Consider the following 57,671-nt stretch of genomic DNA (forward strand, 5'->3'; position numbering starts at 1 on the left):
GTCAGAGGTTGGGCATCGGCGACTGTGCGCAGTTCAGTATCCACAAACTGATTGGGGTTAGTTGTCCAGCCAGTAATGCCAACCGAAAAATACTCGATAGGCGTCCCGTTACCGCCCCGGGTATTGAAGGTAAAGGCTCCCGTTGAGCAGTTATACGTGGGCGCAATTAAAGCCAGTCCGGTTGGTGGCGTAACCGTTACGGAACTACAGGCGGTAAGGGCATTCCACGAATACTGTACCGTAATGCCGTTTTGCGTTGCCGACAGCGTGAAGGGCTCCACATTTGGCTTCTGTTCCCGAATGTCCTGCGCGATACCCGCATCGACCATAGCTGCACAGTTCGTCGTCGGAACCGAGATGCCTACCGCCGAATAACTGATGGGGGAACCATCGCCACCCACGGTGTTAAACTTAAACTCCCTCGTGGTACAGTTGTAGGTTGGTTCTACGAGACTAAGTGGCTGCCCCAGCGTGGCCGTTGGACTACCACAGGGCGTAGTAACGGGTGGACAAGTACCTAAAACCATAATTTTCTGGGAGGCTGTTCTGACATTGCCACAGGCATCGGTAACGGTCCAGGTGCGGGTAATGGTGTAGGACGTACCGGCTGTTGGGGGGGCTACCGTGATCAAATCTTTTACCGTGACCATAACGGCACCGGGGCAGTTGACCGCCGAAGCCGTTATTGCCGCCGTACTGGACGCGGGCACATCAGTGGCACACGCATACTGAGCAGCTACTGGAATGCCACAAATCTTGGGTAGAAAACTCATGCCCAGGGGTGGATTGCCGGATGCCCGAATGCTGGTCGGGGTATTGTTAAGCGTGTTGTTGAGGTAGTCGCGCAGGGCCGGTTTCTCCTGACCCGTACAGGCATCCACCAAAAACGCTTCCTGGGCCGTACGCCAGTGGCCCGTCAGATACCCCCACAACGTAATACCGATTACCGACGGGTGATTCCAGTACAACCCAAAAATGCGTTCGTACTCCGATTTCTGGAACGCCTGCTTCACAGCGATGTCGGTCGTAACGGTATAGGTATTGTCTACATTGCCGTCAATATCAAGTTCGGTAATCATGATTGGCAATCCGGTCGCAGCAATTTTATCGAGTTGCCCTTTCAGGTAGGCGGTATGATCGGCAAAGCTTTGGCTGGCATTATACTTCCGGGTCGAGAATGAGTGGGCCTGTAGTCCTACCACATCCAGCAGATTGTCTGCCTTCAACAGATTTACCAGCGTCACGTAATCGTCCGTCAGGTTGGTTTCGGCGTTGTATTCGTTCAGAACCAGCTTGGTTTCGCAGGGGAAATATTGCCGGGCCAGCTTAAAGGAATTGACAACCCAGTCGAACTGACCGGGTGTGGTGCCCAGTTCGGCATTCAATGATTTCAGGGCGTTCACATAATCACCACTGGCGGGGTCAGTCATGTTAGGACCCAGGTTATTTGGCGGATCGTTCAGCGTTTCGTTGGCTACTTCAATGTATTCCAGTTTGGCCCGTGCGTTCGAGCTGCCATCGTAGTGGTTGGCAACAGCCTGGAACCAGGCTTTCAATTTCTGAACCTTCTCCGCATCGCTCAATGGCTTCAGCCAGGTTGGCTGCTGCGCACCCCACACCAGTACGTGGAACCGGAAAGGGAAGTTGCGCACTTTAGCAAACTCGCGCGCCTGATCCACTTCGGTGAAGTTATAAACACCTTTAGTTGCTTCGATACTGCCCCATTTACCCGCGTTTTCGGGCGTTACCTGGTTGAAATACTTCTCGAAGTTGGGAATCTGGGGCGTACTGTAGGCCGAACCCAGAAATTTGTTTTTTCCCGTAGCAATGGGTGTTTGATTGGCGGGCACCTGATACTTGACCGCACAGTCGTCCGCTCCAACCACGGTTACATTATCGACAAAGAAGGTGCCGACGCTGGTGCCCATGTCCAGCACAATGCGGGTGCTGGCATCGTTGGCCGTAAATGTCCAGGTCATGGCTTTCCAGGCCGTGGTGGTAGTGTAATTGGGTCCGTATAGAGCCCCAGCCGTCGCATTGGTCGAAAATCGAATAATTTCTCCACCCACGTTCGAGCGTACATATACGGTAGCCGTGTAATTTTTACCAACTGTCAGGCTCATCGGATCGCTTACCAGTTGCACACCAAACGCATTACCGGCAACTGTGTTGGTCACCTTTACCGCCCTGGCTCCCTCGTTTACTTCGGCCGCAACGGTGGTTTCGGTCATGTTGGCCGCCCCATTGAATTTTGACCAATTCGTGAAGTTGTTGCCAGGGCCACCTAACTCAAAACTGCCGTTGTTGACCAGGTTGATAATGGCCGGGCTGATGTCGGCATCGTCGAGGTAATAAATATTGGTATTTTTGCCCAGGTCGAGTACCAGCTTGGTCTGGGCTTCATTGGCCGTGAAGACCCAGCTCAGTTTGGTCCAGGTGGTTGGCACGGGCGTATCGGGCCCGTAGAGGGCGCTGGGCTGGGTCGAGAACCGAATCGTGCTGCCAGCCGTAGTGGCTTTGGCCCATATCGAGAAAACATACTGCGTTCCAACAACCGTCGTGGCAGCATCGTTGATTAGCTGCACGGAATAAGCTTGTCCGGCATTGGGCTGGCTGCCGGTCACTTCAGCCCGTAACGCCCGGCTGCCGGAGTGGGTCTCGGTAGTGGTGACCGTCAGAAACGACGCTCCGTTTTGCCTGGTCCAGTTGGTGAAATCGTTGCCGCCGGTTTCAAACCCACCGTTTCCAATCAGCAGGGCGTCGGTCGAGGTCAGGCTCATGTCGTCCACAAAATAGGTAGCGGCACTACTTCCCATATCGATGGCTACCCGCGTGGTGGGTTCTACCGGAATAAAATCGAGCGTCAACAACTGCCAGTTGGTACCAATGCTGGTCGAGGTCGAATAGGCGTAAGCCCCATAATTAGCCAGGGGCGAGATAGTCGATAGTCTGACCATACCCCCGGCCGTGGCTGCTTTGATGTAGATACTGAACCGGAAGTGCCTGCCAACCGCCGTATTAAGAAAGGGGCTGGCAAACTGAACGTCGTAGGCATTGCCAGGGGCCGCTGATACTACCTTCAGGGCTCTGGCGCCAGCTTTCACTTCGGCCGGGTTGGTCGTTTCCGAGAACGAACCCGCCCCGTTCAGGGCTGTCCAATCCGTGAAGGTACTGCCCGTACCGGCTTCAAAACCGGGGTTGGGTAGATAGTTTGTCAGGTTGGCAGGGGGGGGCGTAACAACCACGGTGCCCAGCATTTCCATGTCGTCCAGGTAATAGACTACGTTACTCTGTCCCAAATCCAGAGCAATGCGTGTTTGGGTCTGATTGGCCGTAAACGTCCACGATAGTTGCGTCCATACCCCCACCGGAACGTTGGTGTCCGGTCCATACAAGGCACTGGGCTGGGTCGAGAACCGAATCGTGCCGCCAGCGGTGGCGGCTTTGACCCAGATTTTGAACGTGTAGGCGGTACCGATGGTCGTTGGAATCAAATCGCTCAGCATTTGCACCTGGTACTGCTGACCGGCAAAGCCCGGTCCCGCCGACTTCAACGCGCGTGTTCCGCCGTGTACTTCGGCCGCAACGGTGGTGGCCGTTAGATAGCTGGCTCCGTTGGCTTTGGTCCAGTTGGTGAATACGTCACCGGCTCCGGATTCGAAGCCCGGATTGGGGATAATATTTTGCTGGGCAAACAGCGGTGATACAGCCCCCAACAGCAGGAGGCAACTTACGAACAGCCTGTAAATTTTTCTCATAATCGAAGAGCTGGCGGATCGAGTGCTCCGGCATGATTTGCAGCTTACGGTCGAAAGGGGTAGTTACTCTCTTTATACTTGTAATAGTGACACTTATAATTAAAAAAAGTATAAAAAATATATAAACAGGCTGTGGCTCATTCCTGTGCTTACCTGAGGCTTTGGATATCGATTCTGAACGGGTTATATTTTCTGCCTGTATGTCTCTTTACTACAAGCGCTATTTTGTCATTTTGAACCGGACCAAAAATGAGTTCAGTGTCAGCGAAGCGTACCAGCTCAAAAGTCAGCCCCTCTACATTCAATCATTCTATCACTTAGTCATTCTATCATTCAACTATGGCCTTACCCTTATCCCAAATAAAAGCCTCGCTGGAAGACGGCTTGTTATCCTTTCCCATTACAGACCTGGATAAAAACGGCCAGTTCAACGCCGATACCTATGCCATCCGGCTGGACTGGTTCGTCACCCACGAGGTATCGTCCATCTTTGTAGCGGGCGGAACGGGTGAATTTTTCTCGCTGTCGGAAAACGAGTATCGAAAAATTGTGGAAGTAACAGCCCGTACCGTTCAGGAAAAAGTACCCATGATTTCGAGCGTGGGACGGAGCATTCCTGAAGCCATTGCGTTTGCCAAAATCGCCGAAAAAGCGGGGATGAGTGCCCTGTTGCTGATGCCCCCCTACCTTACCGAATGCCCGCCCGATGGTATTTACCAGTATGCCAAAACGATTATGGACAATACTAGTCTGCCCGTTATTTACTACAACCGGGGTAACGGCGTCTTACCGAGCCAGTACGTTCAGAAATTAGCGGATAGCTGCCCCAACTTTATTGGTCTGAAAGATGGCACCGGCAACATGCAGGACCTGAACGACACCATTAAATCCGTTGGCAGTCGCTTATCCTACATCGGTGGGGTACCAACCGCCGAAATCATCGCCGAAGCGTATTTGTCCATTGGCGTCAATACGTACTCGTCGGCCGTTTTCAATTTTGTACCCGAACTGGCGAACCTGTTTTATACGAGTCTGCGGGCGGGGAACAAAGAGGTTGTCGCCACCATACTCCAGCAATTCTACATCCCGTTTGTCCGGCTAAGAAACCGGAAGCAGGGGTATGCCGTCAGTCTGATTAAAGCGGGGGCAACCATCATCGGCCGCCCGGCGGGTGATGTCCGCCCACCCCTCACCATGCCGACATCGGAAGAAATCCAGCAACTGGAAGCTATTATTCAGCAGTCGGCTAATTTGATAACGGCTCGATAGGTAACCAAAAGTACCCCATTAGCGTACCCCATCAAAAAAAGCCGGTCAAGTTGACCGGCTTTTTCCACACTCTCCTTCCTATACTCAAAACACGCAACTAATGGTCATAAGGCCCATACGAACCCCGACCATTGCCGTAGCCGCCCCCCCGACTCGCCGAACGGTTCCCGTTCCGTAGTTCGTAAGGACGCATCCGGGCAATGACCCGGTCACGTTGTTGTGGCCCTAACACGGCCATCATGTCAATAAACTGCCGCTGACGGGCCTGCCGCATGAAATCGCGCTGACGGGGGTCGCGGGGATCTATATTTTGTGTTTGCTGGGTATACCTCGCCCGAACCCGGCGAATCTCGCGTTCCTGCTTCCGGGTCAGGTTCAACTCCCGGTCCCACCAGTCCAGATGACGGTCGAACCGGTAATCGTCGTAATCATAGTTATACCTATTCTGCTCATAGGACTGATTATAACCGGGCTGATTATACCCCGGCTGTCGCTGTGGGTAGTTATTCTGCGGATAGCCGTAGCGTTGCGCAAAGGCACCGGTCGAGAGGAGGGCAATCAGGGTTGCGGCAGTTAACAATACTTTTTTCATGGTAGCAACTATTTTCAGGTTGTATTCGCTACTTTGAACAAACTGCCATGAAATGGTTTAATTAATTCCCTGAATAAGGCTAAAAATTCTTCCATTCGTGGGAAAGAATGGAAGCCTGCTTTTGTCGGCTGTAATCTGGCAGTGTTTTATAAGTCAGCATTCATGATTGAAATTAGGCCGAATCTGCCTGTTTCCGAATAAGGTAACTTGTTATTCGTCAGGCTACATAGTGGTTCTGTCCGGTTAAACCCGGCATTCAATCCGATTTAGTTTCCGGGGCAGCGGGCAACCCACACCTTTGTCTTAGTTAGACGAAACAAACAAATACAGATCATGAAAAAAACGATTCTATTGATGCTGGGACTGGTAGCCGGTACCGCATCGTTCGCCCCAAAAACCACTGCGCAAACCATCGACACGCCAACGCCACAAGCCCGCGTAGTGATGACCGACAACCAGAAAATCAAGTTGTTCGTTCAACCCCTACTGGCCGAAGGAGAGGTGGCCATTACGGATGCCAGCGGCCATTCCCTGTACACCTCCACGATGAACCTGAAAAATGGACTTGGCGTCCAGTTCGACGTATCGGCCTTATCGGCGGGTACGTACCGGATGACCCTGAAGACCGGGAGCGAGGTTGTTACCAGGACGTTTGTAGTTCAGGTTGTTCCGTACGAAAGTTTTGTCGTGCTGAATGCCTGATGATCGTTCTTTTGCGCGTAATTGAGCCCCGTTACGTCCGGCAAACCAGCTCGAAGCTGGTTTGCCGGATTCAGTCTATCACGGAGTAACTTTGTCTGTCATGCACGCATCGCCCGTTCCTTACCTCACCCCGCGTCAAAAAGCCCGGATAGCCTTGAGCATTCTGCTCATCTACTGGCCCATTCGGGTATACATGAATGTGGGAACACTGAGCTGGAACATCGTGTGGGACAATGCTTTTTTCTTCGTAATCGAGCTTTCCCTGACGTTTCTTTTTTTCTGGGGATGGGTTAGTTTGATCGACTGGTTGCAGGAGCGGTTATTGCGTCGGTTCGGGGATGATCCCTCCAATGCCCTGCGCTGGCCCGTTCAGTTGATTTCACTGGTGGTTGCTACGGGGATGGCCCTGATTTTCAACGCGGGCTTCGGCCTGGTACATCACCGGATGGATACGGGTATCGAGCGGAAGTTCCCTACCCTGGGTCGACCGCTTGAAAAAACACCAAGAGGGGGCCGGGAAAATAGGCAACGCATGAACAACGGGCTGGTTTTCATGGCCATGCTATCCGCTTTTTACCTGACCGTAAACCGGCGGTCTACCCAGCATATACAAACGCTTCAGCTACAAACCGAGCGGCTACAAAAAGAAGCGGTGCAGGCGCAGTTCGATGCGCTGAAGAATCAGGTAAGCCCGCATTTTCTGTTCAACAGCCTGAGCATTTTATCGTCGCTGGTCGAAATTGACACCAAACTATCGGTGCAGTTCATCAACCGGCTCTCGAAAGCCTATCGCTATATCCTCGACCAGCGCGACAACGAACAGGTATCGCTGAAAACCGAGCTGGACTTTATCGAGGCTTACATCTTCCTGCTCAATATCCGTTTCGACGACCGGCTCAAGGTGATAATCAACGTGCCCGAAGCCGCCCGTACCCGCTACCAGATTGCCCCGCTTACCCTGCAACTGCTGGTCGAAAACGCCGTAAAGCACAATCAGATGTCGGACGAAGCTCCGCTAACGGTCACGATTGCGCTGGTGGGCGAAACGCTGCGCATAAGCAATCCCATCCAGCTCCGGCCTTCCAGTGGCGATTCAACGGGTATGGGGCTGCAAAATATCAGCAGTCGTTACCGTTTGCTCACCGACCAACCCGTCCGGGTGGGCGAACACAACAGCGACTTTGTGGTGATTATTCCACTATTAACGAGTGAAAGAGCGAAAGAGTGAGTAACTGGCACAGCAAGGCTTTCGCTTCGCGTCAGCTATTCACTCCGCTTCGGCGGTTCGGTTTCATTCTTTTGCTCTTTCATACACTCTCTGCCCATGATGAACGTAGTCATTATTGAAGACGAAAAACTAACGGCCCGGCGGCTGGAAAGTATGCTCCTCCAGTATGATCCATCCATTCGGGTACTAGCCCAGTTGCCCTCGGTGAGTAAAGCGTTGGCTTGGTTTACCGAGGTGGTTAACAGCCACGGACAACTCCCCCTGCCCGACCTGCTGTTTCTGGATATTCACCTCGAAGATGATTCGGGTTTCCGGCTTATCGAGCAGGCGAACCTGACGCTGCCCATCATCTTCACGACGGCCTACGACCAGTATACCCTCCAGGCGTTCAAAACCAATAGTATCGACTACCTGCTCAAGCCCATTGATGCCGATGAACTGGCCGCTGCCCTGGATAAGTTCAAGCGGTTGCAGAAAACCACCGAACCCGCAATGGCCGATATAAATACCCTGCTCAAACTGATGCAGAAACCATCCGCAAATTACAAGGAGCGGTTTATGGTCACCATCGGCACCAAAATCCGCAGCATCGAAACGACCGGGGTTGCCTATTTCTTTTTTGAAGACAAAGCCACCTGGCTCACTACGCAGGAAGGCCAGCACATTACTATCGACTACAGCTTAGACAAGCTGGTCGAACTGCTGAATCCCACGCACTTTTTTCGGGTCAACCGGGCCTACCTGGTTTCGCTGGGGACCATTCGGACCATCCACACTTATTCCGGCAGCAAACTCAAACTGGAGCTTGACCCGGCACCCCGGCAGGAAGTTTTCGTCAGTGGCGACCGTATTACAGCGTTCAAGGAGTGGCTGGGGAAGTGATTTAGTAGGTGAGTACTATCTACAGGAATTAGCCGGTTTCGTCCGTTAAAGGCTACCGTAGCTGAATCCATCAATACACCCGCATGTTAGTTGATCACAGCGTGCTCCGGCTCCGGTCCTGGTGGACAAATGTGTTATGCCTTCCATCATAAACGGGCATTATTTTGGTTATATATGAACCAGCCGCTTCGTGAGCGGTTATTCCTGTACGTATTTAACAGGATCGGAAGCACATATAACCGATACACGGACGGATTTCAACCTACTGAAAAACTGATGAACTTATTTATATACCGAAGCCTGCTTTGGGCGGTACTGCTACCGACGTTTATACTGGGAGCAACAGCCGATCAGCCAGCCGACCAGCTATTAGGGCAATGGCTGTTTCCCACCAAAGGGTCCAGTGTTACTATCTACCGGTTAGAGAATCGCTATTTTGCCCGCGTTAATGAGGTTGACCAGGCAGGGGAAGACAATTTTGGCCTCGTTAAGGACGCTATCCTCATTCGCAACTTGAAGTATGACGGAGAGGTATGGACAGGAGGGGAATTGGTTCATCCCAAAACGGGTATTGACCTGAGCGTTGAAGTGACGATGAATGACCCACAAACGGTAACGGTTCTGGTGTATAAAGGCATCAAACTGTTTCACCGAAAATTCAACATGACCCGAAAGCCAGGTTGAAAACGCTCGATTCAATCGCTGTTTAGAAGCTGCGGGGTTGGACCAACCGGCAAAAAGAGAAATAACGGCCGTATATCGGTAGGTTTTGGCACTATTCATCTTCCATGGATACCGTCCCGCGTGCATACCCCATGTGTCCATGAGCGTGTTGCTGATCTGCCTGCGGTCAGCGTTCGCTGCGTAGAAAATGGGGCTGGTATACTTTTACTGCCGGACGAATAGCGCAACCAATAACTTCCATGACCACCGCCCCCCTAACCAGCCCGGTCGAATCAACCCGCCTGACACCCCTTCAGTACGCGGTCGTTTCCATCTGCTTTCTGATGAATATGCTCGATGGCATGGACGTGATGGTCATCTCCTACACGGCCACATCTATCGGAGCTGAGTGGGGTGTGGCCGCTCCGCAGTTCGGGATCGTTTTCAGCGCGGGCTTGCTGGGCATGGCCATTGGCGGTATGGGCCTCTCTCCCATCGCCGACCGCATTGGCCGACGTGCCATGATCATCAGTTGCGCCGGCATCATGGGAGTGAGTATTGCTGCCACATCGCTTGTGCAATCCGTTGAGATGCTGGGGTTCATGCGCCTGATCAGCGGTCTGGGCATTGGCGGTATGCTGGCCAGTACCGCTACCATTACGGCCGAATATGCGCCGAAGAAAACGAAAGATTTCTGGGTTAGTCTCGTTGTAGCGGGCTACCCCGTCGGGGCTGTGTTATCGGGGCTGGTCTCGGCCAGTATCATTGCCGAGTCTGGCTGGCGAGCCGTTTTTCTGGTGGCGGGGTGCATCACGCTGCTTACCCTCCCGTTTGTATTGATCCTGCTGTCTGAATCGCTCGATTTTTTACTAAAGGCTCAGCCTGCCAACGCCCTGTTCCGCGCCAATCGCATTCTTCGTCAGCTCAAACAGCCAACGATGACCGTCCTACCCGTTTTAGTAGACGATCATCAAGCTAAATCGTCCATCAACAAGCTATTGTCCAGCGCGCAGCGCATACCCACCTTCTGGCTCTGGACGGCCCTGTTCATGGTTTTTGCCACCCTTTATTTTCTAACGAGCTGGATTCCAAAATTGGCCTCCAACACGGGTTTATCCCTCGAACTGGCCATCTATTCCGGTACAATTTTCAACGTGGGTGCCTTCGTCGGAATCCTTACGCAGGGATACCTGTCCAGCCGGTTCGGGTTGCGCCGAACCATTTGTGGTTTTCTGATTGGCACGGCGGCTCTGATGGCGGGGTTTGGCTTTGTGAGCGGATCTTTCTGGACGCTGGTAATCCTGGGCCTGATCGGGTTCGGCGTTCAGGGCGGGTTCGTGGGTATGTATGCGGTAGCTGCCCGGCTGTATCCAACTCAAATCCGGGCAACGGGGGTGGGCTGGGCTATGGGGCTGGGGCGGGTAGGTGCCATTGTCGGGCCACTCGTTGGTGGGGTGCTGATCGGATCGGGCTTCTCCATGTCACTGAGTTTTCTCTGCTTTGCGGCCCCCGTACTCATCAGCGGAATAGCCACGCTGCTGATTTCCTCCACTGACGTTTCCTGAATGAATTGAGTCTATTTTTACGAATTGACTCTAGTCCATCCGGAAAGTATAGCGAGCCTTGTACAGCACGTACCTCCACCACACCAATGACTTCAATAACAAAGCAGGAATTAGATAAATACGAAGCCTTCGTTCGGCGTATACCGGCAGTACAGGCAGAATTCGCGTCGATACCCATTTATTTTCCGAACGCCCGGTTCAGGAAATTACTTGACCCGTTTTTTGATGTAGCAAAACTGCTTATCGACTATGCCTATAGTCAGGGCTGGTATGACCTGAGTGACTATTACAAACTAATTGAAACGCCTACCCCAGACACAGGGCATCAGGAATACATATATCTTTTTGAACATCACACCCAGTTTCTTGACATCATAGCTAGGTATAGAATCGAAAAAAATCTGGTATAAATCAATACAGTACTACTAAACAGAAATTTGTGAATACAATCCGTTTACTGGTCTCAGCAGCCCTTTTTGTACTCTACGGTCCGTCTTGCCTGGCGGCCAAAGTCGATACCGTATCCACGACCAGCGCATCGATGAACAAGACGATTAAAGCGGTGGTCATCACGCCGGATTCGTACACAGCTGGCCAGGCATTGCCGGTGCTGTACCTGCTCCACGGCTACAGCGGTAGCTATAGTGACTGGGTCAAAAAAGCGCCGGGAGTCAGTCAGCTGGCCGATACGTACCAGATGATCGTCGTTTGCGCGGATGGCAATTTCGGAAGCTGGTATTTCGACAGCCCAATCGATCCGGCATTTACCTACGAAACCTACGTGGCCAGTGAACTAGTTGACTGGATTGATAGCCATTACAAGACCATCAAAGACCGCACGGGTCGCGCTATCACGGGCCTGAGCATGGGCGGACACGGGGCGTTGTACCTGGCTTTCCGGCACCAGAACACCTTCGGGGCAGCGGGCAGTATGAGTGGCGGGGTCGATATCCGGCCGTTTCCCAACAACTGGGACATGGCCAAACGGCTGGGTACTTACGCCCAGTTTCCCGAACGCTGGGAGCAGAACACGGTCATTAACCTGCTGCATCTGCTCACGCCCGGCGCCCTGTCGCTGATTATTGATTGCGGCACCGAGGATTTCTTTTTCCGGGTCAATAACAACCTGCATGAAAAGATGCTGGAGCGTAACATTGCCCACGATTACATTACCCGCCCCGGCGCGCACAACTGGGCGTACTGGTCCAACGCCATCAACTACCAGATGCTGTTTATGCGGCACTATTTCAATAAACAAAGACGCGAGTAAGCCTTCATACAGATAATGCCCACCGATTGCTCAGTGGGCATTATGGCTTAAAACACATGGGCAACCTTACGCCAACTCAATAAATAAGTCTTTACGGGCGCGCCGAACTTTGGGGGCACTCGACAAAAAATCTTTAGTCGCATCCCGGTATCCCAATGCCAGCAAAGAAACACTGTGCAATCCCTTTGCCGGTAAGTCCAGCAGCGCATCGAGTGCTTCGGCATTGAATCCTTCCATCGGGGTAGCATCTACCTGCTCGGTAGCGGCCGCAATCAGCGCCGAGCCTAAGGCAATATACGACTGACGGGCGGCCCAGTTATTTAGCTCTTCTTCCGTCTTGCTGAACAGATTCCCTTTTACCGAATCGGCAAAGGGGGTCAGCGATTCGACCGTAACACCCCGGGTTTCGGCAACGAGTTTCATATAGTCGTCAACCTGCGTGGCGTTCATTCCTGTCCAGGAAGCGAAAACCAGTAAGTGAGACCCTTCTACCACCTGCGGCTGCGGGCAGGCCAGTTCATGGATTCTGCCTTTCAGTTCGTGGTTATCAATCACCAGCACGGTATAGGGCTGCAACCCCACCGATGAGGCCGACAGCCGAATTGCTTCCAGAATGGTGTCTATTTTTTCGGGCGATACGCGTTGCCCGTTCATTTTTTTGGCAGCGTAGCGCCAGTTCATTGCGTCAATTAATTCCATGGTTGTATTGCTTGTTTGATTGATTTTAACAGATTTCGCCGGGCGTACAGACTGGTCCCTCAGCGGATAGGTCGGTAACGGCCGGGTTCGCTTTTTCCCATTCCGACCAGGCCGTTTCCAGGGCACCCAAAAAGGTTTCGGGTTGTTGCGCGCCCGAAACCGCATACCGGCGGTCGAGCACAAAGAAGGGCACACCCCGTGCACCTACCTGTTGGGCTTCGTACACGTCCCGGTTTACGGCATCAGCATACTCGGCACTTTCCAGCATTTGCCGAACAGCGTCCGTCGACAGACCAATGTCGGTGCCCAGTTCGAGCAGTGTAGCGTGGTCGGAGGTATCGCGGCCTTCAGTAAAATAGGCTTTAAACAGGCGTTCTTCGGCTGCATCGCCCAGGCTGTGCTGCTTAGCCAGTTGAATCAGCCGGTGCGCATCGAAGGAGTTAGCCACAACGGCCTTATCGAAGTCGTAGGTCAGGCCTACTTCGCTGGCCATGCCCGTCACGTGGTCGTTCATGCGTTTGGCTTCGTCCAGACTCCAGCCTTTCACCTCGGCCAGGTACTGGTTAATGTTCTTACCCGGCTCCGTTTTCATATCAGGATTCAGCTGAAAGCTCTTCCAGACCACGTTTACCCGATCACGCTGGGCAAACTGACCGAGGGCGCTTTCGAATTTCCGTTTGCCGATATAGCAAAAAGGACACATCACATCACTCCAGATTTCTACATCCATCTTTATGTCGAATTAAGGTTGGTTTCAAATTTTTACACCGCTATAAATTATAACACTGTTAGGATTAAAGTAAAAAAATTAGCCGTTCAACGCGTTGATAAATCCACTGATGGCATCTTTCAGAACCAGTTTGCTCCACGGATTAACCGTTTCATTCGGACCAGTCATCTGAATCGAAACCAGCCCGTGCAAAATGGATAGGTAGGTGTGGTATTTCAGGAAGGCATCCAGTTCTGGCTGGCTCCCCGCCCGAATTACTTCCTGAATAACGGCAAGTACGATGTCGGCGAAGGCCTGCATCTCAACCGTCCTCTTCACCTGTTCGCAGGCTGGTATACCCAGACCGAACATAAGCTGGTAATATTCCTTGTGGGCAAAAGCAAAATTCCAGTACCCCTCCGCCATAGCTTCCAACTGCCGACTGGCATTCGTCTCACTGTTTCGTTGCTGCGTAATGGCTTCCGTCAGTAGCCGGAACCCTTCCTTCGTGAATTCGTGCAGAATAGCGTCTTTACTCTCGAAGTGAGTATAAATCACGGGAACGCTGTACTCGATGGCATCGGCTATTTTGCGGATAGACAGCGCCTGCCAGCCTTCTGTGAGTACCACCTCCCAGGCGGCCTCCAAAATGCTGATTCTGACTTCTGTTTTCTGCCGCTGCCGACGTTCAAGGATTCCCATGCGTTATATACGTTCTGTTTTATAACGGTGTTAACTTTACTAATGGCTATAAAGTTCATCAGTAGAAATAAGCACATTGATGACGCATATGTGGAGGTCTATTGCTGACGCATGTGTAGAGACGCAATACCTTGCGTCTCATATGCCGGATGGTTTTTAGGGTTGACGATATAAATTGCTGACGCGCATGAGACGCAAGGTATTGCGTCTCTACAGGGCGGTTCCAAATCGTAGAGACGCAATACCTTGCGTCTCATGCGCGTCAGCCCCTTGCGTCAGCAATACCCCGTGTTTCTGAATTGACATTGTATATTGCCACCATCCGTTTCCTACAATTGGGCAACCAACTCTTTGGCCTCGCTGATGGTGTAGGTATTGTCCAGCCGGTTCGTTTCAAACACCATAAAATAACGGTACTGTCGGCCGGCCTGTTCGGCCCATTTCTGGCCCAGTCGGTTTTTGGCCGCGCTGTCGGAATTATCGCGGTCGTCGCCTTTGGTTTCCAGCACGATCAGTGTACCGTTTCGAGTGTAGAGCACGAAATCGGGGTAGTGGTTCGACTTGAAGCCGTTGATGGCAAACCCTTTGCCCCGTCCTAAGTTCCGATGCCAGAACAACACGTTCGGGAGGGCTGCCAACTCGCTGATAATCCGCTCCTCGAAGCCATTCATGCTACCCTCCCGTTCGTACAATGACTTCCCCAGGGATTTCCCCAACTGGCCCGGCACAATCATTTTTTTGAAAACGAAGCCTTCTGCTACGGTAATCTTCCCCACCGTCAGCAGTTTTTTAAACTGGCCTTCGGCGTAGTGATCGGCCAGTACCCGGATTTTCTTTTTGATTTTGTCGCGGTAGGTGTACTCCCGTGCCAGCCAGTCTTTCAGGCGTTCGGCGTCGAAACTGCCCAGAATCCGTTCCAGATATTGCCTGATTTGCGGGTCGGGAATGGGGTACATGTCGCCAATGAGTTGCAGCATTCGGTGGGCCAGGTCCTTGATCTGACCCGCTTTGGGTTTGGCCAGAATGTATTCCACAAAGGCTTCCTTGACCTGGATGTTGTCGATTTGCAGGAAAACCGGGCGGTATTCGTTGCCCTGCGTCCGTTCCAGGTCAATTTTATACAGGTCCGTTTCGACAGTGTCCCACTCAATTTTGATGTCTTCTTCCGACAGCCGGAAGCCGTTCAACAGCACTTCCTGATTGAGCAACACGCGCCCGCCCTCACTGAACAGGCTCACCTGCGGAACGTCCAGATAAAATTGCGGCAACGTAAGCGTCTGGGCAATGGCCGCGTAATCGTCTTTCAGAAGGCTCTTTTTCACTTTATCGCCAAGTTCCTGCAACAGGGGCAAGGGTTCTTCGGATTCCTGCTGACTGATTTGTTTTTCGAACGCCTGATTTTTCTCTACTGCAAGCTGCGTAATAGCCGTCAAGGTCGGCGTCAGGGTAAGCGGTACGTCATCCAGCGGAGCCGTTGGGTCGAACTGTATTTTCTCCGGCTCGATCTCGTCACTTACGGTATCCGCTTCTGGGAATAAAAAGCCCTGCAATGCCTGCGCGGTGCTTTTGGGTTCGTCTTCAACTTGCTCAGCCCTATAGTCGTTTCGACTGAAACCGGCAAACTCCAGCCCCCGGATAATGCTTTGCAGGGTTTCGGTGAATTTGGCGGAAGCTGTCAATACATACGACACGTTCAGCAGGTCGTTCTGGTGACGCATGACGTAGGGCTGCCGCAATACCCGCCCCAGAATCTGCTCGATATCAACCGCCGACGAGCGGTCGGCCAGCGACGCGAGGATGTAGGCAAATGGGCAATCCCAGCCCTCTTTCAGGGCGTTGACCGTGATGATGTAACGCACCGGGCATTTCGGACTCATCAGGTCAACGTCCTTAAGTTCGTTGATGCTGGCGGTCTTGATTTTGATCTGCGCTTCCGGAATTTTAAGTTTCAGCAGTTGCTGCTTCAGCTTCTCGAAGGTGGTATTGTCGTCGTTCGTTTTCGGCTGTGCCTGAAACAAGACGATGGGCCGGATGTACCGCCCACCCGCTTTCTGCTCGGCTTTGGCCAACTGCTCCAGTTGCCGTTGCAGGTTCAGCGCACTCTCCACCACCTGCGATTTTTCCTTGTGGTTGTAAGCAATGACCGGCAGCTTCACCATGTGCTCTTTCTTCAACTCGATGGCCGGTACGAAGCTGACGATGTTGGCATTTTTCTTGGGCGTGGCAGTCAGGTCGAGCACAAACGACGGGTTCAGGTTGCGGAGCATCTCCACGCTCAGGTCGCTCTCGGCATTGTGACTTTCATCGACCACCACCACCGGTGTCAGGCTCCGGATTACGTTGATGAGGGCCGTTTGGTCGGTGTCGGCCAGGACGTGGTCGCTGGTGTCCGCCTGATTGGCGAAGGGGGCCAGCGCGCCGTTTTCCTCGAATATTTTCCGGTCTTCTTTTTTGGTGGCTCGCAAACTGCCGAAACTCAGCACGAAAATGCTCAACTGCTGCTGCACCACCGCCGGACTGAAATTGGCACCCTGCAAGAGGTCTTTTTTCTGATAAACGGCCACCCGATGATTGAACAGGCTGTTTAGTTTCTGGCGGTAGGGATGGGCCGGATTGGTCAGGTTGCGCACCGTCTGGTCGAGCAGGTTGCTCCAGGGCACCAGCCAGACCACCGCTTTGGGCCGCTCGGTGGCAAAAGCATCGAACAGGGTGTGCAGGGCGTTTACGGCAATGAACGTTTTGCCGCCCGCCGTGGGCACTTTAATGCAGACGTGTGGAGTGCCGGGTACGTTGTTCTGGTAGGGCCGCATACCGGTATTGCTTAGCGGGTCGTAGTCGCCCACTTCGTCGCGCCAGTAGTGGTTGTAGGCTAAGTCATAGCGGTGGGTGCGCTGCACGTACTGCAAGTAGCGGTCGAGGTCGCGGAGAACACCCGCCTGATAGGGTTTCAGTTCCATTTAAAAGCGGGAGATATCACGGGGAATTTTCTTGAAGATGATCCGGCGCTGCTGAAGCCATTCTCGGGCAATCAGGCAGTTGTCGGCATAGATGACGTACTGTTCGGCGGGTGTTCGAATGGTCGACAGAAAGTCGTAATCCAGCGTGGTGAGCTGGTTCGGCTCGTAGTAGAAATAATACGCCGTGTCGAACAGCTTGCCCAGAAAATGGGGTTCTGGCTGGTCTGCGGTATCGGGCGTTGGGAGCGGTGACCGCGTTTCAGAGTACCATACGTACTCACGGATACGGGCCAGCGGAAGGGCTTCGTTCAGCAGGTTCTCTTCCGTAAACAGGGCCGGGCCGAGTTCGTAGTAAGCAAAACTCCCGCCCGTTCCTTCTTTGGTGCCGTAGCCGTCAATAACCCGCCGAACCCGCTCGGCGGTGATGGTTTCGGCGTATTCTTCCATCTCCACCAGAATAAACTGCCGATTCCCTCCGTCCTGTTTGTTCAGGTTCAACACTGCATGGGCTGTCGTGCCCGAGCCGGCGAAGGAATCAAGAATGATGTCGCCGGGATTGGTGGAAGTCCTTAATAACTCTTCAATAAAATCAACAGACTTGGGTTGCGGAAAATCATTTTTATTTAATCCTGGAAAAATTTTTCCGAATTCGGTTTGTCCTTTTTCTGTATAAAACCGAGGGTCATTCCAGATCGTGAACGGTTTTCTTTTTACGGAAGCTCCATCATCACTTTTTGCGTAAGACTTTCTTGAAATCACCCAGCGACTCTTTTGCTTCACTGCAACTAACAAATGTTTGTCTTCGCGAGCTAAATCCTTACCCCAAGTCCAGCATCCTTCAAAACCGTCTGGCCAAGAAGGTTCTACTTTTATCGAGTGTACATCATTTTGATCAACTGATACTTTACCTGAAATCGGATCAACAAATAGAGGATAAGATAAGTTAGGGCGCGTTTCTCGATTAAATTCTCTATGTGTATTTCGGAGTTCTAAAAGACGGTATTGCCCCAATTCATCTTGTTTCTTATACTCTTTATCAACTAATGCTTGATCTTTCGAAATACTGAAAGAGTCTTTGTATAGCTCTTTCTTTGAATAGACTAAACAATACTCATGATTTGTACTGAAATATTTATCCTGACTCCTTCCTTTGGGATTACAGAGTAGGGAAATTTGAGCAACGAAACCGGTTTTCCCAAAAATCTCATCAAATACCAGTTTCGCATTATTTGCTTCATTCTCATCAAGTGATGTAAAAAGAACCCCGTCGTTGGCTAACAACCTATACAAAAGTTGTATACGCGGGTACATCATGCACAGCCATTTATCGTGGCGGCTGAGGTCTTCGCTTTCCTTGCCTACCACTTTACCCAGCCAGCGTTTGATTTTAGGATCGTTGACATTATCGTTGTAGACCCAGTTCTCGTTGCCTGTGTTGTAGGGCGGGTCGATGTAGATACACTTGATGCGGCCTTCGTAATAGGGCAAGAGGGCTTTCAGGGCTTCCAGATTATCGCCGTGAATGATGCGGTTTGGGCGGTCCGGCGTTCCGGCATCCGCGTCGCCAAAGGTGTATTGCTGTTCGAGTACCCGAAACGGTACGTCGTTGTGATGGTTAACTACTTTATCTTTCCCAATCCAGGTCAGTGTGGGCATTATGAGCGTCGGGTATATTGTTGAAACCCCGAGGCTCGGTAGGGGGCAAAAAAACAGGGCGGCCTCCGCTGCCATACATCATTTCTCAGGAAGGTACCGCCAAGCACCCAGCGAGGAAAATGTAGAGGACAGCAAGAGGACACGCCCTTTCGAGCGCGTCCTGCCTTACTGCTTCCTCTCCTCGCTTTAAAAAAATTGGCGGTTTTTCCTGAGGGGGAAACGGTTAGCAACGCTAAATCTTTATGGTATATCGGGTTATCTTTTTATAGTCGTTATTGGGTTGATTTCAGTCGGCAAGTTAACCCGATAACGGTAGAGACGCAATACGTTGCCGGTCCGCCGGTGCGGTCTCCATATGCGTCAGCCCCTTGCGTCAGCAATACCCCGGTCGTTGCTTTTTGGGTTGCCATTGTATATTGCTGACGCGGATGAGACGCAAGGTATTGCGTCTCTACAGGCCGTTCCAATTGTAGAGACGCAATACCTTGCGTCTCATGACCGGATGGTTTTTTGACATCATAAATTGCTGACGCTCATAAGACGCAAGGTATTGCGTCTCTACACCACTGGTGCGACAATACCTTGCGTCTTTTGACCGGATGGCTTTTGGGGTTGTTGATATATATTGCTGACGCATATAAGACCGGTTCGCCGGTGCGGCAAGGTACTGCATCTCTACACTACAGGATGGTTACCCTTGTAAATACCAGATGATTTTTGGTTTGCTGATACCCTCTATTCCTGATTTCTCATGGATAACCTGTTTACCCAAAAATACCGCATCTCGTCAACCCAGCTGGTGGATTATGATTACGGGTCGAATGGAATGTATTTTATAACCATCTGCACGCGGGGACGGGCACTGTACTTTGGGGATATTGACACTACACAGGAGGTTTCAGCCATCTGTCCATCGGGGATGGGGCAGGTAGCTATTGACTGCTGGATGGCTATCCCGATGTATTTTCCGTTTGTGGAACTGGATGCTTTTCAACTGATGCCGAACCATCTTCATGGCGTTTTGTGGATTTGCAAACCCGACGAGGTGCAAACGGATTGGGTGCCGAATCAATTTGGTCCGCAACGGCAGAACCTGGCCTCCATCATTCGGGGGTTCAAGTCGGGGGTAAAAAAATACGCCACCATAAACCGGATTGATTTCGGCTGGCAGCCCCGTTATTACGACCGCGTCATTCGCAGCGACAACGAACTGACCCGCATTCGTACCTATATCGAGAACAACCCCGTCAAATGGGTCGATGAGCAGCACAACCCGGAAAATTTGTACATGTAGAGACCGGTCCGCCGGTGCGGCAATACCTTGCGTCTCATTCGCGTCAGCAAAACCATCCAGCACCCGAGACGCAAGGTATTGCCGCACCGGCGGACCGGTCTCTACCCAGGCGGACCATTATGTTGCGTCAGGGGTAAATAGAACGGGTTACCCGCTTTGCCTGTAAACCTATTTTAAAACCCCTCATGCAGGCAATTACCGACACTGGCCAATCGAAGCCAGCTACTTTTACCGACAGCCAATACCTGGTTACCCTCGTCTTTGTTACCTCATTGTTCATGTTCTGGGGCATTGCCATCACCATGGGCGATGTACTGAACAAGCACTTTCAGCACGTGCTGAGCCTGACCAAAACGCAGTCGGCCTTCGTTCAGTTTGCCATTTTCGGGGCCTATTTTGTGATGGGTATTCCGGCGGGTCTGTTCATGAAACGGTTTGGCTACAAAAACGGCGTACTGCTGGGTCTTTCGCTGTTTGCTGCGGGCGCGTTTCTATTTGTACCAGCCGCTGCCGCTGCTTCCTTTACGTATTTTGGTATCGCGCTATTCATTCTGGGTTGCGGCCTGTCCACCCTCGAAACGGTAGCTCACCCCTTTGTAGCCTCCCTCGGCGATCAGCGTACCAGCGACCAGCGGATAAACTTCGCCCAGGCGTTCAACGCGCTGGGTGCCATTATCGGGCCTGCCATCGGCTCTTATTTTCTGCTGCGCAACAACACCGAAGGCAGCACGGATCTGACCTCCGTCAAGATGCTGTACATAGCCATCGGCAGCGTTATCGCGACCATTGCCATTCTTTTCTCCTTCGTCAAAGTCCCCGCCCTGACGGACCCTCACGCCGTAGTAGCCAACCCCGATGCGGCCAATGTGGATGTGGAACCCGGCAAGACCCTGTTCCAGCACAAACATTTCGTCTGGGCCGTTATCGCGCAGTTTTTTAACGTAGCCGCGCAGGGTGGCACCTGGGCTTTTTTCATCAATTACGGCCACGAGAAAATGGGCTTCCCCGATGCTACAGCGGGTAATTACCTGGTGCTGTTTATGGCCCTGATGCTGGCCGGGCGGTTTGTAGGTACGTTCCTGATGCGGGTCATTGCGCCCCACACGCTGCTGGCCATTTTCGCGGCCTGTAACATACTCATGTGCCTGATTATTGCCCAGAGTTTTGGCTGGCCTTCGTTCATTGCGCTACTGATGCTCAATTTTTTCTTCAGCATCATGTTCCCAACCATTTTCAGTCTGGGCCTCAAAAATTTGGGGCCACACACCCAGCAGGCGTCGTCGTTTATTTCGATGGGCGTAGTTGGCGGGGCCGTTTTCCCCTTCCTGATGGGCCTGGTAGCCGAGAGCAACGTAGCCCACGCGTACTACCTGCCCATTATCTGCTACGCGGTCATTTTCCTGTTCGGGGCGAAGTTCTATAAGGTGAAGTAGGGATTTTTGAAATCTTTTTGTCTATTTTTTGTCATTTCGACGCAGGAGAAATCTCAACATCGCGTAGTAACTGAACTTAAGATTTCTCCTGCGTCGAAATGACAAAAAGCTGTTTGTACATTTTTCAACAGTGGTGAAGCATAAACAGCCTGAAAAATGACAGCAAAAGGGTAAGGAAGAGCCGAGTATGACTCCTTCTTAAAAAGCCGGGTTTACTACCTCCGGCTACGCCTTTTTCACACAAGTGATGCCTGCCAGGCTGGCAGGCATCCGTTCTATTCTATGACGACCGTACTGGATTCTTTTTCATTAGCGGGCAAAAAAGCCCTTGTTACCGGCTGCAAGCGGGGAATTGGTAAAGCAATGGCCGAGGCTTTGGCCGAAGCCGGGGCCGATATTATTGGGGTATCGGCTAATCTGGAGCTGGAAGGCAGTGCCGTGTCGAAATCGGTTACGGCGCTGGGCCGCAGTTTTCAGGCTTATCAGGCCGATTTTGGCAATCGGGAATCATTGTACCAGTTTATTACGCAGGTAAAGCAGGAGCATCCGGTCATTGATATTCTGGTGAATAATGCCGGTACAATTCTTCGCAAGCCTGCCGCCGAACACCCGGACGAATACTGGGATGAAGTAATTATGGTGAACCAGACCGCACCGTTTATTCTCACCCGCGAGATTGGGAAAGGCATGGTGGAGCGGGGCAGTGGACGGGTTATTTTCACCGCGTCGCTGCTTACTTTTCAGGGGGGTATCAACGTGCCGGGCTATGCCGCCAGCAAGGGTGCCATCGGTAGTATGGTGAAGGCATTTGCCAATGAGTGGGCGGGTAAAGGGGTTAACGTCAATGCCATTGCCCCCGGCTATATTTCAACTGATAACACAGAAGCGCTACGGGCCGATCAAGCGCGGAGTGAGTCGATTTTGAGCCGGATACCGGCGGCCCGGTGGGGTGAACCCGAAGACTTCAAAGGCCCGGTTGTATTCCTGGCTTCGAGCGCAGCCAGCTACGTTCATGGCACCATCCTGACGGTGGATGGCGGCTGGATGGGACGGTAAAAAAGCCTCATACCGGCAGACAGTTTTCGTTAAAGCAGGGAGTGAAATGGCAGACAAAACACCGTTTTACTCCCTGCCTTTTTTAGTAGTTCATGCCTTCATCGTACTTGAAAAGTGGGTAGGCAGCACCTTCCAGATACCCCGGCACATCTTCTTTCTGCTGCTGGGCAGCCGTTTCGGAGATGGGCGTGGTGAAGGGCATTTTACCCGTTGGTTTGAACTTACCCGTCACGATGTCCAGCAATGCATCGGGGGTAGTACCAAACGTAGCCAGAATGCCCTTGACGTTCTTCTTCTGCGTATCGCTGTATAGTTCGTCAATTACCCAGGGGTTGGTGTAATTGATGGCCAGTACGGTTGGCTTCTTCGCCATCAGGGTATTGATATAATTGACATCAACGCCGTTTTTCGACAGCGACAGGGGCAACGGTGAACCATCGGAGCCAAACAATGCTCGACCCGAAGGCCGAAGCCACAACAGAATAACGTCGGCCTCTTCGGGCGTTTTAACGAACGTGACGGGGTATTTACCCTCATTGGTGGTGTACACCTCACCGGGGCCAGCCTCCGCGCCAACGCGTTTCTGATAGATTTCGAAGTAAACTTTCGTAGCGGCTTTCAGGGGCAGCGTTTTAGTTTCGTTGCGTAGCAGTACGATGGATTTACGCAGGGCCAGGTCGGCGCGGGCCTGAAATTTAGCACTACCGACAATCCGTTCGGCGGCATCCTCATCTACGTACGGGTTTTCAAACAGGCCCATTTTAAATTTCTCTTCCAGCAACCGCAGCACCGAATCGTCAATCAGCTTCCTGTCAACCATTCCTTTTTTGACCGTCTCGAGCAGATTAGCGGGATCAGCGGTGCCGGAGTAGAGATTGACCCCGGCTTCCAGCGTGCGCTTGTAGCGTTCCTGAATCGACAGGTTTTCGGCACCCCAGGGCATCATTTCAATGGGGCCGGTGTCGGAATTGATGATGCCTTTAAAGCCCAGTTTGACCCGCAATAAGTCGTGAATAACGGCCCGGTTGTAGGCGTAGGCAATGGGTTCGTACTCCGTGCCAACGGGCATGGAATAGTACGGCATAATAGCCGAGGTGCCCGCCTTGATGGCAGCTTTGAATGGAATCAGGTTATTCTCGAACATTTTTCCGGGAAACACTTCCTGTTTACCCCATTCAAAGTGCGGGTCCTGCCCTTCTTTTCCTGCGCCACCACCGGGAAAATGCTTGGTGGTCATGGCTACCGAGGCCGGACTCAGGCTGGCACCCTGAAAGCCCAGCACTATTTCTGTAATCATCTTCGCTACCCAGTCGGCATTCTCACCAAAAGTGCCGTCGATGCGTTGCCAGCGGGGTTCGGTGGATAAATCGGCCATGTACATATAGCCTTTACGCAGCCCCACGGCGGCCCACTCCTGCCGGGCAATATCGGCAAACTCGCGGGTGAGTTTCAGGTCGCGCATGGCGGATAAACCCAGTTCACCGGGCCAGACCGAGAAGACCGTTTTTCCTACACTCGTACCGATAGTGGCCGCGTTGGTCACGTGGTTGCGCGGATTGGACGCCACAATGGCCGGAATACCCAGCCGCTGCTTTTCGCACAGCGCCTGTAATTTGTTAGTCCATTCGGCGGTCATCCGGGCACTGACATTGGCACGGAGAATAAAATGCCGCAGGTGAAAATCCGTGACGGCTTTGGTCGTCCCGGCCGCATTCATGATGGCCGTAGGCAGCGGTTTGCGGGTAAACATGTTCTGGCTGGCCAGCAGGTCATCTTCGTTGAAATCGCTGGTGATGGGGTCTTTATTCTGGGGTGCTCCAAACGACCAGTCGTTTTTCATGCGGGAGGTGCTGATGAGCATAAAGCCTACTTTTTCTTCCAGCGACATCTGCCCCATTAAATCTTTGCTTCGTTCCTCCGGCGTTAGTCGCCAGTCTTCGTAGCTGTCGAGTTTGCCGTTCTGATTCAGGTCCTTGAACGATAGTCCATTGGCCTGAATCAATTTCGCCGACCGCGTGCCCAGCACGGGTTGTTTGGGAGCCTTACCCGGTGGAGTCTCCGATAAACGGGTGCCGGATGCCGGAAATGGCTTTTTGCTCGTGTAGGCTGTCAGGACCAGGGATATAAGCAGGCCCGACGTCAGTAAAATATGCTTCATGGTTTAACGGATGTTCAGGATGGGATGTGTTAAATCAAACTATCGGCAAAGGGCTGACAGATCCTGCGCATAAAAGTGCTTTCCACTCGTAAAATACTGTCACTGCGTCCGTCCAGGACTGAGAACATCCTGGCCAGCGCTGATTACCAACCCGCTTCCCGGCAATCAATATTTGTACTCCGGCATTTCATCCTGTGCTTCCAGACGGAGTACTTTTTCGTATTTGGCCCGGTCGAAATCGCCTTCGCTGTTGGCGATGAAAATGGTGGCTACCGTGTTGCCGATGATGTTCGTGAGGGAGCGGGCTTCGGACATGAACCGGTCTACGCCCAGCAGCAGAGCCAGCCCTTCTACCGGAATGACCTTGATGGCCGTCAGCGTACTGGCCAGCACAATGAAGCCGCTACCCGTAACTCCCGCTGCGCCTTTGGAGGTAAGCATCAGAATGCCGATGATGGTTAACTCCTGCCCCAGCGAAAGGTCGACCCCGAACACCTGCGCCAGGAATATGGTGGCCATAACCAGGTAAATGGTGGTACCGTCGAGATTAAACGAATACCCCGCCGGAACGACCAACCCCACCACCGACCGGGAGCAGCCCAGCGTTTCGAGTTTGTCCATAATCTGCGGCAGGGCCGATTCAGAAGAAGACGTACCCAGTACAATCAGCAGTTCTTCCTTGATGAATTTAAGCACCGCCCACAGGCTGATTTTGTAATAGCGCAAAATCAGGTTCAGCACCACGAAGATGAACAGCAGCATGGTGGCATACACGGTACCCATTAGCTTGGCCAGCGGCAACAGGGTGCTCAGGCCGTACTTGCCAATCGTAAAGGCCATTCCACCAAAAGCACCCAGCGGAGCCAGTATCATCACCACACTAAGGATATTGAAGAACACTTTCGAAATCCGCTCAAACGTCAGAATGAGGGGTCTACCGGTTTCGCCCATGCGGGCCAGCCCAACACCAAACAGGATAGAAAAAACCAGTACCTGCAAAATATCCCCTTCGGCAAAGGCTTTGACGGCATTGCTGGGCACGATGTGCAGGAAAAACTCGGTCCAGTCCATGCTGGCCCCCTGCTCGGTGTATTTGCTGATATCTCCTCCTTTTACGGCCGCGGTTTGCACCCCGTCGCCGGGCCGGATCAGGTTAGCCAGAACAAGGCCGATAGCCAGGGCACCGGTTGTGACAATTTCGAAATAAAGTAACGCCTTCCCCCCTACCCGACCCACTTTTTTCAAGTCACCCATGTTGCTGATTCCCAGCACAATGGTCAGGAAAATAATGGGCGCAATGACCATCTTGATCAGGTTGATGAAGAGGTCGCCGAGGGGTTTCAGGCTGGCCGCCGTTTCGGGGAAGAAATACCCGGTGAGGATACCGAGGGTAATGGCAATCAGAACGCGTACGGTCAGGTTGTTCAGAAACTTCATAAAGAGAATGAGGAGTGATGAATGATGCGTTATAAACGGTGATCGGGTTGCCGGAGCAATGCTAGCTGGCGTTCCAGCAACAAATGACAAATCGGTCGTAATTCATCATTTATACTTTATAATTCATCATTGACTGACCACATGACTTTTGATGTCACGAATGCGGTCGTTGAAATTCAGGCTGGGAAAGTCAATATTCGGCACCAGGGTTGCCTGTAAATAGCCCATCACCAGTTCATCGTGGGGGATGCGTTTACCCGTGGACACACTAATGTATTTGGACGTTACCCAGAGTACGTTTTTCAGGTGCGTTTTCCCATCGTCGGTCATGATGTATTCCGTCACGGTGGTATCGTCGTTGACGTAAATCAACCGCGACATAATCCGGACCCATTCGCTCACCTGCGCGGGCCGGATGTAGGCAATCTGGTGCTGATACACGACCCAGCTCGTTTTCAGTTCACGAAACAACTGGCCGGGGCTGAAATCATACAGCTTGGCCACCTGGTCTTCGCGGGCATTGAAATAATAGTCGAAATATTTGGCATTGTTGAGGTGCTGCAACGGGTCGCAGTCCTGAAAACGGACAATCATTCTCGACTCTGTTTCGGTCGGATAACTACGGTTGGGGTCACGTTTGAACATACTTCGCTGGATTATACCGGCAAGCGACCGGAGGCAGGGATTTAATCAACCCGGGTTGATATGCGGACTACGCATTTTGCTGAGTCAAGTATAAACAAAATCGGGCGAATCCACTCCATACGGCTAAATCATAAGCAGGTTTTCAAACTAATTTTCGCCCTATTATCGTTAGTACAAGGAAAATACCTATTCATTTTAACTGCCAGACACTTATGAAAGTTACGCGTCGTATGTTGCCGTTTATTGCCCTGTTTGTTGGACTGACAGCCTTTGTATCGTCCGATGGGTCCGATGCGGTGGTGGGCACCTGGCTGAACGGCACGAAAAAAGGACACGTTCAGATTTATAAGCAGGGGGGTACGTACTTTGGCAAGCTGGTGTGGTTGGGGCAACCGAATGACGCGGATACCGGTAAGCCCCGGACAGACACTAAAAATGTAGACCCATCTAAGCGGTCGCGCCCTTTGCTCAATATGCCGTTGATGTACAACTTCAGGTACGACGGGGGTAATGTGTGGAGCGATGGTAAGATTTATAACCCCGAAGACGGCAAGGAATACAACTGTAAAATGATTCTGGAAAACCCCAATACGCTGCTCGTTCGTGGCTACGTTGGCATCTCCCTCTTCGGCAAAACCCAAACCTGGACGCGGGTGAAGTAACTGTTTGATGTTTGTCGTTGGCTGGCGCAACAACAGGATGAGCATCAACTAACGTCAAACCTCAAACTTCTATGCACACACTCATCATTGGAGCAGGCCCGGCGGGATTGGCTATGGCCGGGCAGCTGGCCCACCGGGGGTTGCCATTTACGGTGCTCGAAGCCAGTGAACACATCGGCTTTAGCTGGCGCAACCATTACGACCGGCTGCACCTGCACACGGTGAAGCAGTACTCGGCCTTACCGCACCTGCCCTACCCCGACGTTTACCCCACGTACGTGTCGCGGCTGCAACTGGTTGAGTACATGGAGCAGTATGCCGAATGGTTTGGCATAAAGCCCCTGTTCAATCAAACGGTTACGCATATTCAGCCAAACCCGGCTGACGGAACCTGGCGGGTGCAAACCCAGACCGATACCTTCACGGCCGAACGGGTCATTGTTGCAACCGGCTACAATCGCGTTCCCTACAAGCCGGAGTTACCCGGTCAGCGTACCTTCCGGGGCATCATCTGGCATAGCCACGAATACCGGAATGGGGCACCGTTCCGCAATGAAAACGTGCTGGTGGTAGGCATGGGCAACACGGGGGCCGAGCTGGCACTGGATTTACTGGAAAATGGCGCCAATCCCTTTATCTCGGTGCGGGGGCCAGTCAACATCATCAAACGGGATGTGTTCGGGCGACCTGCCCAGCCAACCGCCATTTTTCTAAGCAAATTCCCAAACTGGTTTTATGATTTTGTAACGGGAATAGCCCAGAAAATCGACATCGGCGATGTGTCGGCCTACGGGCTGGGCAAACCCGAACACCCTCCTTCCTACGACACCCGGCGCGGCAAAATTCCCGTTATCGACGTTGGTACGCTTGACCAGATAAAGGCGGGTAAAATTACCGTACTACCCGGCATTGACCGTATAAACGCCAAAACCGTAACGTTCAGCGACGGGCGGGAGTTACCCTTCGATGCCATCGTACTGGCAACGGGTTACCGGCCCGCGCTGGAAGCCGTGCTGGGTACTGACCTGGCCGGCAAAGTGCTGAATGAAAAAGGGTTCCCGAAAAACCTCTGGTCAGACGTAAAGAGCCTGCGGTGTCTATATTTTTTAGGGTATACAACCCCGCTAACGGGTGTCATTTATGGCCTCAATGTAGATTCAGACCGGATCGCCCGGCACATCGCAGAAAACAATTTTGTCGTGGCTTAGTTATATAGGTGTAATCAGAGCGATTACTTAAAATCATCCAACCTTATAATCACTACGACTATGAACGAGACAACCGCAAAGGGTGGCTGGAATGAAATGAAAGGCAAGATTAAACAAGCCTGGGGTGACCTCACCGACGATGATCTGACCTACGAAGAAGGGAAAGAAGATGAAATGTGGGGTAAGGTTCAGCAGAAAACCGGTAAGACCAAAGACGAGATTCATAAGGCTGTTGCCGATTTATAGTAGCATCAGGTACATATCAACAAAGAAGGCCGAAACCCCTGGGTTCCGGCCTTCTTTGTTGTAGCTAACCGTTGTTCCGGCCTTATACCTTGGGCGGCTCCCAGCCTTTCTCGTACTGACGGCCCCATAGTTTCATGGCTTCGTCATCTTTTATGTGCCCGTTTTTCGTATCGACCGCGAACGATTTATTCGTGCGGTACGCAATGTTCGCCAAGTGGCAGAGCAGTGTGCTGGTAGCCCCTTCGTTGATGGGCGATGCCTGCTTGGCTTTCCCCCGAATGGCATCGAAGAAGTTAACGACGTGCCGGGTGGTCATGCCCCCGCCACCACCCAGGGCTGTACCCGCTTCCTCCTCGGTCGATTTACTTTCTTTTAGTTTCTTTCCCTCCCGATTAAACAGCGTGTACCCGTTCCGGTCGACGTAAACGGTGCCTTCGGTGCCGTAAATCAGGGTTCCCCGGTCAGAGCCAAAGGTTTTGTAGCCATTGCGGCTGTTACCGTCCCACTGAATTATTTTGTTGCCGGGAAACCGGAATGTCGCTTCCATGGTGTCGTACACCTCCCAGCCATCATCCTTAAAGTAGCGTTTGTCGGCTTCAACGCTCACAAATTCAGGGTGTTCCACCTGCAGGGCCCACCGGGCTACGTCGAGTTCGTGGGTAGCGTTGTTACCTGCTTCGGCCGTTCCGTAGTTCCAGCCGTACCAGTGCCAGTTGTAGTCCCAGGTTTCTGAGGTGTACTCCCGGTGCGGGGCCGGTCCCTGCCATAGTTCCCAGTCCAGCCCGTCCGGAACGGGCGCTTTTTTCTGGTGGGGCACTTCACCCCGCGCGCTGGCATAAAACGCCACCGCTTTGAAGGCCTTGCCAATAGCACCGCTATGAATCTGATTGATGATATCGATGGACTCCACCGCCGACCGCTGCTGGTTGCCCATCTGAATGACTTTGCCGTATTTCTTCTGTACCTCTACCAGAATTTCGCCCTCGCGGGGATTATGGCTGCACGGTTTTTCTACGTACACGTGCTTGCCTCCCTGCGCAGCCATCCAGGTGCCGGGCGCGTGCCAATGGTCGGGGGTGGCAATGAAGAGGGCATCCACGTTTTTGTCGGCAATGATTTTGCGGACATCATTTTCCAGCTTGGGCGTGTAGTCGATGTATTTGGCGAACTTCTTCACGGCGGCTTCGCGCTGTTTTTTCATCACGTCGCACATATACATCAGTTCTACGTTGCTGTCTTTCCGGCCAATGGGGTCGTAGTAGGCCCCCAAACGCCGACCCAGTCCAATAATGGCCAGATTCAGCCGCTCGTTGGCCCCCATTATTTTGGCGTAACTTTTGGGTGAAAAGCCCGGCGCCAGACCACCGATTGTTACACCCGCCGTACCCAAAGCTGCTTTTTTGATAAACTCTCTACGCGAATTCTCCATTGAGTATCGATTGATTTTTGCGTTCTACGCAGTACTAACTCTTCCGTTTACCTGATTTCGTCGCTTCGGTAACGCCCTTGAAATAGCCGACCGATTCGGCGATACCGGCCAGCGGGTCTTTCATATCCTTTTCATACTCCAGCGCGCAATGTCCATCGTACTTCACTTTTCGCAGCATAGCCACGTACGCGGGTATGTCGATAATACCCCGGCTCAACTCGCAGGTTTTCCCCTCTTTAGTGGGGGCCGTTACGTTTTTGAGGTGCATATCGAAAATACGTTTGCTGTATTTTTCAAGGTCGGCAATGGGGTCGTCGCCGAAGCGTTTATCGTGCCCCATGTCGAAACAGAGGCCCATGCGGGGGTCTAAATCCTTCACCGCATCATACACCGATTTGGCAGTGGGGTACAGTTCAATATCGGGACCGTGGTTGTGGATGGCGTAGCGCATATCATACTCCTTCACCTTTTTATCCACGTAGGGTAACAACTCCGGGTTAGGAACCCCGATAATCAGCTTTACGCCCACCCGCTTGGCGTAGTCGAACGCATCATCAACCGCCTGCTGGGTTTTCATGTAGATTGGCCCCACGCCATAACCCGTTACGCCCGACTGCTTCAACTTCTCATGAAAGGCCGCAATTTCGTCGGCGGTGCTTTTGAGGGGCAGGTGGAAATCCTTGATGCACAGGTGATGCACATCCACCTTACGCATCATTTCCAGCGCCTGATCCAGCTTGAAATGAACAAAGGTATAACCTGCCAAAGCCAGTTTAAACGGGTCATCACCGACCGCACGGGTCTTTTCGGGAGCGTTGGCCAGCAGTACGGCCGGACTTGCGGTGGCCAGAGCAAGGCCCCCCCCGGCATTTTTAAGAAACGTTCGTCGTGTCGTCATTTGGTAAATAAAACAAGGTGCTTTTCAATTTTTACCGGTGGCAGCCTGTTCAGGGCAAAGCCTCGCCTGGCCCGTAGGGTTGCTGATACGTCCGGGTATTTATCATAAAAACGTCTTTTCACTCTTTTCTACTGGAAACAGCGTACGTGTCGTGACTTCCTGCTTTCCAGTTCTGAAATTAGTTGCTTTACGGCTATTTTTTTCCGCTTCGTGTAAACGGGTCAGTTTTGTTATCCTATTTTCATTTCCTTTGACCATCCATTCTGTTGATGTATGCATCGGTTTTTTCTCATCGGCCTGTTGTTTTGCGCTGGTACCGGTTCCGCCCAAACGGTGGTGGCTACGGTTCAGGAAGCCCTGGCCCTGGCCCGACGTACCAACCCGGAACTGGTGAACGCCCGCCAGAGTCGCGCCGTACAGGATCAGCAACAGATGGCTACCCGGTCGGTATTGCTGCCGCAGGCCCGCTTTTTCACCAACTTCGATTATAATTACGCCCTTCCGGTCCAGCTGATACCCACCGAACTGTTTGGTGGCCCGCCGGGTAGTTACCAATCCATCCGGTTTGGCTTACCCTACGTACTGACCGCCGGTGCCGAAGTGACGGTTCCCGTTATCAATCGCCCGGCCCGCGCCGATTTGGGTATCGTAGCGCAAAACATACGCATCACCGACGGTCAGAATCTGGTATTGCAGGACGACATTTCGACCCAAACGGCCCGTGTGTACTACGCAGCCCTGCTCACCCGGTCGGCCATTCGCATTACCCAACGCAACCTGTCGGCGGCCGATACGCTGGCGCAGATAGCCCGCGACCGGCTGGACAAAGGGCTGATTGAGCCGCTGGAATACAACCGCATCCGGTCAGTGCAGCTCACTACCGCCGACGTACTTTACCAGAACGAGCTAGGCTACGTCCGCAACATGAACCAGTTGAAACTGCTGTTCGGCCTGGCCCCGACAGACAGTCTGGTCTTGTCGGAAACGCTGGTCAGCCGCCCCGTTGGTATACCTGTTTCGGCTGCGGTATTGTCCCTTGCCGAACGCCCGCAGGTAACCCTTCGGGAAGCCAGAGTTGAACTGGCTAAACGGCAGCTCAACCGCGAACGACTTACCCGCTGGCCTACCCTCTCGGCCTACGGACGATTTACGGAGCAGGCACAGCGCCAGCAGATCAACTTCCTGAACACCAGCGAACCCTGGTACCGGATTGGGGTGGCGGGGTTGCAGTTCAACTGGCCAATTTATACGGGCGGGCTTCGCCTGAGTACTATGACCCGCGCCCGGCTGCAACTGAAGCTGGCCGAGTCGGAACTGACCTACGAACGCAACAAACAGAACACCGATACGGAAGACGTTCGGAACACCTATAATCAGGCCGTCCGGTCGCTGGATGTAAACCGGCAGAACTACGAACTCAGCAGCCAGAACGTGCAGATTGCGTTGATAAAATACCGGTCGGGGTTATTCGCCTACGACCAGTACCTGAACGTGTTCAACGAAGTGCTCACGGCACAGAACCGGTTTCTGACTACACTGTCGACTGTGTTTATCAATCAAACGATTTTACAAATCCGGAACGGTCAATGAAGCCCGGCCAATTAACCCTGTAAGGATTTAAAAGCGTTAGATGTTTATAATCAACGATTTAGTCAAATTCATAATGCATTACAAATTTGCCTGATTGCTTATTTATCCCTTATCATTTGGTTATACTGGTAGATACGAAAAACGTAATGATCAATCCTTGATATCCAATGAAAATCAGTCTTTACCTTATACTACTGTTTGCCACGGCCTGCCAGCAACGCACCGATAGTACATCGCCTGCGTACCGGGAGCTGACCGAAGCGGTGTATGCGTCGGGCAATGTGTACCCGCGCAATGAGTACACGGTTACGGCTGATGCCACGGGTATTCTACAACAGCGGCTGGTGAACGAGGGCGATTCCATCCGTAAAAACCAGTTGCTGTTTGTCTTGGAGAGCGCCACGGAAGATGCCCGTCGGCAGGCGGCTGCCAATGCGTACCGGCAGGCGCAGGTTAACCTGGGTGCTAACTCGCCCGTACTGGCTGAACTGGAAGCCCAGGTCCGCAACGCCCGCATCCGGGTAGCCAACGACTCCGTGAACTACACCCGCTTTCGGGAGCTACATAACCAGAACGCTACCTCCAAAGCCGAACTGGAACGGGCCGAACTGAACTATACGGTATCGCGCAATAACCTCCGTGCCCAGCTCAACACCTTTCAGCGCAGCCGCGACCAGATTCGGCTGGAGGTGGCTAACAACCGCAGTCAGTTGGTCAGTACGGAAGTGGCGGGGCAGAACACGCGGGTGCGGAGTTTTGTGAATGGCAAGGTATACGAAGTGTACAAAGAACCGGGCGAAATTGTGAAGCCGGGTGAGCAACTGGCGCTGGTCGGCAGCGGCAGCCGATTGTATGCCCAACTGGCGGTGGACGAAAGCGATTTTGGGCGGATGCGCGTGGGGCAGGAAGTGGTATTGAAAGCCGATGTCTATCCCGATAAGGTATTCAGGGCGCGGGTCAGCAAGGTATATCCCAAACTGAACCGTACCGACCAGTCGTTTCGGGTGGATGCCGAATTCGCCGGCGAACAACCGGCGTCCTATTACGGCCTCACGGTGGAAGCCAACATCATTATCAGCCAGAACAAGCATGTGCTGACCATTCCGAAAACGTACGTGACAGGCAGCGACAGCGTTTGGGTGGAGCAGGACGGCAAAAAGCAGAAGGTCAAATTCCGGAAAGGAGCCGAAAACTTCGATCTGGTCGAGGTGAAAAGTGGGCTAACCGAGAAGTCGAAAATAATGATGAATGATGAATTATAAATGATGCAGGTAACGAGAATCATTCATCATAACTCCAGTGGTCCGGTCATCATTCAACATTTATAATTCATCATTTAGAATGGATCTTCACATCGCATCCCAGATTGCCCAAACGCACCTGACGGCCAAAAAGCGGCAAACGCTGGTGGCTATGCTGGGCGTGACGTTTGGCATTGCGATGTTTATCACCATGATTTCGTTTATGCAGGGCGTCAACCAGTTTCTGGAAGATTCGGCCCTGGATGCCAGTCCGCACATCCGGCTGTATAACGAGGTAAACACCCAGCGCCCCAGCCTTATCGAGCAGTTGAATCCCGGTCGCTTCAACGTGGTTTATCACCAGAAGCCCAAAGACGAACAGTCGCGGATAAAAAACGGGTTAACCATTGCCGAACGCATCGAACGCGAACCGGGCGTGCTGGGTGTGTCGCCCCAGGTAGCCACGCAGGTGTTCTACAACAACGGCCCTATCCAGTTGTCGGGTACCATTTCGGGTGTTGACATCGACCGCGAGAACCGGTTGTACAAATTATATACCCGGCTTAAATCGGGTAGTCTGAACGCCCTCAAAACCAACCCCGACGGCTTGATTATGGGTACGGTACTGGCCCGCAAGCTGAACGTTCGGGTGGGCGATAAGGTGACGGTAACCACACCTAAAGGTACCACGCGGGTGCTGCGGGTGGTGGGCACATTCGGGTTTGGTGTGGGTACGGTGGACAATACCAGGAGTTATGGCAACCTCTCCACCGTGCAGGAAATGCTCCAGCGCGACCCCAGCTACATTACCGACATCCACATCAAGATGATTGACCCATTGCAGGCCCTGCCGTTCGGCCAGAAACTGCGGGCTACGTACGGCTATTATACTGAAGACTGGGCCACGGCTAACACGGCGATTCTGGCGGGGGAGAAAATCAGGAATATGCTCACCTATGTGGTGTCCATCACGCTGCTGGTGGTGGCCGGTTTCGGGATTTATAACATCATGAATATGACCGTCATCAACAAAATAAAGGATATCGCTATCCTAAAAGCCACGGGGTTCGATGCCCGCGACATTATCGCTATTTTTCTGTTGCAGGCCGTTTTCATTGGCTTTACGGGTGGACTGATGGGACTGGGAATCGGGTTTGGGATTAGCTATTTATTGTCTATCACGCCCTTTGATGCGGGTGATTTCCTGAGTATCAAGACCTTCCCGGTCATTTTTGCCGCCAAATATTACGTTATGGGGCTGCTGTTCGGGGTTATCACCACAATTTTGGCAGGGTATTTTCCCGCCAGAAAAGCCGCGCAGGTAGACCCGGTCGCTATTTTGCGGGGATAGTTCTTTTTAATGATAAATGATGAATTATAAATGATGGATGAGTCATCAGGCGATGACAGGGCAGCATCATTCACAACGAATCATTCATCATTTATAATTCATAATTCATCATTCTTATGCCTCCTGTTCTTTCAGCCCATCATCTTAACAAGTACTTCTACGACCCGACGAAATTTCAGGTCCTGAAGGATATTACGTTTGAGGTGCAGGCCGGTGACTTCATGGCCATTGTCGGCAAATCGGGTTGCGGTAAATCCACGCTGCTTTATCTACTCTCGACGATGGACACCGCATACGACGGTGAAATCGAGATGGCGGGCACGAAACTGACGGGGCGCAGTCAGGATTTTCTGGCCCGCTTTCGCAACGAGCACCTGGGATTCGTGTTTCAGTTTCATTTTCTGCTGCCCGAATTTTCGGCCCTGCAAAACGTGATGCTGCCCGGCCTCAAGCTGGGTAAGTACCCCGAAAAAGAGGTGGAGGAACGGGCCATGGAGAAACTACGCCTTATTGGTATGGCGGACTTTGCCCGCAAACCAGCCAGTAAATTGTCGGGGGGGCAGCAGCAGCGGGTGGCCATTGCCCGCGCCCTCATCAACGACCCCACCATCATCATGGGCGATGAACCAACGGGCAACCTCGACAGAGCCAATGGCGATAACGTATTTTCCATTTTCCGCGACCTGGCCCGGAAAGGGCAGACTATTATTGCCGTTACCCACGACCCCGATTTTGCCGCCGGAACCGACCGGGTTATCGAAATGTCGGATGGGATGATTATCGCCAGCTATGAAAATCCAGTTCAATAAATACGTCGAACTGCTATTGCTGGCAACCGCCGTCGGGGGTATTGCCGTCCGGCAGTGGCTCATTCCCAGCCTGACCTGGCCGGTGCAGGCGTTGCTTTTCGTGCTGTCATTCGGGGCATTGAACGTGATTTGGGCCTTCCACTTCCAATTCAACGAGTGGCTCAATTACCGACTTCCATTCGAGAAGAATGCCCGCTGGCGAATTGTCGTACAGGTGCTGGGCGGATGGAGTGTAGTTAAAATACTGTTCCTGATTGTCAGCTATTTCGTCAGTCGCTATTTTTTTCCACCTGCCGTATCCTTACTGGGTGGCTACACCTTCCTCATTATCGGGATTATGGTTTTCCTGGTCAATACAGTCATTTGTCTGGGTTTTATCGCCAGTCATCTGCTGAAACGCTGGCAGGAAGATGCAATTCGGACGGCACAACTCGAGAAGGAGAAAGTACAGGTGCAACTGGACAGCCTGAAAAATCAGATTAGCCCGCATTTCCTGTTCAACAGCCTGTCGTCGCTGGATAGTTTGATTGACGATAACCCCGTGCTGGCCCGGCAGTTTTTGCAGCAGCTATCGAAGGTGTTCCGGTACGTGCTGCAACACAAAGACAAATCGCTGGTAACGGTTGAAACTGAACTGGCGTTCATCAAAAACTACATCTCATTGCTTCATACCCGCTTCGCTGGAACGTTTGCGGTTACCTGTCAGGTGGATGACAGCGTGCTGGATCAGCAGATTGTGCCGGTAACGCTCCAAATTTTAATCGAGAATGCCATCAAGCATAATATCATCAGCGAAGCCCACCCGCTCACGGTGACCATCAGTACGCACAATGGCTATATTGCCGTGTCGAATCCTATCCAGCGTAAACGACAGGTTGGCACCTCGAACGGGCAGGGACTGGAAAACCTTAAACTGCTGTATAGCTACCTGGGACCGAAACCAGTTGACGTAGGCGATAATGGCGAAACCTTTCGGGTACAGATTCCTTTGCTAACTGGTGAATAGACGCTGGTTTGTAGTTTACGATTTTGGTATACGGCATTGCGTCGCTCGGTTGGCTGACGCATACACAATCTCTCGATGCGTCAGCCAACCTCACCGGTGACCCGGCAAGACCATCAACTTTACACCAAAACCCGTAAATCATGACCATTCTCCTCATCGAAGACGAACCGCTGATTGCCCGGCAACTCCAGAAAATGGTGCGTCAGTTGGAGCCGGAAGCGACCATTCAGGGGCCATTGGGGAGTGTGCAAGGCATCTGTACGTATTTTACCGCATCCCAGCCCACTCCCGATTTAGTGATTGCCGATATTCAGCTTTCCGATGGAGTGAGTTTTGATGCCTTCCGACAGGTTGGGATGAACATACCGGTTATTTTCACCACGGCTTACGATGAGTATGCTATTCGTGCGTTCAAACTGAACAGCATTGATTACCTGCTCAAGCCTATTGACCCGAACGAACTGAAGGCAGCCCTGGAGAAATTTCATCGCTGGTCGGCGAGTCCGGTTCCGGATTTTAGCGAGCTGTTGCGGCAGGCCATGGCGCAACTGACCGAAACCAGCAATGTACCTCACTACAAACGCCGGTTCTCGGGCCATTACCTCCGGCAGATTGTGTCTGTACCGCAGGAAGAGGTCGCTTATTTCCTGCGGAATGAACTAATTTATTTGCATACGACGGCGGGTAAAAAGCTGGTTACCGATTACAAAACCCTCGACGAACTGGCGGAACTGGTCGACCCGGCCCGATTTTTCCGGGCCAACCGACAGTGTGTAGTTGCGCTCGATGCCATTGCCGGATACCGGCCTCACGACGGTCAGAAACTACAAGTCCTACTCAAAACCCCGAACGACAAACTCGAACTCATCGTCAGTAAAGAAAAAGCGGGGGCGTTCCGAGACTGGCTGGAAGGCTATTAGTACGACTCATTTGGTATTGAGCCGGTTATGTTGTTTCAGTAGTTTCCGTATCGTTTCGTGCGGCAGGGCGGGCACAAAGTTGTCGTTGATACCGGTCATGTCCTTTGCCGCTACCAGCGCATTCAGGATGGCTTCTTCCGTGGCCTGAGCCGTAGCCGTAAAGAGCGGGTCTATCTTATCATTGGTCAACATCTCAACCGGTTTTGTGGTGGCTTTTCGGTCGAAAGCACCCGGATTGGCCGTTGAGAACGCCAGAAAAATATCGCCGGAGCTATTACCTCCTACCCCACCCATTTTACCGATACCCAATGACACCCGCTGGGCAATCCGCTTCAACTGGTGCGGCAGCAACGGGGCATCCGTGGCTACAATGGCAATGATAGAACCGCGTTCGTCCGATGTTTTGGCTTTAGGCTTGCCGTACACCGGCTCCCCATTCATGCGCCAGGGTAGCGTATCGAGCAACGCCTGCCCTACCGGCACCCCCGCAATGGTTAACTGCGCCCGGCTGCCAAAATTGGCCTGTACCAGTACGCCAACGGTATAGCCATTCACCACCCGCGATGCCGTACCGGTACCCCCTTTGAATCCCAGACAAATCATGCCGGTACCGCCCCCAACGGCTCCTTCGGCCACCGGCCCGCTTTTGGCGCCGTCGAGTGCCTGCATGGCGTGCTCTTTAGTGACGTGAAACCCGTTTATGTCGTTCAGGGCACCGTCGTAGGTTTCGGCCACGAGCGGATAGGAGAACCAGATATCCGGTGCCAGCTCTTTGTAGTACTTGTGGGCCGCTTCCCACGCAATGGTCGCGTCGCGCACCACCCCCACACTGTGCGTATTGGTAATCAGGATGGGCGTTTCCAGAAAGCCCGATTCCGTGACCCAGGTGGTGCCCGTCATTTCACCATTGCCATTCAGCGCGTGCCAGTTGGCAAAAACCGGGTCGCAGGTTTTGCCCCGTGGCAGGATAGCCGTGACCCCGGTCCGAACCGGCCCTTTACCCACGGCTAGCTTTCCACTACCCGAACTAAGCGTGACCATGCCTACCTCCACCCCTTTTACGTCTGTGATGGCATTGTAAACACCGGGCTTGCCGTCGAGCGGGATGCCCAGATCACGGGCGCGGACTGGCGACTGCGCCTGGCTGGTCGGTTTGCCAGATACCAGCAGCAGGAATAGGAATAGCCGGATTAGTCGCATCAGTATAAAACGAATACAGCGTTTATGCTTTGGGACGTCGGATTTCGGATTTATTGCTGACGCATTAGTGGCTCCAGCGTCAGCAATAAATCCGAAATCCGACGTCCCAAATCCGAAAAATTAACCGCCTACTCCACCGTTACCGACTTGGCCAGGTTACGCGGCTGGTCGACGTTGCGGCCCCTCATTACGGCAATGTAATAGGCCAGCAACTGGAGCGGCACCGCTGAAACCAGCGGCATCAGCATATCGTGCACCTTCGGAATTTCGATGGTAAAATCGACCATGCCGGGCAGGTCGGTGTCACCTTCGGTGGTGATGGCAATCACGCGGCCTTTGCGGGCTTTCACCTCCTGAATGTTCGAGACTACTTTCTCGTAGGAACTGTCTTTGGTAGCAATCACCACCACCGGCATGTCCTCGTCGATGAGCGCAATGGGCCCGTGTTTCATCTCGGCCGCCGGATAGCCTTCGGCGTGGATGTAGCTGATTTCCTTTAGCTTCAGCGCACCTTCCAGCGCAACGGGGAAGTTTAGTCCCCGACCCAGGTAAATGAAATTGCGGGCGTAGGTGAAGATATACGCGATTTCCTTGATTTTGTCGGCAGCCTGCAACACCATTTCCACTTTGGCCGGAATGCTTTCCAGTTCTACCAGCAACTGTCGGAACAATGACTCCGATATGGTACCCTTGCGTTGGGCAGCTTCCAGCGCCATTATCGTTAGTACTGTTACCTGTGCCGTGAAGGCTTTTGTACTGGCCACCCCAATTTCGGGTCCGGCGTGGGTGTATGCCCCCGCATCCGTGGCCCGGGCAATGGACGAACCCACCACGTTACAAACCCCGAAGATGGTAGCTCCTTTGGCTTTAGCCAGTTCGATAGCGGCCAAGGTATCCGCCGTTTCGCCCGACTGTGAGATGGCAATGACAATGTCGCCCTCTTTGATAATGGGGTTTCGATAGCGAAACTCCGACGCATACTCAACCTCCACCGGAATTCGGGCCAGCTCTTCAAAAATGTATTCGGCTACCAGCCCGGCGTGCCAGGAGGTACCGCAGCCAATAATGACAATCCGCTCCGACCGGGCCAGTTTATCCATGTAATCACGCAAACCACCCAGTTGCAGAATGCCTGCATCGGCCTGCACCCGTCCCCGCATCGAGTCGGCAATGGAACGGGGCTGCTCGAAGATTTCCTTGAGCATGAAATGGTCGTACCCTCCTTTTTCGATGGCGGCCAGCTCCATCTCAATTTTGTGGACATAGGGCGTTGTCGTCGTGTTATCGAGGTTAACGATTTTCAGGTTACCCTCTTTGATAACGGCAATCTCGTAATCGTTCAGGTAGATTACATCTTTGGTATATTCCACAATCGGGGTAGCGTCGGAAGCCAGGAAATACTCATTTTCTTCCCCTACCCCAATGACCAGGGGCGAACCTTTGCGGGCGGCAATCAACTGCGTGGAGTCGGTTTCGCTCATGACCACAATGGCGTAGGCTCCTACTACTTCCTGCAGGGCCAGCCGCACGGCATCCTCCAGCGTTCCGCCGTTGTTCTCCCAGATATCCTCGATAAACTGACCCAGTACTTCGGTATCCGTTTCGCTGGTGAAGATGTGCCCTTTTTTAAGCAAGGCCTGTTTTATGGCCGCGTAATTCTCGATGATGCCATTATGGATAATGGCCAGTTTGCGGTGAAACGAGTAATGAGGGTGTGCATTCACGTCGTTGGGTTCCCCGTGGGTGGCCCAGCGGGTATGGCCCATGCCAATGGTGGAGTGGGTTTCTTTGCCATCCAGTTCCCGCTCCAACGCAACAACTTTGCCTTTTTTCTTATATACTTTCAGGCCCTGCCCATTCATCAGGGCGACGCCTGCACTATCATATCCCCGATATTCGAGACGCTTCAACCCTTTCAGTACGATTGGACACGCTTCCCGGTGACCCACATACGCTACAATACCACACATAGTTACAGTTATTTTTTCAGAGTAAAACGAACTGGCTTACCCCACTCCCTTCCACTATTGATGCCAAAATAGTCCCGGACCAGATGGTATAATAAACTACAACCCATCATATTGGCCAAAGTCAACCGTAAAAAAAGACAAAAAGCCGGAGATTCCGGCTTTTTGTTGCGGTGATTTATAATCCGCTGAAAAATTTCAATCGTTTCAGAGCCAATGCCTGAATGTACTAATGTAAAGTAGCGTTTATCCCAATAGCTGTGTGTACAGGTTAAAATAACGATCCGTGACGTCTTCATCCTCCACAGTATCAAATTTGTGCTCGGTGAAATCGGTCAGGATAGCGTTCAGGCTCTCACTCGTCTCTTCCTCGGCGCGTACCACCGCATCGGCATACGTAGAGCCGATTCGGATAAACCCTTCAAAGTCAGCTGTTTTTAGCTCCGACAGCATCTCATCGTCAATATCCATCATGCGGGCTTTTTCAATGATGTCGCCTTCAAACCGGTGCTCAAATGAGTTGTTATAGACCGTAAAGACCGACTTGGTGTCTTTAAACATCGGGTCGTTTTTGTAGGTCGTTTTGAGGTAAAGCGGAATCAGGGCCGTCATCCAGTCGTTGCAGTGAACGATGTCGGGAGCCCAGCCCAGCTTTTTCACCGTTTCCAGCACGCCCTTGCAGAAGAAGATAGCCCGCTCGTCGTTATCGGCGTAGAACCGGTTCTCTTTGTCGTGAAAAACGTATTTACGCTGAAAATAATCTTCATTGTCGATAAAGTAGACCTGTAGTTTGGCCGTTGGGATGGACGCTACCTTGATGATCAACGGCTTTTCGTCGTCACCCACCGCAATGTTAATGCCCGACAACCGAACCACTTCGTGCAGGCGATTCTTACGCTCATTGATTAACCCAAAGCGAGGTACCAGAATTCTTATTTCCATCCCCCGCTCCTGCATAGCCTGCGGTAATTTGCGGACGAAGTCAGCGACATCGGACGTTTTCAGGAAGGGATTGATTTCGCTGGCGACGTAGAGAATGCGTAATTTGCTCATAAATTGGGAAGCGTGTGTTGGCGTTAGTGAACCAAAAAACTTGCAAAATTATACAAATTTTTCCCGTATTTCAATAAGATTTGTGCAAAAAAAGTAATCAGAAGGGTCAAAAGGGAACGTAACGGGTAGTCAGGCACTACCCATTTTCCCGAATGGCACCCGTTCATTTTCACCGTCCGAGTATGCTTCAATTTGATACCATTGCGGGATTGCGCCAGCAGCTAAGGAGTATACGCTCTACGCAATCCATTGGTTTAGTGCCTACTATGGGCGCCCTGCACGAAGGACATGCCACCCTCCTCGAAACCGCCCGTCAGGAAAACGAGGTTGTCGTGAGCAGCGTATTTGTCAATCCCGTACAGTTCAACAACGCCGACGACCTCGCCCGGTACCCGCGTACGCTGGAAGCCGATTACAACCTCCTCGACGCTGCGGGCTGCGACCTGGTTTTTGTTCCGTCCGTGTCTGAAATGTACGCCGACTCCCCCCTGCTCCAACTGAATTTTGGGGCCCTGGAAACCACGATGGAAGGTGCTTTCCGGCCGGGGCATTTCAACGGGGTGGGGATTGTGGTGGCCAAACTGTTCAATATCATTCAACCCGACCGGGCCTATTTTGGGCAGAAGGACCTGCAACAGGTAGCCGTAATCCGGCGACTCACCAAAGACCTGAGCTTTCCGGTCGAGCTGATTCGATGCCCTACCGTGCGGGAAGCCGACGGGCTGGCCATGTCGTCGCGCAACCGTAACCTAACTGCCACCGAGCGGACACAGGCTACCCTGCTGTTCCGGGCGCTGACGCAGGCTCACAAAATGCTGACCGGGGGACATACTACCGCACAGACTAAAAACGCCATAAAAGCCCTTTTCGAAAGCTACCCGGCCTTTACGCTGGAATATGTGGAAATAGCCAATGCGGATACGCTGCAACCAGCAGACGAAATACTGGCTCCGGGCCAGACGGCCATTTGTCTGGCCGCCCATCTGGGAAAGGTCAGGCTGATCGATAATCTGGTATTCTGACCTATCCAACCGCTTATCCTGAATTTTGCCAACCCGCTGTAAAATCGGTTGATAAACTGGTCATTTATACGTAACTACACGCTTAGTTTTTAGACTTCCCAACTAATCCTATGTTTATTCGAAACAACCCTGTACGAATCGGTACACTGGCCGTTGCTTTACTGGTCAGTAGCCTGGGGATTACCTCCGCTCAGGATAAACCAGCCGCCGTGGCCGTACCGGACGGTATTACCAAAGGTGCATCCGTTGAAGGCATTACGGAATACACGCTCAAGAACGGCCTGAAAGTACTCCTCTTTCCCGACCCGTCGAAGCCCACCATCACCGTCAATATGACGTACCTGGTCGGTTCCCGGCACGAAGGGCTGGGCGAAACGGGTATGGCGCACCTGCTGGAGCACATGGTGTTCAAGGGCTCGACCAAACACCCTAATATTCCGCAGGAACTGACTACCCACGGTGCCCGGCCTAATGGTACCACCTGGCTCGACCGGACCAACTACTTCGAAACGTTTGCCGCTACCGACGAGAACCTGAACTGGGCCCTCGACCTGGAAAGCGACCGGATGGTGAACTCGTTCATCAAGAACGAAGACCTCCAGAGTGAGTTCTCGGTGGTACGGAACGAGTTCGAGAGTGGCGAAAACAACCCCGGCCGCGTGCTGAACCAGCGCGTGGTGAGTGCCGCTTTCATCTGGCACAATTACGGCAACTCCACCATTGGTAACCGCTCCGACATCGAGAAAGTACCCATTGCCAACCTTCAGGCGTTCTACAAGAAGTTTTACCAGCCCGACAATTCCGTGCTGGTGGTAGCCGGTAAGATTGACGAGGCCAAAACCCTGAAACTGGTCGATCAGTATTTTGGGGCCATTCCCCGCCCCACGCGGGTATTGCAGCCCACGTACAGCATTGAGCCTACGCAGGATGGCGAGCGGAACGTAACGCTCCGGCGCATGGGCGATACCAAAGTTGTATCGTCGCTGTACCACATCATGCCCGGCTCGCACCCCGATTATCCCACGATGGATGTCATCACCGATGTGCTGACCAGCGAACCCAGTGGGCGTTTGTACAAAGCGTTGATCGAAACCAAAAAAGCCGCGCAGGAATACGGGTATTCGTTCACGACCAAAGACCCCGGTTACGTATACTTCGCCACCGAATTACTCAAAGAGAAATCGACGGATGTAGCCAAAGCCGCCCTGCTTAACACGCTGGATTCGATAGCCATTGTGCCGCCCACCAAAGAGGAAATCGACCGATCCAAGGCGACCATACTGAAAGACCTGGAACTTCAGTTTAAAAACGCGGAAAGTGTGGGTCTGGCCCTGAGTGAATTTATCGCTACCGGTGACTGGCGGCTGGGTTTCCTCTACCGCGACGCGCTGGAGAAGGTTTCCGTTGCCGATGTGCAGCGGGTGGCCAAATACTATTTCAAACCCTCAAACCGCACCGTGGGTATCTTTGAGCCAGACCCCTCGCCGGACCGCGTCGACGTGCCGAACCCGCCCGATATTGCCGCGATGGTGAAGGACTACAAAGGTCGCGCATTGGTGGCCCAGGGCGAAGCATTTGACCCCTCTCCCGCCAACATCGAGAGCCGTACGCACCGCACCGAACAGGCCAACACCATCGAACTGGCCCTGTTACCCAAAACCACCCGTGGCAACGAAGTAAATGCCCGGATGACCCTGCGCTACGGCGACGTGAACAGCCTGAAGAATAAAGGCACCATTGCTGATCTTACGGCCAGTATGCTCGACAAAGGCACCACTACCCGCACCCGGCAGCAACTGAAAGATGAGTTCGACAAACTCAAAGCACAGGTCAACGTTTTTGGCGGAGGCAATCAGGTGAGCGCCAACATCAAAACGACGAAGGAGAATCTGCCCGCCGTTGTTAAACTGGTGGCCGATATGCTGAAGAATCCGGCTTTCGATGCCAACGAGTTCGATAAATTGAAGCAGGAGCAACTGGCGCAAATCGAGTCGCAGCGGTCGGAGCCGCAGGCCATTGCCGGCATGACCTTTCAGCGCACCATGAACCCGTACCCGAAAGATGATGTTCGGTACACCCAAACGCCCGACGAGCAGGTAGCCGCTATCAATGCCACCAAGCTGGACGACCTCAAGCAGTTTTATAAAGACTTCTACGGCGCACAGAGCTCCACATTTGCCGCCGTCGGTGATTTCGACGAGGCCGCTGTGAAGAAGGCCGTAACGGGTGAGTTTGGTACCTGGAAAGCCAAAAAGCCGTTCAGCCGGTTGGTGTCGGTCTATAACGACGTGAAGCCTAGCCCGCAGTCCATCGAAACACCCGATAAAGCCAACGCCCTTATGCTGGCGGGTGTGAACATCCCCCTGCGCGACGACGACCCCGATTATCCGGCACTGGTACTGGGCAACTACATGCTGGGTGGCGGCTTCCTGAACTCGCGGCTGGCTACCCGTATTCGTCAGAAGGAAGGGATCAGCTACGGCGTTGGTTCGCAGCTATCGGCTAACCCGCTCGACAAAACGGGTATGTTTATGACCTACGCCATCTACAACCCCGACAATGCCGAGCGGTTGGAAAAAGCCTTCCGGGAAGAAATGGAGCGGGTGGTAAAGGATGGCTTTACGGCTGAGGAGATTCAGGCGGCCCGGTCAGGCTATTTGCAGTCGCGGATGGTATCGCGGGCGCAGGACCCCTCGCTGTCAAGTACGCTCAACAACTACCTGTACCTGAACCGGACAATGAACTGGGATGCCGATTTCGAGAAGAAAATGGAGAGCCTGACCCCCGAACAGGTCAATACCGCCATGAAAAGGCATATCGACCCCAGCAAAATCTCCATCATCAAAGCGGGGGATTTTGCTAAGTCCGCCCAAAAAGCCGCCGATGGCAAACCTGCGTCGTCGGTAAGTGGCGGCAAGAAGTAACCGCACCGGCAACCCGACGTGTACTAAAACCGGTGGGATTGATTTTGCTTAGGGATAACCGCATTGAGCCCAGCCCCGTTAAACGGGGCTGGGCTCAATGCATTTAGGCGTTTTTGGGTTAGTGGCTCATGTACAGTCAGACTGCTTTTTCGCTTTCTTTGCGGCATGACCTTACGCAGAGCAGCCATTATCGGGGGCGGTAACATTGCCGATAAAAACCACATTCCCGCGCTAAAACAGCTGGCGGATCAAGTAGACATCGTGGCGGTTTGCAGCCGCGACCTTGGTAAAGCCCGAACCCTGGCCGATACACACGGTATTGCCCACGCCTTCGACAGCACGGCCCAACTCTACCAGCAGTGTGCGCCGGATGTGGTGGTTATTTGCACACCCAACAACCTGCATTATCCGCAAACGATAGAGGCCCTGGAAAACAACTGCCATGTTTTCTGCGAAAAACCCCCGGCCCTGAACGCCGAAAACGCCCGTGAAATGGCCGACCTTGCCGCCCAAAAAGGGCGCGTACTGGCCTACAACTTCCAGCTTCGGCAAACGCCCGAATGGCAGTTGTTCACGCGCTGCAAAGCCGACGGACTACTCGGTGATATGTACCACATCAAGGCCCATTTTCTGCGTCGGCGGGGTATTCCGGGCTGGGGTTACTTCACCAACAAGGCTATGCAGGGCGGTGGCGCACTGATGGACCTCGGCGTTCATGTGCTCGACCTGGCCCTCTGCGCCTTCGATTATCAGGTACCCGATACCGTGCTGGGTAACACCTACGATTTTATTGGCAAAGCGGGTGGCAAAGGCTTGATGGGCGACTGGAATCCAGCCACGTTCGAGGTGGAGGATGCGGCTATGGCGTACCTGTCGTTTCCCGGCAAAGCATCCGTTATGTTATCGGCCTCGTTTGCCCTGAACACGCAGGTAGAAAAAGACCGTAACCTGGAACTGTTCGGTAGCAAAGGGGGGGTAAAACTCTTTCCGTTTGCGCTCCACACCGAACTGGCCGGTGAGCTGGCCGATGTGCAGTTTCCGTATCTGGAAGAGGTGGACATTCAGCTAAAAAACACAGCGGCTTTTCTGGATGCCTGCGCCGGGAAACCGTCCAACGTCTGCACCGCTGAGCAGGGCGCTGTCCTACAGGAAATTGTCCAGCGAATTTATGCGTCGGCACTAGTCTAGGGCTCTAGCATGCTACCGGGGCTTTTAGTTGGGGTAATTCTGAGAACCTGAATGGCGATGTGATGAATCAAATAGCAAGAGAATTTCACAGACAATTCAACCGGCTGCTCGTACCGCTGTTGATTGGGCTGGTTACCTCCTCCTGCCAGCCAACTGCTGCCGTAACGGATGCACCAATCAGTACTACTGAGTTACGGGAGGACTTTCGTATCCTGCGCAAAACACTTGAGGAAGCACATCCGGGTCTGTACTGGTATACCGCTAAAGGGAGGATGGACGCTTATTTCGACAGTACCTACGCCCAACTTAATCAGGATATGTCGGAGGTTGAGTTTTTGACACGGCTGCTGCCCGTTATTGCCCATGTCCGATGCCTGCATACCAACGTTAGTTTTTCGGATAGACCTAGGCATCAGCCTACGCGAATGTCCAGAGTGTTGCCGCTGGCCCTTTATCCGGACAAAGGCAAGGTGTACATCGAAAAAAACTATAGTAACGCCCTGCACGAAGGGAGCCAGCTGCTGGCCATCAATAACCAGCCAATCAATAAACTGACAAACCAGCTTTTACGGGCTATCCCGGCCGATGGGTACAACCAAACGTTCAAAGAGTACCTGCTGACCCAAGGCGTTTTCCGGGAGGGATTTGCCTTATTGGTGGGTCAGCCCAGGGAGTTCGCGTTGACGGTTCGGGAGCCGACGGGTAGAACGGTTCAGTGTACAGTACCGGCCTTGTCGCCGACAGCCATCAACCAACTGGCTGCCACTCATCGTTCAGAAGCAATGGACTTAGCCTTTCCGAAAGCCAGCGTCGCCTTACTGACTCTGCCCACGTTTGAGCGGAACAACAGCGCATTTCGGGACAGCATCAGGGCTATTTTTCGGACAATTAACCAACGAAATATCCGGACACTGATTATTGACGTACGGGACAATGGCGGGGGCAATAATCAGAACGTAACGGAATTGTTTTCGTACATAGCAGCGCGGCCCTTCCGGCACCTGAAAAAGACCGAACGGCTGGCTAAACCCATTACGTACGGCCCGCACATTAAAAATCAGGCGGCTTTTGCGCAATTAAAAGGCACCCGAACGGCTGCCGGGACCTACGCTATGGATTACCTGTATGCGGGCACCTCGACCCGAAAGCCAGTCAACGAGTATGGTTTTAGGGATAAGCTTATTGTACTGGCCAATGGCGGAACAGCGTCGGCCGCGTCGGAATTTGTGGCGCTGGCTCACGGATACAAACGGGCATTGGTCGTAGGCGAAGAAACCGGCGGCTGTTATTATGGTGCCAGTGGTGGGCGTTACCTGACGTTAGTGCTACCCAACAGTCAGTTGCAGGTCAGGATACCGGTCATTCGTATTTTTACCGACGTACCGGAGGATTACGTCCGACAACCGAAAGGACGGGGCGTATTGCCGGACTACCCCGTGCGGCCTACCATTGCAGACAGGCTGGCCCATGAAGACCCACAGTTCGAAACCGCCCTGAGGCTGACGAATAGTACACTCCTGCGACCCCACTGACCTTTTAGATCAACCCTCCATAACTGCTATACCTACTGAGTACGTAAAGCGATCCCATAAAATCATTGAAAGCAGAAAAGTAGCGGGCTTCACTCCAACCAGGCCCTTTATACCAGCAACTTTTTAGTGCGTATCCCCGTCGACTTCGTTATCACTACATTGGCTTTCCGTTCATTCAGCACGGCATGAGGTTGACAACAGTTCGGTCTATGTAGAGCTGCTTTCAAGCTTTGCGCTCCCTGCAATAGACGCTACCGGATATTGCCCCCCGGATTGAGACCACTGGGAACACGAGCCGGAATATACTTGTCAAAATCAGGGTCAGTCAGGGCGTTCAGGAACGAAATGAGCTGCTCCTGCTCCGTAGTGCCCAAAGCGATTCGCTGTATTTTTGGGTCTAACTGCGGTACCGACACATGCGGATTTTGTGAAATGGGTTCGCCTATATCATCGTAAAACTTCATTACCTGCTTTAAGGTCTGAAAGACTCCATTGTGCATGTAGGGTGCCGTCAGCCCAACATTTCTCAGCGAGGGGGTTCGGAATGCATAGGTACCACCTGCGCCCGCATCAGAACTGGCAAGCTGGGTATTGTCGGGCACCGACAGCACATGCAACTGGTAGTCGGAAAACATTGGGCCCGAATGGCAAATGGGACAGCCTTCGTCCTTAAATAATTGCATTCCCCTTATTTGTCCTTCAGTAAGTGCCGTTTTGTTGCCCTTCTGGTAGTAGTCGAAGGGTGCATTCATGGCTACCAGGGTTCGTTCGAAGGCCGCAATAGCCTGGCTGATGGTAGCCGACGTAATACCCTGGCTGCCAAACGCAGTTTGAAAAAGTTGTTGGTACTCAGCAATTTTTGTCAAACGAGCCACCAGCGTATCTAACGTAACGGCTTCGCTGTAGGCATGGCCGCGCATCTCCTCAAAGGTCATCAGCGGGTGGGTCACCTGATGTTCGAGGCTTTGCGTACGCGAATCCCAGAACATCGGCGCAGTTAACGGCACATACTTCCCGCTGACATCCATGCCATTAAAGGCCGCATTGAGTATAGTCTGGGTATTTCGCCTGGTAACCGTCACATCGTTCGGCCGCAGAAACCGGCGGTTTGGCCCGTAGCCAACAGCATTGGGACCCAGTGAAAGGTCCAGACCATCGGTATAAGCGTTGTTGGGGTGATGGCAGGTAGCACAGGCTACGTCCTTACCACCCGACAGGATGGGGTCCCAAAACAGCGCCTGTCCCAGTGCCGCCGTATCATTAGTGATTGGATTACCAATCGCAGGGCTGACCCCACCGGGTTGGACCGGTTGGCTTACTGCTGGGGTAATGTTGGTGTTCCCATCGTCTTTTGTACACGCTTCGATAACGAGGGTGAAGAAAATCAGTATCGTGAACAAAGCGAATAGGTTTTTGCGCATAGTACGGAAGGTACATTAAAATTGTCCGTTGAAAAAGTATGTTTTTTCAACGGACAATTTTAATGATTGTGTATAGGTCTGGATATGCTGGATAATCAAGCGCGTATCAACGAACTACGTAGGCTGGTCTGTTTTGAAAACAGGAGGTCGTTGTAGCGTATTTCCAGGGTGATACCGCGCTTCCACCGAAGCCAGTCTCTCCGCCAGCCGACAGCTCCCTCCATCTGTGGCTGAAATTCCAGAACAACCTGTCGTTTCAATTTATAATAGATGGTTGGGTGTCTTACAGTCGTATGGATGAGTCCTGTTTTCATAATCGGGTAGTTAAAAATTGCCTGGTATTTTACCGCTGCACGTATGACAACGTACGAAAAGGAGTGTTCAACTCTACTTACTCATACCTTCGGTTCCCATCCTTTTTCGTAGGTGCGGCTCCATAGCTTCTGCGCGTCACTATCGCCGATGATATGGCCGTTTTTAGGATCGATGCTCAGTCCGCGGCCAACACGCCAGGCAATGTTGCCCAGTTGCATGGCCACCACACTTTTATAACCGGTTTCTACATCGCAGTTTGGCCGGCGATTGTTTCGGATGGCATCCAGAAAATCCATGACGTGCAGGTTGTCCATCCCTAAGCTGGGGCTGGCGGTGTTGCGGCCCTGCACATCGCCTTCCTCTACTGATTTCACTTCTTTCACCAGCTTTCCATCCAGGTCATACACGGTGTAATTATCACCCCCCGTGTCCAGACTACCCTTTTCGCCGTAGAAAATAATGCCCCGGTCCTGCCCTTCTATCTTCCGTCCGTTCGAGCTGCGGGATTCCCACATCAGCGAAACGCGGCCCGGATAATCCATAATAATAACCTGGGTATCGGGCGTTTCCCAATCATCTTTAAATTCATAGCGCCCCCCAACGGAACTAACCCGAATTGGGAAATCGACTCCTAATCCCCAGCGGGCCACATCGACCTCATGGGTGCCGTTATTCAGGGCTTCGCCGGTGCCCCAGTGCCAAAACCAGTGCCAGTTGTAATGGATGAGATTATCCTTGTAAGCCATTCGGGGAGCGGGGCCCTGCCATAACTCATAATCAAGCCAGTCGGGCACGGTGCCGGGTTTAAGTACCGTTGCTTTCCGGTTGTTGGTATACCAGGTTTTGGCCATGTACACGCGTCCAATTATGCCCTGATGCAGTTGTTCGATGCCCTGCGTCAGCACGGGGGCCGACCGCCGTTGGGCACCCATCTGCACTACCCGGTTATATTTCCGGGCTGCTGCCACGGCCAACTCCCCTTCGTGCGGATTATGACTAAGCGGTTTTTCAACGTACACATGCTTACCCGCCTGACAACCCATAATGGCGAGTGGAGCGTGCCAGTGGTCGGGGGTAGCGATGTAGATAGCGTCGATTGATTTATCTTCCAGTACCCGGCGGCAGTCTTTCTCTGATTTGGGCGTCTGGGTTTGTTTGGTACCCAGAATGGTTTTTATGGCCTTCGGAATAGCGCGGGAATCCACGTCGCACACCGTACCGACTTCGGCGTTCTTCTGACCGGCAATGGTGCCGCCCATGCTGTTTCCCCGGCTGTTAACACCAATGGTTGCTACCCGGATTAACTCGTTGGCCCCGATGATTCGGCTATAGCTTTTGGCACTCATCCCGTAAACGGAGCCACCCAGGGCTACACCCACCGAGCCAATGCCTACTTTCTTTATAAAATCGCGCCTGTTTTCCATGGACTGCTTAGTAAAAGTTGCGTTTCGCCGATACTGAACAGATTCGTCGACGATATCTCACAAAGACATCCGCACCGGAAAATTACCGCATAGCCCGGTGGTGATCAGACTAAAGAGTCAGTTGTCGGTGCGCTATCCGGCAATGTATCCGTTTTGGGTCGCTTTTCAGGCCGGTCGCCCCTGGGCAGTTTCCAGTTGCACTGCTTCCGGAAGGGCATCGTTAGTAGTTACCCACCGTCAGCCCTCATCCCGATTGGCCGGTACCCCTATGGTTAATTCCCGCTGGGCAACATCCATCCAGTGCGTCTTAATCCTGCTTCATCACTCGATAAAATCGAGGTAATTATCCCGGTGTATAATCTCGAATGACGCGTCAGGATAGTTATTAGCGAAGGCTTTGGGGGCTTTCACCCGCGCCAGCGTAACCGGGTTTGCAGACCATTTAAATTCGTAAGCGCGAAGCTGACCATTTTCCAGTTCGAGCCAGTCAATTTCCTGCTGGTCGTACGTACGCCAGAAGTAGAAAGTGACTAGTCGTTGTTGTGCCTGTATCGTTTTCAGCCGTTCGGCAATCAGGTAATTTTCCCAAAGTTCACCCGTGTCAGTTCTAAGTGATAGCGGGCGAAAATCGCTGATGAGTGCATTCCGAATGCCCGTATCCGTGAAAAATAAGCGGGTCGTTTTGGTTACTTCCCGGCGCAGATTTCGGCTAAATCCGCCAACACGCACCAGAATAAACACTTTCGTGAACAGGTCGATGTACTTCTCGACGGTATTTTTGCTCATTTGCAGTTGCCGCCCAATCTCTTCCATTGATACTTCTTTGCCGACCTGAAAAGCAATGAGCCGGAGAAGGTCTTTTATTTTAGCCGCGTTACGCACCCCCTCAAAGGCCAGAATATCTTTCAGCAGATAAGCATTGACCAGATTAGTTAGGTATTGTTCCCGGCGGCTATTAGTCGGAAGCTGAAACAGTTCGGGATAGCTACCATAGATCAACCGGTCGTCCAGCCGTTGCCGGGTTTCGAGTCTGTTTTCGTAGGGTGATAGTTCGCGCTGAGCCAGCGGATAAAGCTGGTGTGTGAAAGCCCTGCCGGTCAGCGGTTCACCCGACAGATTCGCCAAATCGAACGCCGATGAGCCGGTAACGATGATGCGCAGGGGCGTAATGTGATCGACAATCAGTTTCAAAATTGGGCCGATATCGGGAATCTCCTGTGCTTCGTCAATAATCAGCAAATCAATACCTTCCAGCAGCCGCCGGTAGTTGGCAATACTACGCGGGATCAATAGTTGCTGCGTGTCTATATCTTCACCGGCCAGTACCATCGTTTGGTAGCCGGTGTGGGCCAGCAACTGGTTGATCAGGTATGTTTTACCAACGCGCCGGGTCCCAAAAATAAGATTTACCTTATTCGGAATGAGGTGCTCGAGTAGGATTGGTAACAGGTAACGGTTGAATTCCATACGGCAATTTAGCTTAATTCCGTCAGTACGTTGACGGAATTAAGCTAAATTGAGTCAACGTACTGACGGGATTAACGGTATTTCACTACCGGATGTCTTCAAAAACACGTTTCAGTTTTTCGGCCGGGTAGCCCATGCCCCACAGAAAACCAATGTAGAGAAACAACCCATTCGCCCGCCAGAAACCCCATTTGGCCACCCGCCGGTCCGACGATTCGACCAGTCGGTTTACCTGCCGGATTCGCCCGTACTCTACCAGTCGAAGCAACAGATCCGCTTCCTCCATGATGGGTAAATCATCAGCGTAGCCGCCACAATCCAGAAACTGCTGGCGACGGCAGAAGATAACCTGGTCGCCAAAGAGCAGCCGCGCCCCTTTGAAAAAAAACAGACGGGGTCGAAAGAGGAGCGGGGCGTAGTAGGTTTTAATATAGTTGTGAAATGACGTTAGCCAGCGCGTTCGCAGCGGCCCGCGCATCAGCGAAATGAAGCCTCCGGCTGCCGTTCCGGGTTGGGCCAGCGTCTGGCAGATGACCGTCAGCGCGTCCGTCGGTAATACCGTATCGGCGTGTAAAAAACACAGGTAGGTACCCGTAGCGCGTCGGGCACCCAGGTTCATCTGACTCGACCGCCGGGCAACCGGACAGTTGAGCAACTGCACGGGTGGTTGACCTGCCCCGATCAGCTCCCGTTCCATGTACTGTTCAATCAACGGCACCGTTTGGTCAGTACTCCCCCCATCCACGAGGATAAGCTCGTCGGGGGCGGGGCACAGCTGCCGGAGCTGCCGAAAAATCAGGGGCAGCATCTTTTCTTCGTTCAGGATTGGAATAATGATGGAAACGGTAGACACACTATGAACCATAACGTTTGTAGTTTGCCGGTTGATCGTTGCTGTTCGTAGCTTACTGGCTTTTCTTTGCTACTAACTCGGCTGGGGTTATGGTTCTGCACAACATCAACTGGTAACCTGTAAACTAAAAACTGCATGTTTCGATTTATACCCAACGTCCTGTTAAAACAACTTTACAACCGCAATAGCCTGCGCAATACGTCCGATGGCTTTACGTTTTCCCTGAAAAATCGACTGGCCGATGCCCGCTTCACGGGTCTTACCCGAATTCGTGTCGACGGGGAAGACTACCCGGTAACGGCCTTCCGGCTGGAACTGGAAGGAAACGAATCCCTCGATGTCAGTCAGATATCAACTGCCGATCCCCTTGAGTTTCCCCTCCGACGGCGGGTGAATGCGTACGCCCGGGCGGAGCCGCTGGCACCGGGTCAGCACACCCTTGAACTGACGCTCCAGACCCAGCCCTTCGGAACGCTGGTGATTACGGTGACCGATGACCTGCAACAGCCACTGCCCGCCACCCCTGATACCGGCATCAGTACAGGTGTACCGCGCAATCCGGCCGACGATACATCACCGAAAATTATCCGGCAACGGCGGGACTACATCCAGCAGTTTACCCGGACGACGCTTACTCACCTGACAAATTACAGGTTTGACCCCGCCGTGGTGCAGGGTAACTGTGAGCAATTTGTTGGGGTGGCGCAGGTGCCTATCGGGCTGGCCGGGCCGCTGCGCATCAACGGCGAACACGCTCAGGGCGAGTTTCTTATTCCGATGGCCACCACGGAAGGCACGCTGGTAGCTTCCTACAACCGGGGTATCAAGTTGCTAAACCAATGCGGAGGGGTAACCTGTACGGTGGTAGACGAAGGCATGCAGCGGGCACCCGTTTTTGTGATGCCGGATGCCCGTGCTGCCCGTAATCTGGCCCACTGGATTACCACTCACGAAGCCGAACTACGGGCCGAAGCGGAAAGTACCTCCCGCTTTGCCAGGTTACTATATATTACGCCCTATCAGGTCGGGCGCATGCTTTTCCTGCGGTTTGGCTATACTACCGGCGATGCTGCGGGGCAAAATATGGTGAGCAAAGCCACGCTGGCGGCCTGCAACTACCTGTTGCAGCAGGTAGAAAACGTGGAGCATTTTTACCTGGAATCCAATCTGGCAACCGACAAAAAACCCTCATTTATCAACACGCTCCACACGCGGGGTAAGCGCGTTACGGCCGAGGTAGTCATTCCCAAAGACCTGCTTTTGCGGGAATTACAGGTTGACCCGGAGCAATTGGACCGCCACGCCCGTATCGGCAATCTGGGCGCATTCATGGCCGGAGCCAACAATAATGGCCTGCATTCGGTAAACGGGTTGGCGGCTTTGTTCATCGCCACGGGTCAGGACGTAGCCTGCCTGGCCGAATCCTCGGCGGCTATCACCACGTCGGAACTGCGGCCCAACGGCGATTTATACGGTTGTGTCACCCTGCCTTCCCTCATTGTGGGTACCGTTGGCGGAGGTACGGGTTTACCCACCCAACGGGAATGCCTGACCATGATGGGATGCTACGGAAACGGCAATGTCCATAAGTTCGCGGAGATTGTGGCGGGTGTCGTTACCGCCGGGGAACTCTCGCTGGCAGCCGCCATCTCCTCCCTCGACTGGGTATCCAGCCACGAAATGACAAGGAACGGAGGGCAAGGGGCGTAGTGCTGGGGGGCTTATTGGTGTCCATTAACTGTATGCTTTACCCCAGCCCAACACACTATTCCCTACGCCCCAAGCCCTGAGACCAACCCCCGCATCAGTTCTGTTAGCTTCGGTTCGGCGGCACCGGCGGCTGCGATGATTTTGCTGATGTCGGCTTTTTCCAGCGTATCGGGCAGGCACATATCCGTGATGACTGACACGCCGAAAACGGCCATGCCCATCTGATTGGCCACAATCACTTCCGGCACCGTCGACATACCAACGGCGTCGGCACCCCACTGGCGCAGCATCCGGTATTCGGCCCGTGTTTCCAGCTGCGGGCCCGTCACGCTCACGTAAACGCCTTTTTTGAGGGGTATTCCCCGTTCAGAAGCAACCCGAAAGGCCTGTTCGATTAGGTCTTTACTGTATGGTTCGCTCATATCCGGAAAACGGTCGCCGAATTCGGGTGGGTTTGATCCTACCAGTGGATTTTGCGGCAATAGCAGGCCAATGTGGTCTTCGATAACCATCAAATCGGTGGTTTTATAGTCCGGGTTCATCCCACCGGCGGCATTGGAAACCAGCAGCGTCCGCACGCCCAGCGCGTGCATCACCCGCACCGGAAAGGTCACCTGCTGCATGATGTATCCTTCGTAATAATGAAATCGGCCCTGCATCACCACTACCGGTTTACCTTCCAGCGTTCCCAGCAGCAGCTTACCCGAATGAAACTCAACCGTCGACAGCGGAAAATGAGGAATCGTTTCGTAATTCAGCGTTGTTTCAATGGTTAACTCCTGGGCCAGTGCCCCCAGGCCGGTACCCAGAATAATACCAATTTGAGGGTGTACGGACGTATTGGCCTGAATAAAGCGGGCGGCTTCCTGGATCTGTTCGAGCATGGTATAATAACAGTCGTAGCGTAACTTTTTCCGCAAGATAACCGTTCGATTGTCATACTCCATTCACGAAACAGCATTTACCCCGCCTTTTATGCCCGCTGAGCATCTGATAATTTTCGTTAAAAACCCCATTCCCGGTCAGGTTAAAACGCGTATCGCCCGCACCGTTGGCGATGCCAAAGCCGTTGATGTCTACACCCATCTGTTACGCTATACCCAGCAACTCATTCAGTCTTTCTTAGGGCAGCGCGTCGTTTATTACGGTGACTTCATTAACCCGGATGATGGCTGGAATGCCTGTGATAAGCAACTACAGACCAATGGCGACCTGGGCGAGCGCATGGCCAATGCCTTTCAGGAGCAGTTTGCCGCCGGGGCCGAAAAGGTAGTTATCATTGGCAGCGACTGCCTCGCTATTACACCAGCCCACCTGACTCAGGCATTTGCCGCCCTCAACACGGCAGACATTGTGATTGGTCCCGCTACGGATGGGGGGTATTACCTGCTGGGCATGAAGCAGGTCCATCCTTTCCTGTTTCAGGGTATGCCGTGGAGCCAGCCCGAACTTCGGCAGTTGACTGAACTGGCTATCTTACAACATGGGTTCACCTTCGCACCACTCGAAACGCTGACCGATATTGACGAATGGAGCGACTACGAACCGTATGATGTGTGA

At 52.8% G+C, this 57,671-nt stretch carries 48 protein-coding genes; 26 read left to right on the forward strand and 22 right to left on the reverse strand.

What is annotated here, in order from left to right; translation table 11 throughout:
* Nucleotides 1-3,758, reverse strand: a 3,758-nt coding sequence (locus B156_RS30295) for an endo-1,4-beta-xylanase (protein ID WP_052635756.1), incomplete at its 3' end; no start/stop codon positions are given.
* A gap of 339 nt (nt 3,759-4,097) precedes the next feature.
* Between B156_RS30295 and B156_RS0112020 the strand changes: the two genes are divergently transcribed.
* Nucleotides 4,098-5,027 (forward strand): 5-dehydro-4-deoxyglucarate dehydratase, encoded by a 930-nt coding sequence (locus B156_RS0112020; RefSeq protein ID WP_018619968.1) that lies wholly within the window; start codon nt 4,098-4,100, stop codon nt 5,025-5,027.
* Nucleotides 5,028-5,124: 97 nt separating this feature from the next.
* On the opposite strand, the gene B156_RS0112025 is transcribed toward B156_RS0112020, so the two are convergent.
* Entirely contained in the window at nt 5,125-5,619 is a 495-nt protein-coding gene (locus B156_RS0112025) for a hypothetical protein (RefSeq protein WP_018619969.1), read from the reverse strand.
* A gap of 333 nt (nt 5,620-5,952) precedes the next feature.
* On the opposite strand from B156_RS0112025, the gene B156_RS0112030 reads away from it, so the two are divergent.
* From B156_RS0112030 to B156_RS0112060, 7 genes are all read left to right on the forward strand, one after another.
* On the forward strand, nt 5,953-6,321 hold the full coding sequence (locus tag B156_RS0112030; RefSeq protein WP_018619970.1) for a T9SS type A sorting domain-containing protein: 369 nt from the start codon (nt 5,953-5,955) through the stop codon (nt 6,319-6,321).
* Between the two features lie 100 nt (nt 6,322-6,421).
* On the forward strand, nt 6,422-7,549 hold the full coding sequence (locus B156_RS0112035) for a sensor histidine kinase (RefSeq protein ID WP_018619971.1): 1,128 nt from the start codon (nt 6,422-6,424) through the stop codon (nt 7,547-7,549).
* 99 nt (nt 7,550-7,648) lie between these two features.
* Nucleotides 7,649-8,431 (forward strand): LytR/AlgR family response regulator transcription factor, encoded by a 783-nt coding sequence (locus B156_RS0112040; RefSeq protein ID WP_026260786.1) that lies wholly within the window; start codon nt 7,649-7,651, stop codon nt 8,429-8,431.
* A 276-nt stretch (nt 8,432-8,707) separates the two neighbouring features.
* Nucleotides 8,708-9,115, forward strand: coding sequence for a DUF2147 domain-containing protein (locus B156_RS0112045; protein WP_026260787.1), 408 nt, complete (start codon nt 8,708-8,710; stop codon nt 9,113-9,115).
* 239 nt (nt 9,116-9,354) lie between these two features.
* Nucleotides 9,355-10,659: an MFS transporter gene (locus B156_RS0112050; RefSeq protein ID WP_018619974.1), complete on the forward strand. Its 1,305-nt coding sequence runs from the start codon at nt 9,355-9,357 to the stop codon at nt 10,657-10,659.
* Nucleotides 10,660-10,745: 86 nt separating this feature from the next.
* Nucleotides 10,746-11,069 carry a hypothetical protein gene (locus B156_RS0112055; protein WP_018619975.1) on the forward strand — a complete coding sequence of 108 codons (324 nt, stop codon included), beginning with the start codon at nt 10,746-10,748 and terminating at the stop codon, nt 11,067-11,069.
* 29 nt (nt 11,070-11,098) lie between these two features.
* Nucleotides 11,099-11,929 carry an alpha/beta hydrolase gene (locus B156_RS0112060; RefSeq protein WP_018619976.1) on the forward strand — a complete coding sequence of 277 codons (831 nt, stop codon included), beginning with the start codon at nt 11,099-11,101 and terminating at the stop codon, nt 11,927-11,929.
* 66 nt (nt 11,930-11,995) lie between these two features.
* Here B156_RS0112060 and B156_RS0112065 read toward each other — a convergent pair whose 3' ends face one another.
* The 5 genes from B156_RS0112065 to B156_RS0112085 form a co-directional block, all read right to left on the reverse strand.
* On the reverse strand, nt 11,996-12,628 hold the full coding sequence (locus B156_RS0112065; protein ID WP_018619977.1) for an NAD(P)H-dependent oxidoreductase: 633 nt from the start codon (nt 12,626-12,628) through the stop codon (nt 11,996-11,998).
* Nucleotides 12,629-12,653: 25 nt separating this feature from the next.
* Nucleotides 12,654-13,358: a DsbA family oxidoreductase gene (locus B156_RS0112070; protein ID WP_018619978.1), complete on the reverse strand. Its 705-nt coding sequence runs from the start codon at nt 13,356-13,358 to the stop codon at nt 12,654-12,656.
* Nucleotides 13,359-13,436: 78 nt separating this feature from the next.
* Nucleotides 13,437-14,039: a TetR/AcrR family transcriptional regulator gene (locus B156_RS0112075; protein WP_018619979.1), complete on the reverse strand. Its 603-nt coding sequence runs from the start codon at nt 14,037-14,039 to the stop codon at nt 13,437-13,439.
* A gap of 329 nt (nt 14,040-14,368) precedes the next feature.
* Nucleotides 14,369-16,996: a DEAD/DEAH box helicase gene (locus tag B156_RS0112080; protein WP_018619980.1), complete on the reverse strand. Its 2,628-nt coding sequence runs from the start codon at nt 16,994-16,996 to the stop codon at nt 14,369-14,371.
* Nucleotides 16,997-18,652: a site-specific DNA-methyltransferase gene (locus tag B156_RS0112085; RefSeq protein WP_018619981.1), complete on the reverse strand. Its 1,656-nt coding sequence runs from the start codon at nt 18,650-18,652 to the stop codon at nt 16,997-16,999.
* Between the two features lie 751 nt (nt 18,653-19,403).
* On the opposite strand from B156_RS0112085, the gene B156_RS0112090 reads away from it, so the two are divergent.
* The 3 genes from B156_RS0112090 to B156_RS0112100 all read left to right on the forward strand — a co-directional run bounded on the left by B156_RS0112090 (nt 19,404) and on the right by B156_RS0112100 (nt 22,435).
* The gene (locus tag B156_RS0112090) at nt 19,404-19,946 is read left to right on the forward strand and encodes a transposase (RefSeq protein WP_018619982.1); all 543 of its coding nucleotides are present in this window, start codon (nt 19,404-19,406) and stop codon (nt 19,944-19,946) included.
* A gap of 185 nt (nt 19,947-20,131) precedes the next feature.
* Entirely contained in the window at nt 20,132-21,379 is a 1,248-nt protein-coding gene (fucP, locus tag B156_RS0112095) for an L-fucose:H+ symporter permease (protein ID WP_018619983.1), read from the forward strand.
* A gap of 282 nt (nt 21,380-21,661) precedes the next feature.
* Nucleotides 21,662-22,435, forward strand: a complete 774-nt coding sequence (locus tag B156_RS0112100; protein ID WP_018619984.1) for an SDR family oxidoreductase — start codon at nt 21,662-21,664, stop codon at nt 22,433-22,435.
* An 82-nt stretch (nt 22,436-22,517) separates the two neighbouring features.
* Here the strand turns inward: B156_RS0112100 and B156_RS0112105 are convergent, their stop codons facing one another.
* The 3 genes from B156_RS0112105 to B156_RS0112115 all read right to left on the reverse strand — a co-directional run bounded on the left by B156_RS0112105 (nt 22,518) and on the right by B156_RS0112115 (nt 26,675).
* A complete protein-coding gene (locus tag B156_RS0112105) occupies nt 22,518-24,593 on the reverse strand; it encodes a glycoside hydrolase family 3 protein (protein ID WP_018619985.1) in 2,076 nt (691 codons plus the stop codon).
* A gap of 165 nt (nt 24,594-24,758) precedes the next feature.
* Nucleotides 24,759-26,030 carry a dicarboxylate/amino acid:cation symporter gene (locus tag B156_RS0112110; protein WP_018619986.1) on the reverse strand — a complete coding sequence of 424 codons (1,272 nt, stop codon included), beginning with the start codon at nt 26,028-26,030 and terminating at the stop codon, nt 24,759-24,761.
* 126 nt (nt 26,031-26,156) lie between these two features.
* Nucleotides 26,157-26,675, reverse strand: a complete 519-nt coding sequence (locus B156_RS0112115) for an acyl-CoA thioesterase (protein WP_026260788.1) — start codon at nt 26,673-26,675, stop codon at nt 26,157-26,159.
* 212 nt (nt 26,676-26,887) lie between these two features.
* Here B156_RS0112115 and B156_RS0112120 point away from each other — a divergent pair, with 212 nt between their 5' ends.
* From B156_RS0112120 to B156_RS0112130, 3 genes are all read left to right on the forward strand, one after another.
* Nucleotides 26,888-27,337 (forward strand): DUF2147 domain-containing protein, encoded by a 450-nt coding sequence (locus tag B156_RS0112120; protein WP_018619988.1) that lies wholly within the window; start codon nt 26,888-26,890, stop codon nt 27,335-27,337.
* 71 nt (nt 27,338-27,408) lie between these two features.
* Complete coding sequence (locus tag B156_RS0112125; protein WP_018619989.1) at nt 27,409-28,545, forward strand: flavin-containing monooxygenase; 1,137 nt, start codon at nt 27,409-27,411, stop codon at nt 28,543-28,545.
* A gap of 60 nt (nt 28,546-28,605) precedes the next feature.
* Nucleotides 28,606-28,791 carry a CsbD family protein gene (locus B156_RS0112130; protein WP_018619990.1) on the forward strand — a complete coding sequence of 62 codons (186 nt, stop codon included), beginning with the start codon at nt 28,606-28,608 and terminating at the stop codon, nt 28,789-28,791.
* Nucleotides 28,792-28,873: 82 nt separating this feature from the next.
* Here B156_RS0112130 and B156_RS0112135 read toward each other — a convergent pair whose 3' ends face one another.
* The 3 genes from B156_RS0112135 to B156_RS31760 form a co-directional block, all read right to left on the reverse strand.
* Nucleotides 28,874-30,220, reverse strand: coding sequence for a Gfo/Idh/MocA family protein (locus B156_RS0112135; RefSeq protein ID WP_018619991.1), 1,347 nt, complete (start codon nt 30,218-30,220; stop codon nt 28,874-28,876).
* 34 nt (nt 30,221-30,254) lie between these two features.
* Nucleotides 30,255-31,118, reverse strand: coding sequence for a sugar phosphate isomerase/epimerase family protein (locus tag B156_RS0112140; protein WP_018619992.1), 864 nt, complete (start codon nt 31,116-31,118; stop codon nt 30,255-30,257).
* Between the two features lie 102 nt (nt 31,119-31,220).
* A complete protein-coding gene (locus tag B156_RS31760; protein ID WP_018619993.1) occupies nt 31,221-31,397 on the reverse strand; it encodes a hypothetical protein in 177 nt (58 codons plus the stop codon).
* Here B156_RS31760 and B156_RS0112150 point away from each other — a divergent pair.
* The 6 genes from B156_RS0112150 to B156_RS0112175 all read left to right on the forward strand — a co-directional run bounded on the left by B156_RS0112150 (nt 31,392) and on the right by B156_RS0112175 (nt 38,035).
* Entirely contained in the window at nt 31,392-32,708 is a 1,317-nt protein-coding gene (locus B156_RS0112150) for a TolC family protein (protein ID WP_018619994.1), read from the forward strand. The genes B156_RS31760 and B156_RS0112150 overlap by 6 nt on opposite strands.
* A 167-nt stretch (nt 32,709-32,875) precedes the next feature.
* Nucleotides 32,876-33,970 carry an efflux RND transporter periplasmic adaptor subunit gene (locus B156_RS0112155; RefSeq protein ID WP_018619995.1) on the forward strand — a complete coding sequence of 365 codons (1,095 nt, stop codon included), beginning with the start codon at nt 32,876-32,878 and terminating at the stop codon, nt 33,968-33,970.
* A gap of 79 nt (nt 33,971-34,049) precedes the next feature.
* Nucleotides 34,050-35,300, forward strand: a complete 1,251-nt coding sequence (locus B156_RS0112160; protein WP_018619996.1) for an ABC transporter permease — start codon at nt 34,050-34,052, stop codon at nt 35,298-35,300.
* A 116-nt stretch (nt 35,301-35,416) separates the two neighbouring features.
* A complete protein-coding gene (locus B156_RS0112165; RefSeq protein ID WP_018619997.1) occupies nt 35,417-36,109 on the forward strand; it encodes an ABC transporter ATP-binding protein in 693 nt (230 codons plus the stop codon).
* Complete coding sequence (locus tag B156_RS0112170; protein ID WP_018619998.1) at nt 36,090-37,115, forward strand: sensor histidine kinase; 1,026 nt, start codon at nt 36,090-36,092, stop codon at nt 37,113-37,115. The genes B156_RS0112165 and B156_RS0112170 overlap by 20 nt, the downstream gene beginning before the upstream one ends.
* 140 nt (nt 37,116-37,255) lie before the next feature.
* The gene (locus B156_RS0112175; protein ID WP_018619999.1) at nt 37,256-38,035 is read left to right on the forward strand and encodes a LytR/AlgR family response regulator transcription factor; all 780 of its coding nucleotides are present in this window, start codon (nt 37,256-37,258) and stop codon (nt 38,033-38,035) included.
* Nucleotides 38,036-38,041: 6 nt separating this feature from the next.
* Here the strand turns inward: B156_RS0112175 and B156_RS0112180 are convergent, their stop codons facing one another.
* The 3 genes from B156_RS0112180 to B156_RS0112190 form a co-directional block, all read right to left on the reverse strand.
* Nucleotides 38,042-39,235, reverse strand: a complete 1,194-nt coding sequence (locus B156_RS0112180; RefSeq protein WP_018620000.1) for a DmpA family aminopeptidase — start codon at nt 39,233-39,235, stop codon at nt 38,042-38,044.
* Nucleotides 39,236-39,363: 128 nt separating this feature from the next.
* Nucleotides 39,364-41,205, reverse strand: coding sequence for a glutamine--fructose-6-phosphate transaminase (isomerizing) (gene glmS / locus B156_RS0112185; protein WP_018620001.1), 1,842 nt, complete (start codon nt 41,203-41,205; stop codon nt 39,364-39,366).
* A 243-nt stretch (nt 41,206-41,448) separates the two neighbouring features.
* A complete protein-coding gene (locus tag B156_RS0112190) occupies nt 41,449-42,255 on the reverse strand; it encodes a glycogen/starch synthase (RefSeq protein ID WP_018620002.1) in 807 nt (268 codons plus the stop codon).
* 182 nt (nt 42,256-42,437) lie between these two features.
* On the opposite strand from B156_RS0112190, the gene panC reads away from it, so the two are divergent.
* The 4 genes from panC (at nt 42,438) to B156_RS0112210 (ending at nt 48,921) form a co-directional block, all read left to right on the forward strand.
* On the forward strand, nt 42,438-43,277 hold the full coding sequence (gene panC, locus B156_RS0112195) for a pantoate--beta-alanine ligase (RefSeq protein ID WP_026260789.1): 840 nt from the start codon (nt 42,438-42,440) through the stop codon (nt 43,275-43,277).
* A 110-nt stretch (nt 43,278-43,387) separates the two neighbouring features.
* Nucleotides 43,388-46,201, forward strand: a complete 2,814-nt coding sequence (locus B156_RS0112200; RefSeq protein WP_018620004.1) for a M16 family metallopeptidase — start codon at nt 43,388-43,390, stop codon at nt 46,199-46,201.
* 165 nt (nt 46,202-46,366) lie between these two features.
* On the forward strand, nt 46,367-47,389 hold the full coding sequence (locus tag B156_RS0112205; RefSeq protein WP_018620005.1) for a Gfo/Idh/MocA family protein: 1,023 nt from the start codon (nt 46,367-46,369) through the stop codon (nt 47,387-47,389).
* A gap of 62 nt (nt 47,390-47,451) precedes the next feature.
* On the forward strand, nt 47,452-48,921 hold the full coding sequence (locus tag B156_RS0112210) for a S41 family peptidase (protein ID WP_018620006.1): 1,470 nt from the start codon (nt 47,452-47,454) through the stop codon (nt 48,919-48,921).
* 251 nt (nt 48,922-49,172) lie between these two features.
* Here B156_RS0112210 and B156_RS0112215 read toward each other — a convergent pair whose 3' ends face one another.
* The 5 genes from B156_RS0112215 to B156_RS0112230 form a co-directional block, all read right to left on the reverse strand.
* The gene (locus B156_RS0112215) at nt 49,173-50,342 is read right to left on the reverse strand and encodes a cytochrome-c peroxidase (RefSeq protein ID WP_018620007.1); all 1,170 of its coding nucleotides are present in this window, start codon (nt 50,340-50,342) and stop codon (nt 49,173-49,175) included.
* Between the two features lie 95 nt (nt 50,343-50,437).
* Nucleotides 50,438-50,656, reverse strand: coding sequence for a hypothetical protein (locus tag B156_RS31380; RefSeq protein ID WP_157627020.1), 219 nt, complete (start codon nt 50,654-50,656; stop codon nt 50,438-50,440).
* 81 nt (nt 50,657-50,737) lie between these two features.
* Nucleotides 50,738-52,081, reverse strand: a complete 1,344-nt coding sequence (locus B156_RS0112220; RefSeq protein WP_018620008.1) for a Gfo/Idh/MocA family protein — start codon at nt 52,079-52,081, stop codon at nt 50,738-50,740.
* A 321-nt stretch (nt 52,082-52,402) separates the two neighbouring features.
* Entirely contained in the window at nt 52,403-53,548 is a 1,146-nt protein-coding gene (locus tag B156_RS0112225; protein ID WP_018620009.1) for an ATP-binding protein, read from the reverse strand.
* Between the two features lie 85 nt (nt 53,549-53,633).
* Entirely contained in the window at nt 53,634-54,413 is a 780-nt protein-coding gene (locus B156_RS0112230; protein WP_018620010.1) for a TIGR04283 family arsenosugar biosynthesis glycosyltransferase, read from the reverse strand.
* Between the two features lie 123 nt (nt 54,414-54,536).
* Here B156_RS0112230 and B156_RS0112235 point away from each other — a divergent pair, with 123 nt between their 5' ends.
* The gene (locus B156_RS0112235) at nt 54,537-56,111 is read left to right on the forward strand and encodes a hydroxymethylglutaryl-CoA reductase (protein ID WP_018620011.1); all 1,575 of its coding nucleotides are present in this window, start codon (nt 54,537-54,539) and stop codon (nt 56,109-56,111) included.
* A 62-nt stretch (nt 56,112-56,173) separates the two neighbouring features.
* Here B156_RS0112235 and B156_RS0112240 read toward each other — a convergent pair whose 3' ends face one another.
* Nucleotides 56,174-56,995 carry a purine-nucleoside phosphorylase gene (locus B156_RS0112240; RefSeq protein ID WP_026260791.1) on the reverse strand — a complete coding sequence of 274 codons (822 nt, stop codon included), beginning with the start codon at nt 56,993-56,995 and terminating at the stop codon, nt 56,174-56,176.
* Nucleotides 56,996-57,086: 91 nt separating this feature from the next.
* On the opposite strand from B156_RS0112240, the gene B156_RS0112245 reads away from it, so the two are divergent.
* Nucleotides 57,087-57,671 (forward strand): TIGR04282 family arsenosugar biosynthesis glycosyltransferase, encoded by a 585-nt coding sequence (locus B156_RS0112245; protein WP_018620013.1) that lies wholly within the window; start codon nt 57,087-57,089, stop codon nt 57,669-57,671.

The sequence above is a fragment of the Spirosoma luteum DSM 19990 genome (genome assembly GCF_000374065.1).
GTDB classification, from domain to species: Bacteria; Bacteroidota; Bacteroidia; order Cytophagales; family Spirosomataceae; genus Spirosoma; species Spirosoma luteum.

Bases quoted from the DNA above. Each gene is read 5' to 3' on its own strand.
- B156_RS0112020 (WP_018619968.1), top strand. From the start codon at position 4,098: ATGGCCTTACCCTTATCCCAAATAAAAGCCTCGCTGGAAGACGGCTTG.
- B156_RS0112025 (WP_018619969.1), bottom strand. From the start codon at position 5,619: ATGAAAAAAGTATTGTTAACTGCCGCAACCCTGATTGCCCTCCTCTCG.
- B156_RS0112030 (WP_018619970.1), top strand. From the start codon at position 5,953: ATGAAAAAAACGATTCTATTGATGCTGGGACTGGTAGCCGGTACCGCA.
- B156_RS0112035 (WP_018619971.1), top strand. From the start codon at position 6,422: ATGCACGCATCGCCCGTTCCTTACCTCACCCCGCGTCAAAAAGCCCGG.
- B156_RS0112040 (WP_026260786.1), top strand. From the start codon at position 7,649: ATGAACGTAGTCATTATTGAAGACGAAAAACTAACGGCCCGGCGGCTG.
- B156_RS0112045 (WP_026260787.1), top strand. From the start codon at position 8,708: ATGAACTTATTTATATACCGAAGCCTGCTTTGGGCGGTACTGCTACCG.
- B156_RS0112050 (WP_018619974.1), top strand. From the start codon at position 9,355: ATGACCACCGCCCCCCTAACCAGCCCGGTCGAATCAACCCGCCTGACA.
- B156_RS0112055 (WP_018619975.1), top strand. From the start codon at position 10,746: ATGACTTCAATAACAAAGCAGGAATTAGATAAATACGAAGCCTTCGTT.
- B156_RS0112065 (WP_018619977.1), bottom strand. From the start codon at position 12,628: ATGGAATTAATTGACGCAATGAACTGGCGCTACGCTGCCAAAAAAATG.
- B156_RS0112070 (WP_018619978.1), bottom strand. From the start codon at position 13,358: ATGGATGTAGAAATCTGGAGTGATGTGATGTGTCCTTTTTGCTATATC.
- B156_RS0112075 (WP_018619979.1), bottom strand. From the start codon at position 14,039: ATGGGAATCCTTGAACGTCGGCAGCGGCAGAAAACAGAAGTCAGAATC.
- B156_RS0112080 (WP_018619980.1), bottom strand. From the start codon at position 16,996: ATGGAACTGAAACCCTATCAGGCGGGTGTTCTCCGCGACCTCGACCGC.
- B156_RS0112085 (WP_018619981.1), bottom strand. From the start codon at position 18,652: ATGCCCACACTGACCTGGATTGGGAAAGATAAAGTAGTTAACCATCAC.
- B156_RS0112090 (WP_018619982.1), top strand. From the start codon at position 19,404: ATGGATAACCTGTTTACCCAAAAATACCGCATCTCGTCAACCCAGCTG.
- fucP (WP_018619983.1), top strand. From the start codon at position 20,132: ATGCAGGCAATTACCGACACTGGCCAATCGAAGCCAGCTACTTTTACC.
- B156_RS0112100 (WP_018619984.1), top strand. From the start codon at position 21,662: ATGACGACCGTACTGGATTCTTTTTCATTAGCGGGCAAAAAAGCCCTT.
- B156_RS0112105 (WP_018619985.1), bottom strand. From the start codon at position 24,593: ATGAAGCATATTTTACTGACGTCGGGCCTGCTTATATCCCTGGTCCTG.
- B156_RS0112110 (WP_018619986.1), bottom strand. From the start codon at position 26,030: ATGAAGTTTCTGAACAACCTGACCGTACGCGTTCTGATTGCCATTACC.
- B156_RS0112115 (WP_026260788.1), bottom strand. From the start codon at position 26,675: ATGTTCAAACGTGACCCCAACCGTAGTTATCCGACCGAAACAGAGTCG.
- B156_RS0112120 (WP_018619988.1), top strand. From the start codon at position 26,888: ATGAAAGTTACGCGTCGTATGTTGCCGTTTATTGCCCTGTTTGTTGGA.
- B156_RS0112125 (WP_018619989.1), top strand. From the start codon at position 27,409: ATGCACACACTCATCATTGGAGCAGGCCCGGCGGGATTGGCTATGGCC.
- B156_RS0112130 (WP_018619990.1), top strand. From the start codon at position 28,606: ATGAACGAGACAACCGCAAAGGGTGGCTGGAATGAAATGAAAGGCAAG.
- B156_RS0112135 (WP_018619991.1), bottom strand. From the start codon at position 30,220: ATGGAGAATTCGCGTAGAGAGTTTATCAAAAAAGCAGCTTTGGGTACG.
- B156_RS0112140 (WP_018619992.1), bottom strand. From the start codon at position 31,118: ATGACGACACGACGAACGTTTCTTAAAAATGCCGGGGGGGGCCTTGCT.
- B156_RS0112150 (WP_018619994.1), top strand. From the start codon at position 31,392: ATGCATCGGTTTTTTCTCATCGGCCTGTTGTTTTGCGCTGGTACCGGT.
- B156_RS31760 (WP_018619993.1), bottom strand. From the start codon at position 31,397: ATGCATACATCAACAGAATGGATGGTCAAAGGAAATGAAAATAGGATA.
- B156_RS0112155 (WP_018619995.1), top strand. From the start codon at position 32,876: ATGAAAATCAGTCTTTACCTTATACTACTGTTTGCCACGGCCTGCCAG.
- B156_RS0112160 (WP_018619996.1), top strand. From the start codon at position 34,050: ATGGATCTTCACATCGCATCCCAGATTGCCCAAACGCACCTGACGGCC.
- B156_RS0112165 (WP_018619997.1), top strand. From the start codon at position 35,417: ATGCCTCCTGTTCTTTCAGCCCATCATCTTAACAAGTACTTCTACGAC.
- B156_RS0112170 (WP_018619998.1), top strand. From the start codon at position 36,090: ATGAAAATCCAGTTCAATAAATACGTCGAACTGCTATTGCTGGCAACC.
- B156_RS0112175 (WP_018619999.1), top strand. From the start codon at position 37,256: ATGACCATTCTCCTCATCGAAGACGAACCGCTGATTGCCCGGCAACTC.
- B156_RS0112180 (WP_018620000.1), bottom strand. From the start codon at position 39,235: ATGCGACTAATCCGGCTATTCCTATTCCTGCTGCTGGTATCTGGCAAA.
- glmS (WP_018620001.1), bottom strand. From the start codon at position 41,205: ATGTGTGGTATTGTAGCGTATGTGGGTCACCGGGAAGCGTGTCCAATC.
- B156_RS0112190 (WP_018620002.1), bottom strand. From the start codon at position 42,255: ATGAGCAAATTACGCATTCTCTACGTCGCCAGCGAAATCAATCCCTTC.
- panC (WP_026260789.1), top strand. From the start codon at position 42,438: ATGCTTCAATTTGATACCATTGCGGGATTGCGCCAGCAGCTAAGGAGT.
- B156_RS0112200 (WP_018620004.1), top strand. From the start codon at position 43,388: ATGTTTATTCGAAACAACCCTGTACGAATCGGTACACTGGCCGTTGCT.
- B156_RS0112205 (WP_018620005.1), top strand. From the start codon at position 46,367: ATGACCTTACGCAGAGCAGCCATTATCGGGGGCGGTAACATTGCCGAT.
- B156_RS0112210 (WP_018620006.1), top strand. From the start codon at position 47,452: ATGAATCAAATAGCAAGAGAATTTCACAGACAATTCAACCGGCTGCTC.
- B156_RS0112215 (WP_018620007.1), bottom strand. From the start codon at position 50,342: ATGCGCAAAAACCTATTCGCTTTGTTCACGATACTGATTTTCTTCACC.
- B156_RS31380 (WP_157627020.1), bottom strand. From the start codon at position 50,656: ATGAAAACAGGACTCATCCATACGACTGTAAGACACCCAACCATCTAT.
- B156_RS0112220 (WP_018620008.1), bottom strand. From the start codon at position 52,081: ATGGAAAACAGGCGCGATTTTATAAAGAAAGTAGGCATTGGCTCGGTG.
- B156_RS0112225 (WP_018620009.1), bottom strand. From the start codon at position 53,548: ATGGAATTCAACCGTTACCTGTTACCAATCCTACTCGAGCACCTCATT.
- B156_RS0112230 (WP_018620010.1), bottom strand. From the start codon at position 54,413: ATGGTTCATAGTGTGTCTACCGTTTCCATCATTATTCCAATCCTGAAC.
- B156_RS0112235 (WP_018620011.1), top strand. From the start codon at position 54,537: ATGTTTCGATTTATACCCAACGTCCTGTTAAAACAACTTTACAACCGC.
- B156_RS0112240 (WP_026260791.1), bottom strand. From the start codon at position 56,995: ATGCTCGAACAGATCCAGGAAGCCGCCCGCTTTATTCAGGCCAATACG.
- B156_RS0112245 (WP_018620013.1), top strand. From the start codon at position 57,087: ATGCCCGCTGAGCATCTGATAATTTTCGTTAAAAACCCCATTCCCGGT.